We start from the raw sequence: 55,164 nt of genomic DNA, 5'->3' as shown, positions 1-55,164 counted from the left end.
ATCAGGATGGTGTTAAAGGCGATCATTATTGCGCGATTCATGCCTGCGCCTCCTCTGCACTCACGGTACTGCTCGTCTCTTTCTTATCCTCATTGACCATGCGAATAAACAGTTCCTCCAGACGGTTGGTTTTAGTGCGCATACTACTCACTTTCACCCCCAACTGATCCAACTGCTGAAACACTTCGTTCAGGCTGCGCTGCTTGTCCACATCCACTTCCAACATTCCATCGGCGGTTAAGCGCGCACCATAACCTTGCAGAAGCGGCGCCTCTTGCAATGGACAGGTCAGGTCTAGCACGAAGGTTTCCTGATTAAGTTTATTCAACAAATCGCGCTTATTGGTGTTTTCCAGAATCCGTCCGCGATCGATAATGGCGATGTTGCGGCACAATGCTTCCGCTTCTTCCAGATAATGAGTGGTCAGAATAATCGTGCGGCCTTCGTTGTTGACGTTAGAGAGGAAGGTCCACATGCTGCGGCGCAGCTCGATATCCACGCCGGCGGTCGGCTCATCCAGAATAATCAGACGCGGCTCATGCACTAGCGCGCGAGCGATCATCAGACGCCGTTTCATGCCCCCGGACAACATCCGGGCCTGTTGGTCCTTCTTGTCCCAAAGCCCCAGCTCCCGCAGATATTTTTCCGCGTTGTCCTTCGACACATTGGCGGGAATACCGTAGTACCCCGCCTGGGTGACCAGAATATCGAACACTTTTTCGAACTGGTTAAAGTTGAATTCCTGAGGCACCACGCCCAATTGCAGCTTTGCTTTGACCAAATCCTTATCGAGATCGTGACCAAAGATAGAGACAGCGCCGGATGTCTTGTTCACCAATGAGGAGACAATGCCAAGAGTGGTGGACTTGCCTGCCCCGTTGGGGCCCAGAAGCGCAAAGAAATCCCCCTCCTCAACATCCAGGTTGATTCCTTTCAAGGCTTCGAAGCCATTACCGTAGATTTTTCTTAAGTCGCGAATAGCCAGTGCGGTAGTCATAATTCTTTCTGATTCCTGCGGCCAGTGTGAGAGCGTCGAGCATAAGGGGCGCGCCAGCGGCCTGATTTACGGGAAGACTGTATAGATTGCGTCGCGGGTGAGTTTTTTCAATGAAAATGACGGAATTAATCGTCCATTTCCCTGAAAACTGCGATGAGCTTCCTTTTTACCATCCGCCCACTCTTTATAATCAGCGTCAATAAGCGCCAGGGTTAAGAAAGCCCCGATTCTAATAAACAAAAAGGAAAGTATCGATGATAAAACGGCCGTTAAGAGCCATGACCCTGACGTGCGCCGCCGTATTGGCGGGTTGCGGCGGCGGAGGCGAATCCAGCGACGATAGGGCGACCGCGTACCTTGGCTCCCCCGGCGTAGCGGGCCTCAATTACCGAACCGCCAGTCAGTCCGGCGTCACCGGCGATCACGGCCAGTTCAAGTATTACGCTGGAGAGACCGTCACTTTCTTCGTTGGCGATGTCGTACTGGCGCAGGATATCCCAATTAAGCGCTTCATGACCCCTATCGACTTCGACCCAGCCTGGGAGCAGACCATCTACCCAGGCACTGTCGTCGGCGGCCTTACTACTCACACGGAACAGGAAAAGCAGGTGCTCAATGTAGAGTCCAATATCGCCGTTAATACAGCGCGCTTCCTGGTTTCCATCGACTTCGACTCCGATACGGAAAACGGCATTCAAATTCGCGGCTCCACGCGCGCGATCATTGAAAGCTCCGTCAATGCCGCTGGCGTAGATTTCACTATCGACCCCGCCAACTTCGGCAACCTGGACGACCTCCCCGAAAGCCCGGAAAACCTGCTTGTAGCGGAGTTGTGTCTACGCGAAGTCTGCTCTGATCTCACGCCGCTGGAAACGATAGCCGCCGCTTCAGTAGGCGTGAACTGGGTCAACATGCTCGGCTCCAACATCTTTCTCCGGGAAGGCGGCCATATTTTCCTGGAAAGCGAGCACATTGAGGCGAACGCCAGTGACACGCGCACTTTCACCGTGCAAATCCGATTGATTGATATTTCCGTTGGACTGGCGGATCTGGAAGTGAAAACCGTGGATGAACTGCCGGATTCCGAAGGTGAAATTCCAGACCCGCCCCGCTCAGTGATATCCATCATTCCAGATCCCACACCGGAAAGCCGGGAGTTCAGTTTTATGATTACGGGAGAGTCGGGAGAGGAAACAGAAATCGTGGTGAATATGCGTCTGGAAGGTGATTATCGCTGGTATCAGAAGGTGATGCGGGTAACGCTGCTGTAGCGTCAACCGCATCACACTCGATTATCCCATGAAGTGACGCAGACTCCAGCGGCTGTTGGCGCCGGTCACCTGAAAACGGGAGGCGTCAATGCCATATGCCCCACTGGGCAGGCTGTGGGTAATGTGAAGATAATTGTCTTCATTGCCCTGCTTGATATTGAACGCCATCAAATCCACAACTTTGGCTGTGCGCAGCGGCGCTTTGTCCTCATCCAGCAGCACCATCACAGTCGGCCAGAGTTTACGTTCCATGTTGTGCTGAATCACCACGCCCACTTCGCGATTGCTCAATTCAACAGTAGCGCCGGTCGGATAGATGCCAACGCACTGAATGAATTTTTCCACCAGGTCTTCCTGGAACTCTATATTGCGGGAGTGGTAAAGCGCCGTCACCGCCTGCAGCGAAGTCATCGCTTCCGTCCCAGCGCGCGGCTCCAGCATTTCCTGATAATGATCGACCAGCCCCGCTATTTTGGCCAGCAGTGGAATTTTGTCGCCAGTCACCCCTTGCGGGAAACCAGAGCCGTTGTGACGCTCACGATGGTGCTCCACTACACTCACCACTCTCGGCGAAATGGTGGGGTCCGACTTGAGAATCGCCACACTCATTTCCACATAGCCTTTGTAGCGCTGATACTGGGAGGCGTCCAGAAACCTGACGCTTTGCAGCAGCTCCTGCGGCATTTTCGCCTTACCCACCTGACTCAACAACAGACCAGTAGCCAGATCTTTGAGATAACTCCTGGATAACCCAAGCTGACGCCCAAACACCAATCCCCATATGCTGGCGGCTACGGAGTGCGAATAAGCGTATTCATCCCGTCTTCTGACACGGGACAACCACAACATGGCGTCAGGATTGCGAATAACGCTATCCACCATCAATGCAGCCACTTCTTCGGTTTCCACGATATCCGGCGCTTGTCCCAGACAAACATTGGCGAAAACGCGATCAAGCGCCTGATTAACGCGATGCGTCAGCTTTTCCGCTTCTTTCACTTCGTGTTTCAGCGTACTTTGTCGCTCGTATTTGGCTGGACGACGAATTTTAATGGGAGGGAGGGTCAGTCGATGTTCGTCAACCGACTTACTGGATGACAATGAGCCCAGCTTGAACAGCAACTCTTCTTTGCCGCTGTTCTCCATCTTTTCATATTCAGTGCGCGTCAGCGGACGGTCGATATAAACCGAACGGCAGAAGGACTGCAATGCGCGAACGTCATCCGCGCTGCGAATATAAAATCCCTGAATAGGAAAAGGAGTTTGATGCCATGGACGATCTAAATCCGCCACGAACATCCCAATCTGTAATTCACTTACCGCTATCTGTGTCTTCTTGGCGGCCATAGATACAACCTCATAGAGCGCCCGCTCTCAGCTCAACTACGACATGCTGGCTATTTTCCCGCAACGACGGAAAGAAGCCACTGCGTTAGGTAGGCTTTCGGTTACAAAAAAATTAAGTTTTCTTACGTTTTGTACAAATATAGACAAGTTCTCACGGACTTTGCGGGGTTTGTCACACTTATTGAGGCGTCGCCGTGAAATCAATCCGTTACGCAGACAGTGTCCGAAAGCGCTGGCGGCCTGTCTTCTGAGCCGCCGGCCTCCGCCCGCTTGACCGACACTATATAAGGAACGGAAGAAGCTTTGATATAGTCCAGATTACCAGAGCCATCATCCGTTTTAACTACTGTCTGCGCCGGCCAGCAAGAAATCTGCAATTGTATTACGCGCCCAAGATCGGCGATATGGTCCGCCCCATTTTCCTGCGTAATCGTTCCGCATAGCGTCGTCGAATCAACCAGTGCCTCACCGTCTAACGACAGATCCTGTCCTGGCGAGCCACACCAGACAACACCTTCCTGACTGCCGCGACAGGCGTCGCCGCCCTGACCCGAGTCCACAAATAACAATTCGCGATCGCTACATTGCGTGCGCAGGGTAACTGGCGTTACCGCAGCGATCTCTCCACTGACGTTTTCAGTCGTCCGCCAGGAAATCAGGAACTCCCGCTCCTGCCCTGCTGAATTCTCCGCAATAAAACGACCGTAATGAGAGTACTCCGTAGCGCAACCGCCAAACGCACTCAATAAAGGAAGGATCAACAATAATAATCGCTCGGTATGGGAACGGTTGGCCATGACTTTCTCCGGTGTAGCTTAGGCTGTTGCGGCTATTTATTCTTACTTTTTGACTCTTACTTGCTTCTTAATTTGCCTTGCTTGCAGGCTTCCCATTCGTTTTTTTAAAAGCCGACAGGTTGCTTTAGATCAAGTCATCATTGTTTTCATCAATGCGTCGTATCGGGCAAACCCAGCCAAATAACGACGAGACCATTATTAAGCGCTTGTTCCTGCACACAAAACAGTTCGATTTTCCATACCTGTGAAGAGATTTCAAATAGCGGATCCGATATATGCGGGCTTGACACCGCCCAAAAATTACTGAGAATTATTTTCATTATATTTACTTTTATTTTTTGGGGACTCTTTCATGCAAAAAAAGACTGCGTCGGTATTCAAAGCCGCTCTACTTTCCGCCTTCTGCTTAACGCCACTGGCCGCCCAGGCCGCTGAAGAAGTGAATGTCTACTCTTACCGTCAGGAATTTCTCATCCAGCCTTTGCTAGATACCTTCACCAACCAAACCAATATCAAAGTCAACGTTGTATTCGCCAAAGAAGGCGTGGCGGAGAGACTGAAGCGCGAAGGCGCCAATAGCCCCGCGGACCTAGTGTTGAGTACGGACATCGGACAGTTGCAGGAACTGACTGACGCCAAGGTGCTGCAGCCTGTAAAGTCGGACGTATTAAACGCCAATATCCCCGAACAGTATCAGGCGGCGGATGACTCCTGGTTTGGCCTCACTGCCCGTGCACGCGTTATATACGCTTCCAAAGAGCGTACTGACGTGAAAAGCATTTCTTATGAAGACCTGGCCAAACCAGAGTGGAAAGGCCGCATATGCACGCGTTCCGGCAAGCATCCGTATAACATCGCCCTGTTCGCCTCCATGATCGCTCATCACGGTGAAGCTAAGACAGAGGAGTGGCTGCGCAACGTTAAAGAGAATCTGGCGCGCAAGCCTCAAGGTAACGACCGTGCGCAAGTCAAAGCCATCAAGGACGGCATTTGTGACGTTTCCCTGGGCAACAGCTATTACTACGGCTTGATGCTGACGGATGAAAATCAGATTGAATGGGCCCGCGCAGTCAATTTGATTTTCCCTAACCAGGAAGACCGCGGCTCACACGTCAATATCAGTGGCGTCGCGCTGACAAAAAGCTCACCCAACAAAGCAAACGCCATCAAACTGATGGAGTTTTTGACAGAGAAACTGGCTCAGAAGATGTACTCCGAGCATAACTACGAATACCCGATTAAGCCCGGCGTGGAGCCATCTGGCCTGGTGCTTTCCTGGGGCGAATTCAAGCGTGATGAGCTGCCTCTGTACAAAGTCGGCGAGTTGCGTGAAAAAGCGGTGAAAATGGTGGACAGAGTCGACTTCGACGGCTGACCGCATACAACGACTGTCTTATCATAAGCCGAAGCCTGCGCGCTTCGGCTTTGACGGTTATAAACCCGGGAACTGACGTTAAGGTCACCCACTAATGGAAGCAGTATCAGCCCCGGTATTACGGGAGCTTTCCAAACACGCGGCGACAGGATCTCCAGACGCCCGCCGTTGGCGTTATTTCAGCGCGGTTATCGCATTGATCGCCGTCATTCCCTTGCTCGCCGTCGTCTATGTGGCCTTCTTTCCTACAGAAAATATCTGGCCCCACTTATGGAGCACGGTGCTGCCGCGCTATCTGGAAGCCACATTCTTTCTGATGCTGGGCGTCGGTCTGCTCGCCACTTTTTTTGGAGTAACTTCCGCCTGGCTGGTGGCCTTCTACCGTTTTCCCGGGCGCAGACTGTTCTCCTGGGCCCTCTTACTCCCTTTCGCCGTACCCGCTTACGTCATCGCTTATGTCTATACCGATTTACTGGAGTATTCCGGCCCGGTGCAGGCGCTGTTGCGGGAATGGTTCGGCTGGCGCACTCCGCGCGACTATTGGTTCCCCCAGATTCGCAGCCTGGGCGGCGCCGTCATCATGTTCTCTCTGGTGCTGTATCCATATGTTTATTTGACTTGCCGCGCCGCGTTAATGGAACAGTCAGACAGCTTGTTGATGGCCAGCCGCTCGCTGGGCGCCGGCGCGTTGCGCACACTCTTTCGCATCGTGCTGCCAATTATCCGTCCCGCTCTCGCTGTCGGTCTGGCGCTGGTGCTGATGGAAACCCTGAACGACTTCGGCACAGTCAGCTTTTTTGCTGTGCAGACACTGACCGCGGGGCTTTACGATACGTGGCTTAACCTCGGCAATGTAGGCGGCGCGGCGCAAATCGCCGCCCTGATGGTGGCCATCGCCCTGGCGTTGCTGTACCTGGAGCGCGCCTCCCGGCACAAGTCCAAGAGTTATCAAAGCGGTGGCCGCACACGGCCGCTGACGCCCACCCAACTCACTGGCATGTCGGCCTACATCGCTTCCGCATTCTGCTTCTTATTGGTATTTTTCGGTTTTCTGGTTCCTGCTTCCGTGCTCGGGTACTACTCCATCGAATACTTCGACGTCAGCTGGAATTCAGAGTTCTTCCGTCTGGCTATGAACTCTCTGCAACTGGCGACTATCGCCGCTGCGCTGCTGGTGGTTGTGGGCGCTTTGCTGGCCTATTCTCAGCGCATTGCTCCCAGCGCCCTCAACAAATCCATGGCGCGCATGGCGTCGGTCGGCTACGCCATGCCCGGCGCAGTATTGGCCATTGGCGTCATTGTGCCTCTGGGCGCACTGGACAATGGGGTTGACGGCATCGCGCGCGAGTATTTCAACACCAGCACCGGCCTGATATTCAGCGGCACCATCGCTGCGATCATTTACGCTTACTCCGCACGCTTTCTGGCGATTTCTCTAGGCTCCGCTGAAAGCGGTCTGGGCCGCATCACGCCCTCCATGGATCAGGCCGCCCGCACATTGGGACACGGCTCATTATCCATTCTCACCAGGGTGCATATGCCTCTGCTCAGTCGCAGCATGCTGACGGCGGCGATTATCGTATTTGTGGATGTTCTGAAAGAGTTACCGGCTACGCTGATTCTGCGTCCGTTCAACTTTGAAACCCTGGCGACGTACCTGTATCAGTACGCATCGGATGAGCTGCTGGAGCACAGTGCTCTGGCCGCCATGTTCATCGTCGCAACAGGAATCATTCCCGTCATTCTGCTGAACAAAGCCAGCACGGCGAAGCAATATTAAGGAAAATCACGACGCCATCCAGCAGAACGAAGCCAGGGGAGACGGCTCCCCTGGCGAGTGACAACCAACTACTGCCAGATAACCGGCGTTTTCGCGCTGTACCATTGCTCAAGATGAGGCTTATAGGCCTCTTCGATAACATTGCGTTTCAGCTTCATAGTGGGAGTGAGGTAATTATTCTCGATCGTCCACTGCTCAGACACCACCGCCAGAAACTGTAGCCGCTCATGAGGATCAACGCTGGCGTTAATGTCCTGCAACAGGTTTTGCAGACTCTTCTCCAGCGTCTGACGGAAGTCCGGGTTCGTTCGCTTCGGATAGGCGTCATCGGACAGCATGACCAAACAATGAGGCTGGGGATAGTCGGAACCTGCCACGCACACCATCTCTATTTGCGGGTGGCTGATAATGCGGTTTTCAATCGGCGCAGGGGCCACATACTTGCCTTTGCTGGTCTTAAACAGCTCCTTTTTGCGCCCAGTCAGCTTGAGACGGCCCAGATCATCCAGCTCACCAAGATCGCCGGTGCGTAAAAAGCCGTCATTGGTGAGGGCTTCCGTGGTTTTATCCGGTTCTTTGTAATAGCCCATCATGGTGGCGGGGCTTTTCACCAGCACTTCTCCATCGTCCCCCAGACGCACATCCACGCCAGGAAGCGCCTCTCCGACAAACCCCACTTTAGTCCGGCCTGGTTTGGTCATGTGGGAATAGGCGAAGTTTTCCGACATGCCATACCCCTCCAATAGCTCCAGTCCCAGCCGGCGGTACCAGCTCAAAATATCCTGAGATAAAGGCGCAGAGCCGCTGCCAGCAAACCTGACATGCTCCAGCCCCAATCCTTTCAGCACTTTCTTTCTGATCAGATGCGAAACCCCCGGAATTTTCAGCAAGAGATTCAGCTTTTCCTCCGGCATCTTGCTCAAGACGCCCGCCTGGAACTTGGTCCAGATGCGCGGCACCGCCAGGAACAAGGTGGGCTTAGCCGCTTTCAAGTCGCGCACGAAGGTGTCCAGGGATTCGGCGAAAAACACATGGAAGCCCGTGTACAGAGCGCCCATCTCCACCACGAAACGTTCAAACACGTGGGACAGCGGCAGGTAAGAGAGCATCCGCTCATGGGAGCCGACATCCAAAAAGTTCACCACGCCATCCGCCGCAAACGCCAGATTATTGAACGACAGCATCACCCCTTTCGGCATTCCGGTGGAGCCGGAGGTATAAACGATAGTCGCCAGTTCCTCATGTTTTCTGGCCGGGCTTTCCTCCATGGGGTGAGTCTTCGCGACAATATCCTCCCAGGTGGGAAAATCATTGGGGGGACTTAATGGATAAGAAATACAGTGAAGGTCCGCTGTCACGCCATCCTTCATGCCATCCCAGTCATCCAGCTTTCCGACGAACAGGACCTTGGCCTCACTGTGCTCCAGAATCTGCCGAACGCTATCCGCGCTCAAGGTCGGGTACAAAGGGACGGATACATAGCCCGCCATCCAGATGGCCAGATCGCTCATGATCCAATGGGCGCAGTTTTTCGACAGGATAGCCACCTTGGCGCCCTCTGGAAGCCCTAGCGAGCGTAAATAGGCCGCCATGCGTCTCGTTTCCTGCGCGACCCGTTGAAAGGTGTAATCGACTGAAAGGTTATCGCCCATCGGCTGGGTCATGAAAACATCGCCGGGGCGGCTTTTTTCCCAGTGGTAAAGACGTTGCAATGGGGTGGGAATATGCGTGTGCAGCTCCATAGTATGTCCTTGCCTTCTTTTATTAGTATTGTTGGTTATTTATAAATTATTGATTATTAGACTTATTCATTTTACGGACAACTAACTTTTCGAATAGAGTATTCGTTGCGGATAGTGTCCTGGCTCTTCCTGCCCTTAATTCAATCAACCGCGTTAAACGAGCGGGTCCCTGAACGAAGTAAGTGTATCCCCTGACAGCTTGTGAATCCGGGCTTGATTCGCAAAATATCCTAGTCCGATTGACGCAGCAAGCGCCGCCTTCAGCCAGTTCATTCTCCAAAAGGTCTTTAAAACTTACGCGCAAACGCCGTGAACCGTGGACCTGCCCCGCCAAGCGGCTATAATAACCCGCCAATACTGCATATATTGACATGTGCTCGTCGGAATCGTGCGAGACCATTCCTATCACACCGCCAGGAGCCCAGGCCGCCAGTTGTTTGTCGCAATTTGGACAACAGATTGGCCATCGCACGCTCCGTGAAAGGAAGGATTAATCGCCCGTTTCCTGAGGAGAATCCATTAAGAAGATAGGTCGAACGGCGTCCACCGCCGGATCTTTACAACAGGAAAATAATAATGTCTTCTTACCGCTGCCGAAAATGCAAAAATGGAATTCTTATTGCCTCTGTGCAAGGGCACAACGAGACGGAACTCACAGAAACATATGAGTGCGACGCCTGTGGGCATGTCGCAGTGATACCTTCGCGGATGATTATCTGCAGCCAGATGGTGACCAGTTTTATTGGCGGTCTGATTACCGCATATTTGTTCATAGAACAACTGTCGATATTCGTCACTGTGGTGCAATTTAATATAGAACGGAATCTCACCCAGAATATTGTGTTGCTGGTCGTCTCCCTATTGTTCCTGGCGGGATTCGGCTACACCCTCTATACGGGCATGCAGGGACTGGCGAAAAGGAAGTTTTATCTCAAGGCGCCGCAAAGAGATAAACGGGTCCGCGCATCATAGCAAGGGTTAACGCGGATTTTCGGTTTTAGAAAACTCCCCTGCCGACTATAATCCGGCTCCCGGCGCACAGGAGTCAGGCGGGCGAAAACCATAACTCATAAAGAGAGATTGTGTATGTCGAAGAAATTGTTGGTGGGCTTGTTGTCCTTGTTACCCTTCATGAGTCCGGCGGCGCTGGCCGCTGACGAAAAATTCGTAGCCATTACCCAGATCGTTGAGCACCCTGCTCTTGACGCCTGCCGTAAGGGCGTGCAGGACGAACTCGCGGAAAGAGGGTTCAAGGTAGGGGAAAACCTGAAGTGGATGTACGAAAGCGCTCAAGGCAACCCGACTACCGCCAACCAGATCGCTAAGAAGTTCGCGGGTGAAGAGCCTGACGTGATCGTCGCCATCGCCACGCCTTCTGCGATCACCGCCGCAGCCGCCGCGCGCAACACGCCAGTCGTATTCTCCGCTGTCACCGATCCGCTTGGAGCAAAGCTGGTCAAGACGCTGGAAAAACCCGGCGGCAAAGTCACCGGCACCATGGATATGCTGCCCATCGACAAGCACCTGCAGCTGGTCAAACGCATTGTTCCTGATGTGAAAACCATTGGCACCATCTATAACCCTGGCGAAGCCAACTCTGTATCTCTGGTGGAAAGACTGAAACAAGAAAGCGCAAGCGCTGGTTTGATTCTGCGTGAAGCCGCCGTCACCAAGAGCTCAGAAATTCTGAACGCAGCGCGTTCACTGGTAGGAAAAGTCGACGCTATCTACCTGCTGACTGACAACACCGTTATTTCCGGCGTAGAAGCGGTCATCAAAGTCGGCGAACAAAACAAGCTGCCGGTCATCGCCGCCGACACTGACACTGTCACTCGCGGCGCCATCGCCGCTTATGGTTTTAACTATTACGACGTAGGCAGACAAACCGGCGGCATTGTCGCAGATATTCTTGAAGGCAAAGCCCCTGGCGACATCGACGTACAAGGCGTTGAAAAGCTGGAGCTTTACCTGAACCCCGGCGCCGCTGAGCGCATGGGCGTCAAACTGGATTCCAAATTGTCTGAAGAAGCCAAGGAAATCGTAGGCGGCTGATCCCGCTCTCTTCAGGGCCTCAAGGAGAGGCCCTCTCTCATCATTGCAGTTGTTCCCGGAGGTACTTTTGTCCCAAATCGCATTTCTTGGCGCTATTGAAGTCGGCCTTGTATTCGCCCTTGTCGCCTTCGGCGTGTTCCTGTCTTTCCGCATCCTGGACTTCCCCGACCTCACTGTCGACGGCAGCTTCCCACTGGGCGGAGCAGTGTGCGCCACTTTGATTACGTTTGGCTGGAATCCCTGGCTGGCCACGCTTGCGGCGATTACTGCAGGCGCAATGGCTGGTAGCGTTACCGCCTGGCTGAACGTACGGCTCAAGATACTGCATTTGCTGGCCTCCATACTGACCATGATGGCGTTGTACTCCATCAATTTGCGCATCATGGGCAAGCCCAATGTCGCTTTGCTGGGAGAACCCACAGTCCTCAGCGTGTTTGATACTCTGGGCGTTAAATATTACTACGCCGCCCCAATTGGCTTTGCAATCGTTGTTGCCGCCGTCGCCGGCATGCTGATGTTTTTCCTGAAGTCCGAACTGGGACTGGCGATGCGCGCCGCCGGGGCGAACCCGCATATGGCCAAAGCACAGGGAATTAATACCGGTTTCATGATCATAGTCGGCATGGCGCTGTCCAATGGATTAGTGGCGCTGGCTGGCGCCTTGTTCGCTCAGTCCACAGGCAATGCGGACATCACCATGGGCGTCGGCGTTATTCTGGTCGGCCTGGCTTCAGTCATTGGCGGCGAAGCGCTACTGACGCCCCGGACTATTTTGTTGGCGCTGCTGGGCTGCATCATTGGCTCCATACTTTACCGCCTGGCCGTGGCGGCGGCGCTTAACACTGACTTTCTGGGACTACAAGCTCAAGACCTCAACCTGATCACAGCCGCGCTGGTGGCCATGGCGATTGTACTGCCGACCGCCAAACGCGCCGTATTCAAACCTACAGGGAGGCCATCGGCATGATCCAGGTATCCAATCTACACGTCTGCTTCGGTCGTGGTACGCCGCTGGAAGTTTATGCGCTACAGGGCGTCGACCTGACCATCCCGCAAGGGCAGTTCGTCACTGTTATCGGCAGCAACGGCGCGGGCAAAAGCACCCTGCTCAACGCTGTCGCCGGAGAAATACAGCCGGAGTCCGGCAAAATCGTCATTGGTCACCAGGATGTCACTCAGGCGCCGACTCACAAACGCGCCAAAAACGTCGCGCGCGTTTTTCAGGACCCCAAGAGAGGCACCTGTGAAACCCTCACCCTGGAAGAAAATCTGGCGCTGGCTTTGGCGCGCGGCAAACGTCGCGGTTTGCGTCCGGCGATCAAGTCCGTCGACAACAAGCGCTTCAAAGAGCTGGTCGCCCGTCTGGGGCTGGGCCTGGAAGACCGCCTGGGCGACCAGATCGGCCTGTTGTCCGGCGGACAGCGTCAAGCCATGAGTCTGTTGATGGCCACTCTCCAGCCAATTGAAATACTGCTGCTGGACGAACACACCGCCGCCCTGGACCCCAAAACCGCCGCGTTCGTTCTGGAGCTGACAGCGGAAATCGTCGAGCGGGAAAAGCTGACGGTTCTGATGGTGACCCACAGCATGCAGCAAGCGCTGGACTACGGCGACCGCACGCTGATGCTGCACGAAGGCAAAATCATCTTCGACATTGAGGGAGAACAACGCAGGTCCACCACTATTCCCGACCTGTTGAAACTGTTCGAGACCAAGAGCGGGCATGGGTTGGCCGACGATTCGCTGCTCCTGGGCTAGCCGCCAGCGCAAACCTACTGGCCACCCTATTCTGCTCGTTAATCGGTCGCGGCGGGAAAAACTTTGTAAATTACATTGAGCATTCCTCGCCGCGTTATCTATAGTTAGGATATAAAACATAAACACCTGTCAAAACAGGCAGCGGGCGATCGATCATCATTTACGGGTCATTTGCGCGGTAGTCCTCTAAATGCGAATTCAGCAATTCATCCGGAAAAACGGTCAGTGGATGACGCCCCTCCCAGACCAACCGGACCAGGAAGCGGCCTTGTTGCTTTGCTTCGGTCGGCAATCCCTCCTGTTTTCCAACGACGCTGATTCCGCCTTACGCCGATGTTTCCCAAACGCCCGCATGGTGGGCTGCTCCACCGCTGGCGAGATCATGGGAACCAAAGTGTTGGAGAATACCTTGACCGTCACTGCGCTCAGTTTCTCCCGTGCGACCATCACAGTGGTTTCAAGTCCTGTGCAGGACAGTTCAGACAGTTACAGGGTCGGGCGCGCCGTCGCCCGGCAACTGCCGCAGGAAGGACTGCGCCATGTATTGCTGCTATCGGACGGCTTGACGGTTAATGGCTCTGATTTAGTACAGGGAGCGCTGGAGGCCTTACCACAGAGAGTTAAGATCACGGGCGGCCTGGCGGGCGACTATGAGGATTTCACCGACACGGCCGTCTGGGTCGATACGCCTGCGCACGAGAGAATAGTCGCGGCAATCGGGCTCTACGGAGACTCGCTGCGCATCGGCTACGGCTCAATGGGCGGCTGGGACGCGTTCGGTCCCGACTGGCGCATCAGCAAATCCGAGCGCAACAAATTGTTTGAGCTGGACAAGCACAGCGCACTTTCCCTTTATAAAGACTACTTAGGCGATTACGCTAACGGACTGCCCGCCACCGCGCTGCTGTTTCCCCTACTGGTCAAGCTCGCCGATAATCACTATGTTGTGAGAACCATTCTCGGCATCAATGAGTCAGAGCAGTCCATGACATTCGCCGGCGACATGCCTCAAGGCGCCGCCGCCCGTTTCATGAAGGCCAACTTCGAGCGCCTGGTGGAAGGCGCGGCCTTAGCGGCGGAACAAAGCCGTTTCTCCGGCGGCCGGCAACCGCAATTGGCGTTGCTGGTCAGCTGCGTCGGTCGCAAAATGGTGCTGAAACAGCGCACGGAAGAAGAAGTAGAAAGCGTCCGCGAAGTATTGGGGGCTGGCGCCGCCATATGCGGTTTCTATTCCTATGGCGAAATCAGTCCGGTCATCAACGGGGTCGGCTGCTCCCTGCATAACCAGACAATGACGATTACAACTATCAGCGAAGATTAAGAATGCAATATCAACCAGGCTTGATTACCACCTATGCATAGGCTGCTAGAACGCCAGTTGAAAAAACTTCTGCCCGCCGACTTGCCGACGGAGCGGCTGCGTGCGCTTCTCGACGCCGTCGACGCGGCCTATCTACAGGCTGACGAAGAGCGCAGCATGCTCGAACGCGCTCTGGAGCTGTCTTCGCAAGAGCTCACCAAACGCAATCAGGAGCTAAAGCGGCAATTACAGGAGATCTCCAAGACCAAACAGGAGCTGGAGAATTCAGTTTCACTGCTTAACGCCACCCTCAACTCCACCTGCGACGGTATTATTGTTTTCGACCAGGACAATCTGGTGATCGCCTGCAATAACGTGTTTCTGAAAATGTTCGACATGCAGCAGGAAGTAGCGGAAAACATCAACAAACACCACATCCGTCCCTATTTGCGGGAAAAAGTGAAGAATCTGGATGAGTTGACCCGCCTATGGGAGTTCAATAAGCGTTTCAATCATCGCTCCAGTTATTGTTTGTTGGAAATGAAAGACGGTCGTTTCATCGACTGCTACACCAATCCACGCATTCACGAAGGCAAGGTCCTCGGCAGGGTATGGAGTCTGAGCGACATTACCGAACTCAAGCGCAGTGAGCAGCAGGCCCTGTTTCACTCCTATCACGACAGCCTGACCGGCCTGCCCAATCGCACTTTGTTCCACGAACGCCTCACTCATGCAATCGAGCGACGCGGCGGTCAGCAGCGGGATCTGGCGGTTATGTTTCTGGACCTCGACGGCTTCAAGGACATCAACGACTCAACCGGCCTGGAGACCGGCGACCAGCTGCTGCAAATGGCCGCGCAACGCATCAAAGAAAGCTTGCCGCCGGAAACTACCGTCGCACGGTATGGCGGCGACGAATTCATCGTCCTGCTGGAGAACATCAAAACATCCTTCGAAGCGACCTTGATTTCGGAGCGCCTGCGCTCCGCCATTGATCGCCCTTTTGCTGTTGATGAGCAGACATTTCATCTGACCTGTTCTATCGGCATCGCTCTCTATCCGACCGACAGTCGCGACGCCGACGCGTTGATCCGCAAGGCGGACATGGCGATGAACCACGCCAAAAGTCGCGGGCGCAATAATTGTCAGTTCTTCGCGGACGAGTTCGAAATTCTCACCTCTCATCGCCTGAGGATTCGCAACAACCTCAAGTCGGCGCTGGAAAAGAATGAGTTCAACTTGCTGTATCAGCCGAAAATCGCCCTGCACAGTAATATGATCATCGGCGTCGAAGCGTTGATACGCTGGCGTCGTCCAAGCGGTGAAGTGGTCTCTCCGGCAGAGTTCATCCCCGCGGCGGAAGAAAATGGCCTGATCATCGATATCGGCAACTGGGTTACTGAAGAAGCCTGCAAACAATTACAGCGCTGGGGACGGGAAAACCACCAAGATTTCTCCGTCGCCATCAATATCTCCCCATTCCATTTTCAGCATGCAGATGTCCTGAGCACTATCACTCAGGCTTTACGACGTTATTCGGTTCGCCCTGAGCTGCTGGAAATCGAGCTGACGGAAAGCGCCTTGATGGAGGATATCGAGCATACTATCGAGATACTGGGAGAGCTGCGCAAACTGGGCATCAGTTGTTCGGTAGACGATTTCGGCGCAGGCTATTCCTCTTTGAACTATCTCAAACGGCTGCCGGTGAACACTCTGAAAATCGACAAGATGTTTATCGACGACATCACCAAGTCACAGCGTGATCTGGCGTTGGTCGATACTATGATCAACCTCGCCCACCATTTAGATATGCTGGTCGTTGCGGAAGGCGTAGAAACGGAAGAAACCGTTCATCTGCTCAAGGAGAAGCATTGCGATCTGGCCCAAGGTTACTACTTCAGCCGTCCCGTCAGCGGCAAAATGATCAGCGAAATGCTGACCACACGATTGCAGGATCGCGCCTGACCGCCCCCCCTCTCCTTTTACGCCCCTACTGTCAACTAGAGTTCTTCAGGTCTACCGCTGCGAAAAGCAGATAAGGTGTAGGCCTCTTCCAGTGCGTCCGCCGTCGCCACGCCGCTGCTCATAAACAGCACCACGGTCTTGCTACGAAGTTTTTGCCGGAGCAGATAGGCCGCCATAATAGGGGCGCCGCCCGCCGCATCCACCATTTGCCGGGTATGATGCGCAGCTAGCGCCACCCCTTCGTATAATCGATGTTCCGGCAGCAAAACAAAGTCCGCGAGTAAATCCGCATACAAACTGAAAGGCGTTTCAAAGGCTTTACTCATGCCCAGCTCTTGTGAAAACGTACGGCTCTCCTGACGTTGCAGCGCGCCGGTTTTCCAGGACAAGTAAGCGGCCGGCGCCGACTCCGCCTGCACGCCAATCACTTTTAACTTAGGATTGAGGACGCTCGACGTCGCCAGCGTGGAAGCAATGCATCCGCCCATCCCCACGGAGCCGATCGCCACATCCGCTTCGGGCAATTCTTCGATCACCTCTAGGGCGGCGGTGGCGCAACCATGGATGAACTGCATTTCGTTGGCGGGGTGCACGAAGTAATAATCGCCGTATTCCTCCATGCGACGCGCAATGCGCAACGATTCCGGGAAATCGATGCCGTCAGCAAGGACTTCCGCCCCTTGATCCTGTATCGGCTGAGTCAATGACAGCGGGCTTTTTTCTGGAACCACCACCAATGCGCTCATATTGAACAAGCGGGCGGCGCACGCCAGCGCCAGCCCCGAAGCCCCGTTGGCGGCGGTCACAATGCGGGTGACGCCGTTGCGCCGCAATTCCCACGCAAGATTGACCGCACCGCGTATTTTTTGGCTGGCGGTGGGGTTATGATTCTCGTGTTTGATGTAAATATCCGCGCCAATCAGCCTGGAGAGGCTCTCGTAACGTAACAATTGGGTCGGTTTGAGATTACGCGAAACCGTTTGACGGGCTTTGAATATGTCGCGAATATCAACGACTTGGTCCTTCATAAGTCAGTCTCAGGCAATGTGGGCGATCACTAGCATATACGCAGGCGCGTTCAGGCGCTGTGACTGCATTCAAAGTAAAGAAATGTAACAAGGAGCTAAAGGACATTCATGCTTATTTCCCCTGCATCCCTGCACTCCCATTTGGGCGACGCTAAATATCGCATTATCGATTGCCGCTTCGCGCTGAACGACCCGGAATATGGACGCCTCGCCTATCAGCAGGGTCACATTCCAGGGGCCGTATACGCCGACCTGAACAAGGATCTATCAGCGCCAGTGATTCCCGGTAAAACAGGCCGCCACCCTCTCCCAGAGGTCGAGAAGTTCCTAAGCTGGCTACAACAGGCGGGAATTACCGTTGAAGACACAGTCGTCGCCTATGACGACGGCCCCGGCGCTTACGCATCACGTTTGTGGTGGTTGTTAAAATGGCTTGGACACGAAGACGTGCGCATCCTGGACGGCGGATTAAAAGCCTGGCGCGAAGCGGGCTATCAACTATCTACGGAGCCCACGACGCCAACGCAGGTTGCGCCCTACGTTGCAACGCCCGATGAGCGCCTGCAAGTATCGGCGGAGGAGCTGCACAGCAAGCTGAACGACGCATCGGTCAATATTCTGGACGCCCGCGCCGCGCCGCGATTCGCAGGCGAGATGGAGCCGATAGATCCAGTCGCCGGACACATCCCCAACGCGATCTGCGCCCCCTTTGAAGAAAACCTGACCGCCGAAGGCGTATTCAAACCGGAAGAAGAGTTACGCCGCCGTTTCGCCAACTATTACGCTCACGGCAAAGCCTGGGAAGTCATTTGCTACTGCGGCTCCGGCGTCACCGCCTGCCACAACATCTTCTCCGCCCACCTGGCGGGCTACCCCATGCCCAAACTCTACCCCGGCTCCTGGAGCGAGTGGATCACCGATCCCAATCACCCCATTGCTGTTGGTAACGAATAGCCTTAGCGCAATATAAACACCCCAGCGGCGTCATTGTTTTACAGTGACGCCCTTATTGCTCTCACTTAATACTGGATTGAAACCAGTTATACCGCTTCGCCTTTATATGCTCTCAATGCTTACTTATTGGAGCCCAAACTCACAATGTCAAAGCCGCCCTTTACAACAGGGTAACCTGTGCATCCTATATGTGGGATAGGAAAGAAAAGTGAAAATGAGCTTTCCGATCTTATTCTCTTGGCCAGAAGTATATTGAAATCACTCACTGTCTGCTTTCGCTCTTTAACCTGAAACCTGAGCAGGACGCTTAAACCAGGCGTTTATTATTTAGCCGCTATCAGTCGGGAGAAACAAACGAAAAACGCCTCCATATAGGAGGCGTTTCCGAATAGACTCAGGCAGAAGCTTAGACTTACAGCAAACTCTTAAAAGGATGTATAAGCGCTAACCGATTACAGCCTTATCAAACCATTAAGCAGCCAACCAGCTCTCAACAGTTTCTTTACCGTATTGTTCTTTCCACGCGTTCAGAACTTTGTGGTTACCACCGCGGGTTTCAACTACTTCGCCAGTCTGTGGGTTTTTGTAGACTTTCAAAGGACGCGCGCCACGACGCTTGTCAGAAGCGGAAGCTTTTGCAGGTGCTTTATCGGGGCCCAGTAGGTTCAGCAGCTCGTCGGAAGAAACGTTGTAGCTTTTCATCAGCTCTTCAAGCTGCTTTTTGAATTCCAGACTCTTTTTCAGCTCATCGTCATTTTCCAGCGCTTCCAGTTTCTTTTTCAGCGCTTCAATTTCAGCAAGAGTATTTTCGTAGGCGTTAATCTTTTTCATTTCTTATCCCCAAGTAATTATGAAAATTATTGATTCCGGGCCATTTACAGCCTGACCAATACAATACGAGTTGGAAGCGGAGTATAACGCAAAGTTATTAAGCATCAAGCATTTTCACTTATAAAGTACAATTATTTACTAATAAATAACAATTACGCCATGTTCATCTTGTTTGCCTAACTCTATACGCCTGTATGTTTTATGGACAATAGTGAATTTAAGAATCGATAGCTAACTAGGATCTCAAAGGAATACCACCAAATAAACACGCCACCTGAAAAAGCCAATCGACCTATATACGCCGCCAGCCCTACCTCTGCAGTACCTCCAGTAAGACTATGCTTAAGAAGTGTAGCCTCATATACGCTTCAGCACATACTCCCATAAAGTAACAACGTGGATGGCCACACTATGAAGGATAATGTATTTGACGTTGCGAGGACGCGGGAGAAAGCGATGGGGCCACTGACTCCTGTAACGTCTTTTTTCATTTATTTCTTAACTCGCTAAGAGTCTTGTCCATGCTTTCCATCACTGCTAGCTGTTTATCCATAACCTGAAGTGATCTATGTAGGGGTCCCCTCCGAAATAGGAAGTAAAAGAGAAATATACCCAGCCCCAGCACAAGTACAGGTTGCATAACAGCCTGGATAAACGAGTAACCCCATTCCCTGTCACGCTTGTCCGCCTCGTACCTAAGCCACTCCTCATGCGTCATCCACACATCGACTACGGGGTTAAAGACAAGTTTTCTATTAGTCATAAAGGACTTAATCTCTGGCTCCCGATTCAGCTTGCCTTCCAGTTGTACCTGGAGATTTCCGTATCTATATCCATCTGCGCCATACTCAATGGAAACTGCCGTAATTTCAGCAACGCCATGGAATCCAAAACTGTCGCTATCAAGCTGATATTTTCCATCACCTAATGCACTAAAATTAGTAAATAACTCCTCGTTTTCTTGAATTCTTTCCCATGCTCTGATTAGCTCTTCCTGATTACCAGAGTATCCATGTGAAGTAGAGGAGATTAGCCATACGCAAAGGAATATGAGTTTTTTCATTATGTAAATCGCTTACCTGCTGTTATCAAAGTATCTATCAAAGCATTTCACCGACTTATATACTTGAAACTGGAGTAAATAACAATTTACCTAGCGCAATTTACTAGCGTTTCATGGCTTTTTGATTCGACATAGTAGATCTGGTACCGCCCACACAGGCACAAATGGGACATTGCAGGTTTCCTAAAGAAAATTAACAAGGAAGGGATTACTTCAAACACCACCAAAACCAAAGCCGATATTCCTTGTCGCCTGAAGCGTAGTCTCCGCGTCCGGCCATAATATCCTGCAATCCCTGCATTAGTATCTGAGCGCCCTGTTTCGATATATCCAGACAAGGTTTGTCTTCAGTTTCACTAATGATCCATTGTTCCGCCCTATCCGGCGTATAGATCAGCTTGAGTTTGGGGAAGGTAATAACCAGGTCGCTGCAGTTCGCCACTGCCGCCGCGGCGTCAGGTCTACTTAAAGTTAGAGTGCGATATAAAAAATCATTAGCCTGAGCGCATTGCCCCAATAACTGCAAAAGTGAATTGGCGCCGGATGCATCCGCGCTCAAATGCCAGCCGGCGTAGTCGCTGGGGTTGGTTTTATAGCGCCAGAAATATATTTCTCCCTGCTGGCGCCATGAATAAAGACCCGTCGTTGTCGATTTATTCTGCTTCATCTTCTCTATGGGCGATAATCAAGTCGTTCACATCATCACATAGCTTCTTAAAGCTTTCCACTATCGCCGTGCCGCCGACTTCAATGTAGTAAACCGGGCATTTTCCATCTCCCGCGTTTTCAATATCGAGAAACAGCATGCTTTCCGGTTGCGCGATGACATCCAGATCGCCCACTTCAAAGTCGCCTTCAAGAAAGCCGGTCACTAGAAATGGAATCTTAGTGTCTAAATCCAGATTCTCAGGCATGCCGTCGCAGAATAAGTCATCAAAAAAACTCTCCGCGTCGTCTTCATCCACCTGGGAGAGATCGAAAACCATCGCATTACGGGCCTCACCTTCTATTTCGACAGTAACGGGACGCCACATCAAATCCGAATACTTTGCATAGATGCTTCTTAACATGTCTTCACCTCTAACCTTGGAAATGAGAAATAACACCGTTCTAACGCGTTACCATTTCCCTATGGGTCAAAGCGAAACGAATCTATATAAGAGTAGAGTATGTCAGGGATTTCTTTATATGAAACTTTAATGGCTAAACGCAGGGGCGCCGCCTGAGCAGGATATGACGCGCAGGCAGTAGACGTCATACTCATCCCTGAGTCAGTTCTTCACACCGTCATATACCCTCTGACCTGCTCTTTATCCATGTCCGCTTTCTGGCCGGACAGGACAACGGAGCCGCGATCCAGTACGGCGTAGTTGTCGGCGAGTTCGTAGGCGAAGTCGAGGTACTGTTCGATCAGCACAATGGCCATGTCGCCCCTGTCGCGCAGCCTGCCGATGACGCTCTGGATATCCTTGATAATGGACGGCTGGATGCCTTCCGTCGGCTCGTCCAACATCAGGAGTTTGGGACGGGTGACCAGAGCGCGGGCGATGGCGAGCTGCTGTTGCTGTCCGCCAGAAAGATCGCCGCCACGGCGTTTCAGCATACTTTTCAACACAGGAAACAGTGTAAAAATTTCCTCCGGTATGCTGCGCTGACTGCGAGGAATAGCGGCGAAGCCGGTTTTCAGATTCTCCAGCACCGTGAGCTGGGAGAATATCTCGCGCCCCTGGGGCACATAGGCGATGCCCAGTTTGGCGCGATCATGGGGAGAGAGTCGCGCAATATCGCGCCCCTGCCAGAGCACCGCGCCTTTTTTGACGGGATGGCGACCGGACAATGCCCGCAGCAGCGATGTCTTACCGACCCCGTTGCGACCCAGAATGCAGGACACCTTGCCCGCCTCCGCTTCCATACTGACGCCATATAAGGCCTGACTGGCGCCGTAAAACAAGTCTACGTTCTGTACGTTCAACATATGACATTACTCGATTATTCTGTCGCTGTTAGGTCCAGGGGGTTGATTTATCGTTACCGCCCCAGATAAACCTCAATCACCTGCTGATTCTTCTGCACCTGATCCAGCGAACCCTCAGCCAGAACGCGCCCTTCGTGCAGCACGGTGACTTTGCATTGCAGGGCGCGCACAAAATCCATGTCGTGCTCCACCACCACCAGGGAATGCTGCTTGGAGACGGCTTTGAACAACTCGGCGGTTTTTTCGGTTTCCACGTCAGTCATTCCCGCCGCCGGCTCATCAATCAGCAGCAACTCCGGTCCCTGTATCAGCAACATGCCAATCTCCAGCCATTGCTTCTGACCGTGAGACAAGGCGCCGGCGAGTTCGTCCGCCCTGGCGCTGAGATCCACCAGCGTCAGGATTTCATCAATGCGGGTTTTCTGCGCCTTACTGAGTCGATGGAAGAAGGCCTCATACACCTTTCGGCCGCCTTGCAGCGCCAGTTCCAGGTTTTCAAACACTGTCAGCGATTCAATCACCGTCGGCTTCTGAAATTTGCGGCCGACGCCCATATTGGCGATTTCAGCCTCGTCATGCTGAGTCAGGTCGATGTTATTGTTGAATAGCACCTGGCCGGTGTCTGGCCGCGTCTTGCCGGTAATCACATCCATCATGGTGGTCTTACCTGCGCCATTCGGACCAATAATCGCGCGCAGCTCCCCCGGCGCCAGAATCAATGACAGACTGTTCAGCGCCTTGAAACCATCAAAGCTGACGGAAACGCCGTTTAAATAAAGAATGCTGGGTTGTTCCAGATGTTTTGCTTGCATGGGCTTTCCTTATGAACTGGGACTGACTTCAACCGGCTTGCCGGAGTGGCGTTCAGACGCGACAGGACGCAAAGATCCGTCCGTATCCGACAACAACGGCTCAGTTCCAGAAAGCTCGCTGGAATCACTCGCCCGTTCCGGTTGCTTTCGCCTCGCTGATTCGCCACCCAGCCGGACACGCTCAAACAACCCCACCAGACCTTTGGGCAGAAACAACGTCGTGACCACGAATAAGGCGCCCAGGCAGTACAGCCAAAGCTCAGGAAACGCCCCCGTGAAATAACTTTTCGCGTAGTTCACCGCGATCGCTCCAATGACTGCGCCGTACAGCGTGCCGCGCCCGCCTACAGCCACCCAGATAATGATCTCGATGGAGTTGATGGGGGAAAACTCGCCAGGATTAATAATGCCCACCTGAGGGACATAAAGAGCGCCGGCAATTCCCGCGAGCACCGAGGAGACGACGAATACAAAGAGTTTGTATTTATCCACCCGATACCCCAAGAACCGCGTGCGCGCTTCCGCGTCGCGCACCGCCACCAACACACGTCCGAGTTTGGAGTTAACGATGCGGCGGCAGAGAACATAGCCCAGCATGAGCGACACGGCGGAGGCAATGAACAGGCCGCAGCGAGTGGCGTCCGATTGCAGGTTGAAGCCCAGCAGATCCTTGAAATCCGTCAACCCGTTATTGCCGCCGAAGCCCATATCGTTGCGGAAAAACGCCAGCATCAGGGCGTAAGTCAGCGCCTGGGTAATAATGGAGAGATAAACGCCGGTGACCCGCGAACGAAACGCCAGCCAGCCGAACACAAACGCCAGCAGTCCCGGCGCCAACGCCACCATCAGCATGGCGAACCCAAAGTTATCGAAACCCTGCCAATACCAGGGCAACTCTTTCCAGTTCAAAAACACCATGAAGTCCGGCAATAGCGGGTCGCCGTACACGCCACGCTCGCCGATCTGACGCATCAGATACATCCCCATCGCATAACCGCCCAGGGCGAAAAAAGCGCCGTGTCCCAGACTGAGAATTCCGCAGTATCCCCAAATCAGGTCAACCGCCAGCGCCAAGAGGGCATAGCAGAGGTACTTTCCAAGCAATGTCACCGTGTAAGTGGACACGTGCAGCGCCGAGCCCGGCGCCATGGTCAGATTCAACAGCGGTACGAACACCGCCAGCGCAGCCAGCGCCAACAACAGATAGCGCCCGCCTTTATCATTCATTAGAAACCGAGTGAGAGGTCCTAACTGCATCATATCAGCCCTCCACCGCGCGGCCCTTGAGAGCGAACATGCCCCGCGGGTATTTCTGGATAAACAGTATGATGAAAACCAGCACCAGGATTTTCGCCAGCACCGCGCCGGCGAAGGGCTCCAACAGTTTATTGGCTACGCCCAACGACATGGCGCCGACAAATGTGCCCATAAGATTGCCCACGCCGCCGAACACCACCACCATGAAAGAATCAATAATGTACGCCTGCCCCAGGTTAGGGCCGACATTGGTCAACTGACTCAACGCCACGCCGGCGATACCGGCGATGCCGGAGCCCAGACCAAAGGTCAGCGCATCCAGCCAGCCGGTGCGAATCCCCATGGAGCTGGCCATGGGCCGGTTTTGCGTCACCGCCCGCATTTGCAGACCGAACTGGGTTTTACGCAGCAACGCCGCCAACGCCAATAGCACCAGAATGCTGAAAATGATGATGTACAGACGGTTGTAGGTCAGCGACAGCGCGCCATTGATTTCAATAGAGCCCGACATCCAGCCTGGCGTGGTGACGGACTGATTCAACGACCCGAAGATAGTTCTCACCAGTTGCTGCAGGCACAAGCTGATGCCGAAAGTGGCCAGCAGAGTTTCCAGGGGTCGGCCGTATAGAAAACGGATCACGCCGCGCTCGATCAGGACGCCCGCCAGCCCCGACACCAGAAACGCGGCAGGGATAGCGACCAATAAAGAGTACTCAATATGGTTCGGCATCCATTGCTGAATCACAAAGGTCGTATAAGCCCCCAGCATGATCATTTCACCATGCGCCATATTGATCACGCCCATCACGCCAAAGGTGATGGCGAGCCCTACCGCCGCCAGCAACAGCACAGCGCCCAGGCTGATGCCAAAATAAACGTTTTCGACGCCTTTATTGAAGGCGACCAGACTTTCTATCGACGCCAACGCGTCCTGCGCCGCCTGCCTCACTGCCGGGTCCGGCTCCAGGAATTCGCCCTGGCCATCCGTGTTCAAAAAGCTGCGCAACAGAGAGCGCACCTCCACAAACAGCTCACCCTGCAATTGTTCTATCGCCGCCACTCTATCCTGTGTTGTCTCGCCATGGCGCGCCTGCAGCATGGCCAGATCGACAGATAACAGCTCTTGAACGGAGGGGTCTTGCTCTTTTTCCAGCGCGCGCTGCAGTAGAGGAATATTGCTCGCGTCATCGGATTTCATCATATTGCGCGCCGCCGTCAGACGCACATTCACATCCGGCGCACGCAACTGCAGCGCCGCCAGATTTTCCCGCAGCAACTGCCGCAAGGAGTTATTCACACTGATCTTCTTGAACGCGCGCTTCTCAACGTCCTCCGTCACCTCGCCGGTCAGCGCGTTTTGCGCAGTATAAAGATCATTGGCGTAGCGCAAGATAACCACCTCGCCCTCGCCTTTTTTGGCGTATTGCAGATCGCCTTCCAGCAGCGCGCTGAGAATGGGAGCGACCAAGGGATCATCGATCTCGCTTAATTCGCTGACGAGCTGTTCTTTTTCAGCAAAGCTCGCCGTCTTTAATTGGGTAAGAATGGGTTCCAGGCGGGCGTCAGCAGGTTCCGCCTGTGCGCCGGAACCCAGCATGCACGTACATATCATTAACAGCGCGCAGCCCAGTCTTACAAAACTCAGCCGCGGGCTTGGGGAAAACAGGAGGGAAAGTCGTCGCATGGGTTACTCTTTCCGTAGCGGTTTACGTCCTGCGGAAGTCTGCGCTGCGACGCTGGTCATAGCCGGCGCCACAGCCACTTCCGCGATGGGATGGACGTGATCGATTAATAGTTTTGCCCAGAGCACTTACCGGTTTTGACGTTGTAGTTGCCGCAGCTCAAAGGCAGGGTCCAGTCCGCCGTCAGGTCTTTGCTGCCTGGCAGATAGTCGGACCAGGCGTCGCCCATGACAGCGCCGGATGTGCGCCACACGGTTTCAAACTGACCGTCTTCCTGAATTTCACCGATCAGCACCGGCTTGGTGATATGGTGGTTCGGCATCATAGTGGCGTAGCCGCCGGACAGGTTAGGCACCGTGACGCCGACAATCGCCTGCCCTACCACGTCAGGGTCAGTGGTCCCGGCTTTTTTGACCGCTTCCGCCCACATGTTGAAGCCGATGAAGTGCGCTTCCATGGGGTCGTTGGTGACGCGCTTTTTATCCTTGATAAAGGTCTTCCAGGAATCGATGAAATCATCGTTGACTTCAGCGTCCACGCTCATGAAGTAGTTCCAGGCCGCCAAGTGGCCGACCAGAGGCTTGGTGTCCAGGCCGGACAACTCTTCTTCACCGACCGAAAACGCCACAACCGGGATGTCTTCCGCAGAAATGCCCTGGTTGCCCAGTTCTTTATAGAAAGGCACGTTGGCGTCACCGTTGATGGTGGAGACCACTGCGGTCTTCTTGCCGGCGGAGCCGAACTTTTTGATGTCGGACACGATGCTCTGCCAGTCGGAATGCCCGAAAGGCGTGTAGTTGATCAGGATGTCTTCCTGTTTGACGCCTTTCGATTTCAGGTAGGCTTCCAGGATTTTGTTGGTGGTGCGCGGATACACATAGTCAGTGCCCGCCAGCACCCAGCGCTTCACGCCCAGCTCATTCATCAGATAGTCGACCGCAGGCACAGCTTGCTGGTTAGGCGCGGCGCCGGTATAGAAAACGTTCTTGGAGGATTCTTCCCCTTCGTATTGCACCGGATAGAACAACAGGCCGTTCAGCTCTTCAAACACCGGCAATACGGATTTGCGCGAGACGGAGGTCCAGCAGCCGAACACCACGTCCACTTTGTCTTTTTCCAACAGCTCGCGCGCTTTCTCTGCGAACAGCGGCCAGTTGGAAGCGGGATCAACCACGACGGCTTCCAGCTTCTTGCCAAGCAGGCCGCCCTTCTTGTTTTGCTCATCCACGAGCATGAGAACTGTATCCTTCAGAGTTGTCTCGCTGATAGCCATGGTTCCGCTCAGGCTGTGCAGAACGCCCACCTTAATGGTATCCGCCGCCTGCGCCAGGGAGGCGCTGATTGAAAGGGCCAACGCGCTCAAACCAATCCCAACACGCCTAGACATTTTTTTCATTGTACGAACTCCGATACGGGTTAATGTTGTGAGTTTCTCCCGTCGCAAAGCAACGCACGCAGTGTTCCACCACTTTTTTATCTCTTTTTTTTCATAACGTTACATTTGAAAACCCAATGATACGTAGTTTTACGGAGCCCCCATTCGCACCAGTGTGACCCATGTCTCAAGCATGGGGGCACAATATCGGGGCGCGCCCCAAAAATGTCTGACGACCCACTTAAGGCGCGCCAAGCCCATGAACCAAAGCGGTGCAGAAACAAAGCCGCTGAACGCTTTTAAACCACCGCCTCCGCCCTGTCAGCGCCAAAGTGGCGAGGGGTTGGCACAGCATTCGCTTAATGACTTGCCACAACGAGACAGAAACGAGCGCGTCCACGCATTGTTTCAGGGCGCAGCAGGTAAGAAGAAAGTCGCGGACAGAAGTCGCGACCTCAGCGTAAAGGTACGCAGCGTAATGCTTGCAGAGCAATTCACTGATAAAAACAAGCAGACGGAGCAGGAATTGAGTCCTGACTCTTCCGCCGCCACCGGCGCCAGAAACTGGCGGGCGTCGCTCACATTAAACCTGACTAAAGAGTCAAATCGCACCATATTGAAGCAAGCCGTCCACCAGGGCCCTCTGCGGGTGCAACGACCGTTTTATCCAGAAGGCGCGCAACGACCCCACATCTATATATTGCATCCTCCCGGCGGTCTGGTTTGCGGGGATGAAATCGAAATTAACGCCAGAGTGGAGCATGGCGCGAGCGCGTTGTTCACTACCCCTTCCGCTGGCAAAACCTATCGCACGGACGCGGCCGGACACCGGCAATGTCAGACCGTTCGGCTGCACTGCGCCGACGCGGACAGCCTGGAATGGCTGCCCCAGGAAAACATCATTTACGACGGCGCCGAAGGCGCGCAGACCTTACGGTTGCAGACCAGCGCCGCCAGCCGCTTCATTGCCTGGGAAATCACCGCCTTGGGACGCCCGGCGGCGGACGCCCCCTTCGCTCATGGAGCCTTCACCCAGACCACCCAGATTCTGCGTGAGGGCGCGCCCTGTTTCTTCGAGCGGGTCGCGTTGCGCGGCGAGGGCCCTGGGTTTAAAGAGCCCTGGGGACTGCAGGGAAAACAGGTTTACGGATCGCTGCTCGCCGGATACGTGCAGGATTCGCCGCAAAAGCTGCTGCAACAGTGCCGCGAAGCGTTACAGACAAATACAGTCATCGCCGCCCTTATCGTAAACAAAGACCTGCGCTGGACCCTGACGCGCAAGGACGACCTGATCATTCTGCGCGCGCTGTGCCAGCAGTCGGAGCCCATCAAGCGGTTGTTTATGGCGGCGTGGTCCCTGTTGCGTCCAGCCTTAATCGGCGTGGAAAGCCATCCACCGCGAATCTGGGCGACCTGACGCCGACCCGCTTTGAGGCGATAGCTGATGACGGCTCAAAACTCAGCAATCGAACAATAAAAGTAACCGCAAGATAAAAGAGGAAGTTCACGATGGAACTCACCCCTAGAGAGAAAGACAAACTGCTGCTGTACACCGCCGCACTGGTGGCGGAGCGTCGTAAAGCGCGGGGATTGAAACTGAATTACCCGGAGGCGATGGCCTACCTGAGCATGGAAATCGTGGAAGGCGCCCGGGATGGCCGCAGCGTAGCGGAGCTGATGGCATACGGTCGCACGCTGCTGACGCGGGATGACGTCATGGACGGCATACCGGAAATGATTACAGAGGTGCAGGTGGAAGCCACTTTCCCGGACGGCACCAAACTGGTCACGGTCCACAACCCTATCCCTTAATCGCAGATGGAGATCCAGTCATGATTCCAGGAGAAATAGACGCCCTCCCCGGCAATATCGAAATCAACGCCGGCCTGCTGACTATTACCGTGGAAGTCACCAATACCGGCGACCGGCCGGTGCAAGTGGGCTCCCATTATCACTTCTTTGAAACCAACCCCGCGCTGTCCTTTTCGCGAGAGCAGGCGCGCGGCTTCCGCCTGAATATCGCCGCCGGAACCGCCGTACGCTTTGAGCCCGGACAAACTCGCACGGTGGAGTTGGTCGCCCTGGGTGGCGAGCGCAAGGTTTACGGTTTCCGCGGCGATGTCATGGGCGACTTATGACGACGCCCGGCGCGACAAAAATAAGGCAGCACGCAAACAGGTTACATAGCAGGACTTATCACCATGGCAAAGATTTCTAGAGCCGCCTACGCCGACATGTTCGGGCCAACCGTAGGCGATCGGGTGCGCCTGGGCGACACCGAATTATGGATTGAAGTGGAAAAAGATTACGCCGCCTACGGCCACGAAGTGAAATTCGGCGGCGGCAAGGTTATCCGTGACGGTATGGGACAGTCGCAACGTCCTAATACAGAAGCGGTGGACACCGTTATCACCAATGCGCTGATTCTTGACCACTGGGGCATCGTCAAGGCGGACATCGGGCTCAAGCAGGGTCGTATCGCCGCCATCGGCAAAGCGGGCAACCCGGATATTCAGGACAACATCGACATTATTATCGGCCCCGGCACGGAAGTTATCGCTGGCGAAGGCATGATCGCCACCGCCGGCGGCATCGACGCCCACATACATTTCATCTGTCCGCAGCAAATCGAAGAAGCGTTGATGTCCGGCGTCACCACCATGCTGGGCGGCGGCACCGGTCCCGCCACCGGCACCAACGCCACCACCTGCACCCCCGGTCCCTGGCATATGGGCAAGATGCTGCAGGCGGCCGACGCCTTTCCCATGAACCTGGGTTTTCTCGGCAAAGGCAACGCCAGCCTGCCGGCGGCGCTGGAAGAGCAGATGCTCGCCGGCGCCATGGGATTGAAGCTGCATGAGGACTGGGGCGCCACACCAGCCTCCATCGACAACTGCCTGAATATCGCCGAAAAGTACGATGTGCAGGTAGCCATTCACACCGACACGCTGAATGAGTCTGGTTTTGTGGAGGATACGCTGGCGGCGTTCAAAGGGCGCACCATCCATACCTATCACACCGAAGGCGCCGGCGGCGGTCATGCGCCTGACATTATCAAGGCCTGCGGCGAACTGAACGTGCTGCCCTCCTCCACCAATCCCACCCGGCCCTACACCATCAATACAGTGGACGAGCATCTGGACATGCTGATGGTGTGCCACCATCTGGACCCAGATATCCCAGAAGACGTCGCCTTCGCCGACTCACGCATCCGTAAGGAAACCATCGCCGCGGAAGACATCCTGCACGATCTTGGCGCATTCAGCATGATCTCCTCCGACTCTCAGGCCATGGGCCGGGTTGGCGAAGTGGTCTGCCGCACCTGGCAGACCGCGCATAAGATGAAGGTGCAGCGCGGCCCATTGGCGCAGGACTCTGAGCGCACCGACAACTTTCGCGCCAAACGCTACATCGCCAAATACACCATCAATCCCGCTATCGCCCACGGCATCGCCCACGAAGTGGGATCGCTGGAGCCCGGCAAGCTTGCGGATATTATTTTATGGCGACCGGCTTTCTTTGGGGCCAAACCCTCCCTAATCATCAAAGGCGGTATGATCGCCGCCGCTCCCATGGGCGACGCCAACGCATCCATCCCGACGCCACAGCCGGTGCACTATCGCCCCATGTTCGGCGCCTTCGGTCAGGCCATGCAGCAGACCCGCCTCACCTTTGTCTGCCAGGCCGCTCTGGATAACGGAGTGAAAGAGCTGTTCGGTTTGCAGTCCACGCTCAGCGCCTGTCGCAACACCCGCACCGTCACCAAAAAGAGCATGGTGCTGAACGACCTGACGCCGCAGATGGAAGTGGATTCGCAAACCTATGAAGTGCGCGCCAACGGCGAGCTGCTGGTCTGTGAGCCCGCGAAAGTGCTGCCCCTGGCGCAGCGTTATTTTCTCTTCTAAAAGCGGAGGCGCAGCATGATTCGCATCACCGAACGCTATATCGAGACCGAACAGACGCCCGCCATCGCTGGCGTCATCAGCCTGACTTACGATGAACGCAAACGCGGCCGCCTGCGCGCCCAAACCCAGTCTGGAGAAGACGTCGGACTGTTTCTGGAACGCGGCAAAACCCTGCTGGACGGCGACCTGCTGCTGGCGGAAAACGGAAATGTCTACACCATCAGCGCCGCGCCGGAAACCGTCGCCACCGCGCAGGCCAGCGAAGCGCGTCAATTTGCGCAAATTTGCTATCACCTGGGCAACCGACATACGCCGCTACAGATTGGCCAACTCTGGGTACGCTTCCAACCGGACCATGTTCTGGAGGATCTGTGCCGCCTGTATGGACTGGAAGTCGTGCGAGAATCCGCGCCATTCAACCCTGAAAACGGAGCCTATGGTGGACATGGCGGACATGGCGGACATGGCGGACATCATCATGGCCACGACCACGCTCACGATCAGAGTCGCCACGACGCCAGAGAGCTCAGTGCGCGCTACCATTTTCACGGGCCGGATCATGAACATCCACATGATCATGTTCACCTTCATTCGCACCCTCACGAGCATTAAAGGACTTGCCGCCCATGCCGCCTTTAGCGTTGCTGAAACTCATGAACCTGACCAGTCCGGCCTTACCTGTGGGCGCCTTCGCCTACTCGCAGGGCTTGGAGTGGGCCATTGATCACGGCGGCGTCGACACGCCGGAAAAAATCCACGACTGGCTGCAGGGCGTGATCAGCCAGGGACTCGGAAAAACCGATCTGCCGGTGTTGTTCAAGTTACTGCAGGCCTGGCGCGCCAATGACCACGAACAAATCACCTATTGGAACGCCTGGCTGCTCGCCGCTCGCGAAACCCAGGAGTTGCTGGACGAAGACCGCCATGTGGGCAAAGCCCTGGCAAAGCTTCTGCGAGATTTGGGCGTCCCCGGCGCGGAGCCCTGGCTGGAGCGACCGGCGTCCCTGTTGACCTTGTGGACGCTGGCCTGCGCGCATTGGGACATTGATGCGGAGAACGCCGCCCTGGGATTTCTGTGGAGCTGGCTGGAAAACCAGATCGCCGTGGCGGGAAAGACACTGCCGCTGGCGCAGACGGCGGCGCAGCGCATATTGCAGCGACTGATGCCCATTCTGACGGAAACAGTTACAGCCGCAACGCAGATAAAAGAAGAAAATTTCGGCGCGTCCCTGCCCGGCTGGGCCATGGCCTGCGCCCAACACGAAACACAATACTCGCGCCTGTTCCGGTCCTGAACAGGCGCGCAGGACAATAAACATCATCTGGAGGTAACGCTTATATGAGCACACAAACTTTGCGCGTCGGCATCGGCGGCCCAGTGGGTTCCGGCAAAACCGCGCTGGTGGCCCGTCTGTGCCAGGAGCTGCGGGAACGCTTTAATATCGCCGTGGTCACCAACGATATCTATACGGAAGAAGACGCCCAGTTTCTGATCCGCATTCAGGCGCTCACCGAAGACCGCATCATTGGAGTGGAAACCGGCGGCTGTCCTCATACCGCCATTCGGGAGGACGCCTCCATGAACCTCGCCGCCATCGACACCCTGACGGCGCGCCATCCCGGGCTCGACCTGGTGTTGGTGGAAAGCGGCGGCGATAACCTGAGCGCCACGTTCAGCCCGGAGCTATCCGACCTCACTTTGTATGTCATCGATGTTTCCGCCGGCGATAAAATTCCCCGCAAAGGCGGCCCAGGCATCACCAAGTCCGACCTGTTGATTATCAACAAGACCGATCTGGCGCCAATCGTAGGCGCCTCATTAGAGGTCATGGATCGCGACGCCAGGAAAATGCGCGGTGACAAACCCTTTATTTTCAGTAATATGAAGTCCGGCGAAGGTCTGCAGGACATCATCAGTTTTATTATTGACCAAGGTATGCTGCAAGCGGCTTAACGTTCCAAACGGACGGCGACACAGCACTCATTTCCAACAAGGGAGCAGATAAATGCGATTCACCAAAGCTCAATTTCTACTACTCACCACCGGCCTGGGCGCCTCCATGGCGGCATTCGCCCACCCGGGACACGGCGTCGTCGGCGGATTTTTCTCAGGATTGACTCACCCTATTTTCGGCCTGGATCACCTGGTCGCCATGCTGGGCGTGGGCTTCCTGGCTTGGAAAACCGGCCAGAAAGCACGCCTGCTGCTGGCGTTTCTGGGCGCCATGCTGGCTGGTGGCCTACTGGCGGCGTCAAGCGTGAGCCTGCCCATTCCTGAAGCCATGATCACCGCTTCTTTGTTCGTACTGGGCGCGGCGCTGCTGGTGGCTGGAAACAGCCGTTTGCTGTCGCTGGCGGCGGCTCCGCTGGTCGCTTTGTTTGCGATTTTCCATGGCTACGCCCACGTTGCTGAACAGCCTGCCGGCGCTGATTCTTTCAGCTACGTCAGCGGATTTATTCTGGCGACAGCGATGATTCAGCTGGTTGGCTGGGGCGTTGCGGCGCTGGCTAAACGTTATGAAAAGACCAACGCCACCCGCAAAACCCTTGGCGCTGGCGCCATCGCCACCGGCGTCGCTGCGGTGGCTTCTGCGTTCTGATATTGAGCGATTGCTGCGTCCGTGCTGGCGGTTATCCACGGACGCACTTTTCTCAACCACACCCATCCCTCGACGACACAGACGCCAACTAACCCTCTATAAAATCAGCGTTGGCGTTTCCTTCAATTTTTTCCTATGTTATTACCCTGCAGTAACGGAATAACGAGCAGTATCGGAGCTAGTAGTTCGCAGTTAGCGATTAATAAATGAAGGCTTCCGGCAGGAGTTCATTTAATGATCAGCGTCAAGTCGTCTCATCACGGGCGCAATCAAAATGAAACCTGCTATCTCCACAATAAAACTGCAACCTTAGTGAGGGATTACCACATGCATAATCAACAACAATTGGAGACGTTTTCCGACATCGAACTCATGCGGCTCGAAGAGCTGATCGCAATGAACTTTGATGCCTCCGAGGAGGACAGCCTGCGTGATTCGCTTGATTTTCTGCAGTCCATCGAAAGAGAACTGGGCTATCGCGGCCTGACTGAAAGTTTCGGTCTGGACCATTCCCAGGCGGCATGATTCGCCAAGGGCGAGTTCTGCGGTATCGCCCCAACTTCGATTTTCTCGCTCGGTTATTTATCCAGGTAAGTTTTATCTCTCACCCATTCTGCTCTCTTTTCAGACTTATTCGACCATAGGCGCGTCCGCAGCTTCTCCGGTGAGCGAATCTGCGTGAATTGCCGTACAATAGCAGTCAGACAGTCGGCGGAATCATCCGCCAAATCATCAGCTTGTCCGGATTGCAGCACTCATGAAACTAGACGACATCAGACGCGAGTACCTCTATGCCGGCCTGTCCCGTAAAGACCTGGCCGACGATCCCATAGTACAGTTCAGAAGCTGGTTGCAGACGGCGGTCGACGCCGATCTCAACGCCGACCCCACCGCCATGTCTCTGGCGACGGTCAACGCGCAAGGCATCCCCAGCCAACGCATCGTACTGTTAAAAAACCTGGATGCCTCCGGATTCGTGTTCTACACCAACCTGGGCAGCCGCAAGGCGCAGAATATTGCTGAAAACGCCAATGTAAGCCTGCATTTCGCCTGGTTGCCGATGGAGCGGCAGGTATGCGTCACTGGTTTGGCGGAGAAACTCTCCATCACCGAAGCCACCCGCTATTTCCTGAGTCGCCCCCATGAGTCACAGGTCGCGGCGTGGGCCTCTCAGCAAAGTCAGGGAATAGGTTCGCGCAAACTACTGGAGCAGGCGTTTGAACAGATGAAAAACCGTTTCAAACAAGGCGAAGTGCCGTTGCCGTCATTCTGGGGAGGGTACAGGGTGAAACCGGTTACGATTGAGTTCTGGCAAGGCCGCGCCAATCGGTTGCATGACCGCTTTTTATATAGAAAGACCGATGAGAATTGGGAGATTGAGCGACTGCAGCCGTAAGCTGCAGTCCCTTGCGATATCTGTAACCCGACGACAATCAGTCGCCTATGCCGCCGCTTTCATCCATAAATTTACGCAGCTTGCTCATATGCGGTTTGACCGCTTCGACATCCGCGGGCGGCGCATTTTTGAACTTCTCCATCATCGCCAGGCCCTGCTGCATCATATCGCGCATCATTTGTTTCTGCTCGGCGCTGATATTCGGATTCTTTTCCAACTCCGCCAATTGCTGCCTCATGGCGTCGATATCGACTTGTTGGCCTTGCATCTCAATCGCCGCATAAGCGCCGAAGATACGCAGCGCTGTACCTGCCCACTCTTCTGGGCTGGCGAAGCCGTGGTCTTCCACAATATCTTCTACCTGACCATATAGCCCCGACGCTTTCAGAGGCGCGACAATGTCATCGATATTGGTAGGTATCATTTCGTTGTCTTTTTCATATTTGGACAACTCTTCCTCGTGTTTTTCGCCCCACTCCTGCACCGCTTTCTGAGACTTGATCCAGCGGTCGATGATGTCTCCAGTGAGGGGCGCTTCCGCTTGTACAAACAAACTGAAGCAGAATGTGAACAATGCCACGCCTATTTTTGACAGAGTTCTGCTATGCATATATTTCTCCGAGTTTCATTAGGTTGCGCTATCGAATAAAAGCGTTTTCTAGTTTGTTATCGCATTTCGAAAATACGCTTCCGAGTTTAATGGATAATCCGTCTAACGCGCCAGCATGGGCTTTACTACACTCTAATTGTCTGAAGCAATTCAGAGTCTTTTTCATTTCATTTCTTCGTTTACCCTGCTTAAATACTTGCAGATACCAAGTAACAGTAGCGCTGATGGAACAGCGCTTTTTTTATTAGCTCCTCTATCCGTGCTGACTGCACCATAGGCTGAATCCAAGTGGCCAATTCGCCAAACGACCTGCTATTCGACTGGCTAACCGTCATGTCTCCAACTTGCATACTAAACATCGGACCGACGCAGCCGCCCGCCCTGCTCAGATACAGTCAAGACAAGCAGGCGAATGTGAGCTGCGCCGCCACAACATCAGAGGTTACAAGCGTCGATAGTCACCCGGAGGCCGCGATTATCAGCGATGCGGTCGAGAGACTTTCCTTCCAGGCCGGCCAGGCGTTGCTGGCGGCTCCACGTAACCTGCTGATCCCCAATGTGCTGGCGACCATTGATCATAACCAGTCGCCTGAATGGGACTTCAATCACTTGATTGCATTGGGGTATCGCCGCCTGGAGATGTTTACCGACCACAATCGGGCGTTGGCGGTTTACGCTTACTCCATCACCCATTACAACCCCAAACGGGCATGGAACAATGCCGAGAACTGGGCGAACCCTGAGATGTTCGGCAAGTATTGGTGGTAAACGCAGCCTTCGCGTAAAGCGTTTGCAGGGCGTGCGCATTCTACGCAAAACCGCGTAAACACCCTTCCGCGAATATCTCCAGCACTCTCTGCGCGTCAAAACAGTCCTGTAAATGCGCCTCCAGTTGCAGTCGTTGCGCTGGCGGAATCTGGTCACGGTATACGGATAGGTATGCAGACATGATGGGACAGGTAAATTCAGGGTGAAACTGTACGCCCCAGGTACGATCTCCGTAGCGGAACGCCTGATGCTTGACCCGCCCGCTGCTGGCCAGATTCACTGCCCCTTCCGGTAAGGTCAATACAGACTGAGCATGAGTTAGGTGGGCGTGGAAGGTATGGGGGAGACGCGAAAATATGTAGTCGCCGCTGTCGGAGGCATGATTGGTGATCAACAGGGAGCCGATTTCACGTCCATCAGGCTGGTAGTCCACTGCGCCGCCCAGGGCGTCGGCCAGTAGTTGATGGCCGTAGCAAACCCCCATCAGCGGCAGACCTCGTTCTACCGCCCGGCGCATCCAAGCGCCCAAATCCTCCGACCATTGCGCTCGGTCCGTCACCATCGCCGGCGAACCGGTGATGACACAGCCAATAAAGCTTCCTTCCGGCGCATCGTGGGACATATGGGTATTCCACAAATGGGTGGATATCCCCAATTTGTCGAAAATATCAATAAACCAACTATCAAAATTACCGAACTCTTCCAGGATCGCAGGATGCGTATCCCCACAGAGCGCGATCAGCAGTTTTCCTGTTTCCATATCACCCAAAGCCTTTGTTCAAGCCAAGCCGCTATCCATCTTCCGCGCCCAAAGCAGAAAGCGCATGGATGAGCCGCTATATCTATTATAATTTAAGCCTGTACAAGCGCCTTTTACTAAATATAGTGAAAACCTGCCTGAAGTATGCGCCCTTTGACGCCGACATATAAGCAATGCAGCTTTAAAATAGTCGAATAAACAGCCGAACGGCGAGAAGCAAGACACACAAGCGGAGGCATGAGGAGATAATAATGCAGGACAAACAACACATCCGCGCCTGGGTCAGCGGCAAAGTCCAGGGAGTCTGGTACCGCAACTCCACCCTCCAGGTCGCCGAGCGCCTCCATGTACTTGGCTACGCCAAAAACCTGCCAGACGGACGCGTCGAAGTACTCGCCTACGGCGACGCCGAAGCCGTCAACCAACTCATAGACTGGCTCCACGACGGCCCCGAAGCCGCTATCGTCACGGAAGTCCAAACTGAACAGGTGGAAGGCGAAGCGCCGCCGTTGGGGTTTGAGGTGTGTTAGGGATAATAAGGTCTTTAGTACAGACCTGCTCTGACCCAAGTCGCCAAATCTACAGTCGAAGGCGAGACAACTAGAAACGCTTCTGTTTAGCCATGCCAATCGAGTGAGTCTTGTTTCAGTTTCACCTTGGTTGCTCCAGCCAGTTTTAGGATAGCCGCCAGGAAAGGCCCCACATAAACGTTACTTTCCACAAATATCTCATGCCCCTTCCTTTTCTTGGTCACACTGCCACTGCCAAGGGCTTCTCTGTAACTATAGAAATCCTCCAACCAGAGCCGGTAATCCTTATCTAACTCATCAAAATGCAATAAGTGTTCGGCACTCTTTTTGATATCTGGATAATCATCCAGCCACTCCAAATTTTGGTGGCCGTAATGAGGCGCTCGGATGAGGTCTACAATCTTCGGGTTAAACTCACCTAGCATTGCCTCCACTTCTGAGTTTTTCCCAGTAAACCGCCAGTCGAGTATTTGCTTAAGCACTTCTGCAACTGCCGGATTATCATGCTCAAAATATATCTCGGTCGACACTCCGCCCATTATCTCTCCTCCAAACTTTTCCATGGTCTGCACAGACGCAACGATCACAAACGTGACCGCAAACGATGTTGTCAATAAATTCACTGCTTCATGGCGCAGCAAGAACAGCTTCACAGGCGGCCAGTTTTGCCTCTCCGCTCATTATCTTTATCCAAGTCTTTTATGCCTGGCGCATTAGCCAACAATCTGCGGCTTAACTCTTCAGAGAGGCCGATAAATAGTGTTGCGCTACTGTCCCAACATACGATTTCAAACAAAGCGCCGTCTAGCTGGGTACAGGGCGCGCCTTCCCAGAGCGCGGGGTTATCCTCGACATAAGGAAGGCTTGATGTGAAGGCTTCCGTTCCCTTCGGAAATGCAGATATAACAGCCCAGACAAACTGGTAATCGAACTCTTCAATCTTTGCTGCAAACTCTTCGCCCAGCACCCAACTCGGGTCGACGATCCCACACCAGCCACCGTCTATATCGGATATGTGCCAGTCATAATCTCTCAGTTCAATTTCAAGCCAACCAGCAATGTCCTTCATGCTGGTGTAGAAGTTAACTTCTGGAACTCCCTTTTGGATGTAGTTCATTCTTTAATCCCAGCTTGTAATGTCCGCACAGCATCATTAATTGTCAGAAAAATCAGCGGCAATCGAATTCCGAACGCCACAGTATTAGGTGTTTAACTAATTCTCACCGAAAGCTTCACAGAAGCCAGCTTACCGGCAGCGCTGTCTACTTTATCTTTCCAGTAGAATGGGCCTATGGTGACTTCGTTCTGACTCTGCAATAACGCTTTACACGCAACAACCGAAAGAGTCCTGAAATGCTCATCCACTTCCCGAATAGCCTTAAGCTGCGTAACACTTAAGGATTCCGGTATTTCTATAGTGATAAACCAATCTGGCTCCACTTCAACATGGGCGCCATTCTCGTCGTCTTCGATGCAATCGCACTGAGGATAGTAGACGCCAACGCTTTCAGATCCTTCAAACTCCAGCCAGGTTTCCGCCATGGGGACGCCACACGTCTTACATTTCATTATTTTGCTTGTCACGGTCAACCGCCCTCCACCATCAAGAACGTTTCGCCAGGGCATCCAGCGTAATCTCGCCAAATCGACTCAGTAGTTTCTTTTCCGCGTCGTCCATGGCGGTTTTTAGCGCCTCATTGATCGCCCTTTCAATAAAGCAATTTGAGTGTTCGTCGGTGAGACCCAGCGTAAACAGGGTCGGCTCGCCAAGCGCATTATGCACGTCAAGCAGGGTGATTTCGTTCAGCGGTTTAATCAACGTCCAGCCGCCGCTGTGGCCTTTGGCGGAATCAACATATCCCTGCACCCTCAGCATGCCCATGGTGCGACGCACCACGACCGGGTTGGTCGACAGCATCTCAGCAATCTGCCCTGAAGTCATAGGTTTGTCGCTGGCGGCCAGGTGAATCAGCACGTGCAACACTCGGGATAAACGACTGTCTTTTCTCATCTTGCATCTCGTGTAATAGACGCCCAATCCTATCACGCAACTTTTAACGTTACATCAATTGTCTCACGCATCCAATCTATGTAACATTTACAGTTACGTAAAATGAGCACACACATTCAGCAAAGCGAGCGACCCTAAATGGATAAACAGCAACTGACACAACTATTCGACCAACAGGCGCCAAACTACGACACGCAGTGGCGACGAATGTCTCCAATTAATAATGGGCTGTATTTCTTCATGGAGACCATTCTCGCCGTCCTGCCAGAAAGAGCCCACATCCTGTGCGTGGGCGCCGGTACGGGTAAAGAACTGCTGCACTTAGCCCGGCATTTTCCTGAATGGCGCTTTACCGCCGTTGAGCCGTCTGGCGAAATGCTGAATCAGTGCCGCAATGCAGTGGAGCTGGCGGGGTTTACATCCAGGTGCGACTTTTATCAAGGCTATGTGGAGACACTTCCCGGTGAAGCGAAGTTTGATGGCGCCACCAGTCTGCTGGTTTCCCAGTTCATACTGGATCAACAAGCCCGAAGTGAGTTTTTCCGCCATATCGCCGACAGACTCAAACCTGAGGGGCTTCTCGTTAGCGCCGATTTAGTCGCAGATACCCGCAGCGAAATCTACGAGGGACAGTTAAATTTGTGGCTGCGGCTGATGGCGAACGCAGCGGTATCACAAGAGGATATTCAACGGATGAAAGCCGCCTATAGTCAGGACGTCGCCGTACTGCCGACAGACACAGTCGCGGCCATCATCAAAGCGGGCGGTTTTACGGCCCCTATTCCCTTTTATCAAGCTGGCCTTATTGGCGCGTTCTTCGCCCATGTCGCCTGACTAAGGCGGTCAACGCTTCCCGGACATTGTTCAATGTGTTTTCTGCGAGCCTGGTGGCGGCCTATTTTTTCTCATAACTCGTGATGGATTATATAAAGCCGCCATTCATCCGCCCCGCTCTGGTCAATAATCGTGGTGCGCGAAAACCCTGGCTCTGCGCCACGGATAATAGTTAGTTGGCCCTTGTGGATGATGTCATCCCACTGTTTCTGATTTGGCCAGCCTGATATTTCACGGCCTACTGAAACAAAAAGTGATGACACGTAATTTACGGGCTCGGGGTTGGTTTCGTATCCTGCCTGCGACATAAAAGACGAGAATTGGTTTTTTGGCAGCTGAATCAGCAGCGCAACCAAACCATCCATGCCCTCTGATTCAATATGGCCGCCAAGAATCTTTGCTTCGGGTGGAAGTTTTAGACGGGCAAGGGCTTCGATTTCATGCGTAGAATAGCTGTGAGGGGTATCTATACTGCGACGGGTTTCCTGATCTGAATTAGAACTCAATCCTGAACCTTCGCCATCGCTACAGGATGGCAATATAGTCAGTATCAGAACAGCCAATATTATTCTCATTAAACCGTTAATAGCCTCCCCCTTCGACCTGTGCGGGCTTGAAAAGCTTCTGCATTTAGTTCAGTGCGCTAATCCCACCCGATTCATTACACAACTCACGCGCCCTGTTGAATCAGTTCCTTTATCTTTATCGCCTTTTCGAAGTGGTCCAGTTTATTGGTTAAAATCCACCATTCAGCGGCTTCCATTAGCAATTCAGGGTCATCATTTTTATTGGCGAAAAAAGCATAAAACGACACACCGACATTGACGCCTTTGGCCGCAATTTTCTGATCACAGACAGAAATGATCTTCTTCCTCAAACTATCTCTCATTACAACTCCTCAAGTATCGACTCCGGGAACGTACAGGCCAAAAGTTTTAAACATCAACAGAGCAGAAAACCCTCGCGTACATTTCGATGCATAACTTTTACTTCCCCAGAATTTCCAGCCAAACTTTTCGTTTAACATTTTTGGCTAAATAGTTTTCAATTTCAGCACGAACAAGCTCAACGCTTACGCTTGAACCTTTTTCTATTATATATTTCGGTTGTTTATACCAACGTCGCAATGAAGCCTTCAACAGAGGGCATATTTTATCTCTAGACTGATAAATAGATCCACAAACCTCACATAATCGTTGATCCTTCCTGAACAGTAATTGGGCTATAGAGCCGTACAGGAATACAGTATAAGGAAGGCTTTCGCTCAATTCGTGTGGAGAATGGTTGTTAAAGTCCGTGAGTCCAGAAGAATATGTCTCACCGCAACTTTCACATGAAGACTCCCCCTTGCAAGGAACTTCATAGGTAACTTCATTTTCACAATATGGACATCTCATACCTTGATCCCTTGAGCCGGAGCGGAGCTTGGGCTCTCTCTAGCCACATGTTGTTAAGTGCAAACACTCAGGTTCAATTTTTATAACCACCTTGTACTCTTCCGACAATTGCGAAAGCTCTTTAACTCTTGGAGCTCGGCATTTAGCAATTAATACAACATCGCCATTTAGCTTACTTCTCGCTTCGAGAAAATTACAATTAAACACCTTTGCTATAAACCTTATTTGTAACTTCGACTTTTGATCAGGATTCAGAAGGTAGACTTCATGTTCAGTCTCATCTCTATAAATTTCTGGGACATAGGTAGTAACAACTGACCAGTCACATGTAGGATTGGTACAAAACAGCCCCTGACAACTACCCTGAATCCTGCCCTCAGTAGCAGCCCCACATTTTTCACACTTAAGTAGATCAAGATCATCCATACAGATAGCCTCCCTATCAGCCAGCACCAGTTTTACCCGGAGGGTGTTGCTCAAACCAGGAAACAATTTGAGGCATATGCTGTTCGAAGTTGCCCGGGGTTGATATGTTTAAAACGCCAGCTCGGGACGCGCTTCGATTCTCGAAGTCGTGAGTGACGCCACTGGGGGCGAGAACAAAACTGCCTTTTGGCGCTTCCGTCCATGCTTCGCCAATGAGAAAGCTCATTGTTCCTTCTATAACAAAAAATATATCATCTTCATTGTGGCTATGAGCGCCCGGTCCTTTTGAGTATGGCTCTAACCACCATTCGGAAATTGAATAAGCTCCAGCAGACTCCTCGCCATCCGCTTTGAATATGGCTGAAATAGGCCCCATAGAGTACGAACGGCCTTGGCCTGGCGCTAAGAATATAGGCTGTCGATCTTCGTGTTTCATATTCAATGCTCCGTATTATTCAGCTAACGCCTCACCGTAAGATGCTGCCTGGCATCCTTATGATTATTTTGTTAGGTGTTATCATAGCCACACTCGTTGAAGAGCATAAGCCCTTCAAGATCATTGTTAACACAGAATAATCAAGCATCGGTAGCAGCGCGACTCAGCGACGATGCTCTTGAGTTATCGCCTGAGTCAGATAAAACTGCGAAAGTTTTAGCAAGAATTGGAGCATTTCTGTCGCGAAGGACACATACAAAAACATGAGATATCTACTTTTAACTCTTTTACTTTCACTAGCCGGATGTTCTGTTGAATTTGGGCCTGAGCCGGACAAGGAAGGCCCTGCAGGAACCATATGGGCGGGAGGTGCGGATGGCGGCGTTTTTGTAAGCGTAAAAGATGATAGCAATCCCAATGACCGCATCTATCTTGGGAAAATTTATTACGAGCACGATTCCACAATCTGGTACGACGGGCGCTTAGAGCTGGTTGGCGATATTGCTTTCGATCCTTCAGATAATACCCAGTACGCCGGTTGGGATGGTGACGATCTACACCTGAAACAAGGGGGATATCTAAAGTCTCTGGATGAACCGCGCCAGCCTACGCCGTAGCCGTCCGTTTTAAACTATGGAACATTAGAAGCTCCATGTCGTTCCTCTCACAGGAATCCAGAACTCAATATAATATCTACCTCGCTGCCGCTGTAACTTTCCCACAGCGGCCTGCCGTAAGGGACGAAGAGTATTTCTCCCTCATATATTCTCAGGAAGGAGTCGCACCCAAATTACCTGTCGCCAATATTACAAGAAAAAAGTACTAATCCCCATCTTCAGCCTCCCACTGCTTAGCAAATCCATTACGTTCCAGATATCCACCCATGATGTTAATCAAATCCTCCATAATGACCTGCATTCCAAGCACACCATCAATTTCCTGCTTATTCCTATCTGCGATCACCGATAGATCAACCATACGCCAATAAAACTTAGCGAAGCGTTCGGCTTCTTCTTTGGTGGTAATTTCTCTCTCATGTTCCGCAACAGCCAACGCCAAGTCATCGTTTAGGACTTTAGCGAAGTGTATAAATACTTTTTTCTGATCTTGATCTCTAAAATTAATCATCGTTACCACCGTGAGATATCTGTAATAACAGTCATTCGGCCAGCAATCCAAAGTAAATTATCGTGAAGTTTCTGCGCCTAGCGGCAAGCCACAGAGAGAGTTGCCAGCTGGAGCGACATGATAACCGCATACTTATCAGTCAGTGAAAAGAGCAGAGACGGGATGCTTTTGCAGGCAATGTTAACGCTAGAACAGGCAATCACAATGGAGCAACCTAATTTTCATCAGAGTAGCGACTTATGAGCTGTATTCATGAGAAAAACCACGATCATCCAAAGCTTCAACTTTAAATTTATACGCAGACTTACCCTTTCTTACTGTAAACATAACGTACTGCAGCTTTTCTTTCTTCAAGCGATGCGCCAACAACAAATCCATCAGAATAAGTTCTAAATAAGTTCATTACTTCATCAGAGTGTGTTCCTGGAATCGGCACGCTATTATGGAAGTCAAAATATATAAGGTCATGTTCACTTCTATCGAGCAGGTTACAAAGTTCATCTATCGCCCTGCCATCTGCGCAAATTAAGTGGTGCAGACTCGCCATAAAAGAGTGATATAGGTTGTGCAGCATACCTTTTATATTCTTATATTTCATATCAACCACATCTGAAAAAGATAAACTACCATATAACGCTTACTAAGCCCTATGCATGGATATTTAGGGTATTGCCTTTGCTCTCAAAATATACACGATAGCAATACAAAGCCAAATGATGAGTGATGAACCAGTCCAGCTTTACCTCCTTCGTATGCGAAACTGGCTTCCCCATTATCGCTATTACAACGACCATGGCATGTTATCATCCGCCACGTTTTTTAAAATTCAGTCGCGAGCTAACGCCAGGGGATCTAAACAGGGCGTTTGGTTTTCCTGAAGGGACCTAAAAAGCGAAAGCCCCTGCAATCACAGCCGCCCCTTTCCGTAGAAGTAGAGAAATGGTGCGTAAACGCTTACTCCTATCAAAATTAACCGCCCTCTTAGCTAAAGTGAGCGCCTGCATACTCACGGCGACGCTAGTTGTTTCCTGTACGTCGGTAGAGGAAAGCGTTGCTGGGCACTCCAACGGTCCGGAAAGAAGTCTGGTTGATGACTTTGACTATATCGTTCCGATTTTGGATGAGGATCATTTCCGCATCTGCACTGGCCTTATTCTGAAGCACGGACTGGTGATTACCGCCAAGCACTGTTTTCGGGACGACTCCAAGAAAGGCAATTATTATCTCGCCTACTCTGAGGACGGCTCGATTGATCAAAACGATCTTTATATCCCCGTCGCCTCGTTCGAATATGACAGCTCGGTTGAAGGTATCAACGATATGGCGATCGTGCATTATGATCCTGCTTACACCGAGGGTAAGCTGGCGCTTAAGGATATCCCGCTAAACTTCGGTCCGGCTCCAGAAGCTGGCTCGCCGCTGTTTTCAGTTGGCTACCCCATTGTTAAGACACAAAGCACTTTGAGGGTCAGCTCCGCCAAATGTCAGCGCAAGCAGCGATCTGGAAAGCTATTGCCCTCGCCCAAATCGCCGGGGTACGACGGCGTGTTATTCGATACGGACTGCCCCGCCTTCTGGGGAAATTCCGGCGCGCCGGTTTTCAGTGCTCGCTACGATGAACAGGGCAATGTGGAGTTAATATCGATGGAAGGCGTAATCACGCATACCTTTGACTTGGTTAGTAATGGGGATCTTGATTATCGAAAAATGAAACACGACGCTTTCGGCCCGTATATGACGTCGAATTATTCGCCGCTTGGTCAGTCCGTACGCCTGAAGGAAATAATGAAGGCTCTATAAGAGTGAGCCTTCTCCCGACGCCTCAACAACAAGCCTGACAATCAAACCCTGCAACGCCTTCGTCTCCTCCCGCCCAGGTAATGCGCAAAAACATAGCGTGACGGCAGGGTTTTCATGGAGCTGCAGGTAACCGCCTTCGCCTGGTTGAGTTTCATCGTAGGAGCGATACGTCGGAAACTGCGTAAACCCCGTCATGCCCGGCTGGTACAGCCGATATTGCGCCGCAATGTATTCAAACTGGGACTCTGCGTGCGCTGCCAGGATGGCGTCATGAAGCATGTTGGCAAGGTGGTCGACCTGTTGCTGCAACGCGGCCAACCTCCTGTCATTCTCCCTCTCCGCACGCTCCAGAGCACCGCCCTCTCCTTTTTGGACCTTGAGACCTACCGTCATTTCAACGTAGACAAAGTCGACGATACTGAACCGGGAAACCATTCCACTCATGTCGCCCACGGCTCCAAGGTTGGATACACGCTTTGCTGAAAGTTGTTCACAAGAAACACCAAATCCGGCGATAACAATCCAGAGCAGACTGCGACATGGAATGGTTTCCACCGGATCATCAATTCAACACATTCATGCAACGCTGATAATCACTATAGCTATGATGGCTCAACACATAGTTAGAGGGATAAGGATTGTTACAATACGCGTCGGCTTGCTCATGACTGATTGTCGACCGTCTATCCAGTCCATTCTGCCCTGGAACTTCCACCATAAAATAAAAAGAGCAATATTTTGGAGAACCTTGTTCATCATAAGAAGAGCAAGTCGCCGTTAAGCTTTCGCCTTTTTTCCAGGTTTCTTGATAGGCAAAGAAATCGCTGCGGGTCGTATAGTCATTGCCTTCAAATTGACGGCTGTCGCAAATCGTCTCGCCGCCCTTGGCGATACAGATTTCGCTTTCAGCGCCATTAGTATTGTCATACGCCCAAACGCCGTTAATTTTCAGTTCCTGATTGGATAGATTCTGGTGATAGGCCGTCCTGGAATGTGGCGTATACACAAAGCTCTCATCAAAAAACGGCGCTCTCACACTTTGATATGCCGGGGAAGCAGCATCACTCGGGTTGTAGTCCGCCATGAAAAGTTCGCAGGTAAAGTTTGAAAAGAGCTGGAACTGGCCGTTGTCATTCGCGCCTACCGGCAAGCTTCCTTGCGAGTCGCAGGCCACTATCGAGTCTTTGGGAATCAACAAACCCTGACCTGGAAAATTAATCTCCACCGTGGATTTTGGCCACTGCGGCCCATCGCCTTTATGCTGATTGAAGCAGACCGCCTCATTCTGCGTCACCGTCAATTTATCTTCATACTGGCCATAAGAAGCGGGATGAATAAATATGCAGACGTCTACGCCAGCATTCTTGATCTCAGAAAAAGGCGCAGCATCGAGCTTGAATACAGCTTTACGCAACACTTTGGTATCGCTACTGCTACTGCGTATATAACCCACAGTGTTGTATTCGCTTGTAGCAGGCCTGGTCCAGTCAGCCGGGAAGTGATTCGGGCTGACCTGCCCTTTGCTGGTAAGCTGAGTTTGAAACAAAACAACTTCATCGGCATAGGCGCCGAAAGTTAACATTGAGATGAGTGTGAATTTAGTAATTCCAGACAGAAAGGTTCGGCCTTGCATAGTTTATTAAACCGCCATATAAAAAGTGAACAGATTCTATTCTCTTTCAGCCAAATATGCACTGCGCCTGCCCCCGATACAATCAATTCAGCGATCACAATTCAACCGAATAGATAATATGTGCCGCTCACACTAAATCACTTTGGCTTTATTACGGTGTATATATTGAAACTGATATGATTCACCATTCACTCAAAAGTCTGAGGCCACATGAAAACAATAGAAGGCGATTTACTGGCGTTGGCGCAAGCCGGTCACTTTGATGTCATTATCCATGGCTGCAATTGTCAGTGTCAGATGGGACGTGGGATCGCTTTGACGATCAAAAATAAATTTCCAGATGCTTACAAAGCGGATTTAAAAACGGAAAAAGGCGCTCGGGACAAGTTGGGAACTTACTCCTGCGCCGAGATCACCAGCAGCGATACATCCTTCACGATTGTTAACGCCTATACCCAGTTCCACTGGCGTGGCGAGGGCGACCTGGCGGATTATGAGGCGATTCGATCTGTCATGAGAAAGATCAAGACTGACTTCCCCGGCAAACGCATCGGCTATCCATTGATTGGCGCGGGCCTGGCAGGGGGAGACTGGCAGCGGATAGCCGCCATAATAAAAGAGGAGCTACAAGGCGAAGACCACACGCTGGTTAAATGGAACGGCGCTTCCGCCTAGGGGTCATATCCCCACACAAACACCTGACCGCCTGTTTCAAAATTACCCTGAATGTTGATCTCGTTAAGCAGTTTACCGCCGCTGGCCGGATCGCCGGTATTATTGAGATAAATGCCTTTCATGCTGTAGCCATCGCCAACGAAATTGACCCGCTCAGGCAATTGCAGAACCATGTGGCCGCCATCGTCCACATCCAGCTTTAGAGGACCTTCTATATCCATGGCGATGGAGATTTCATCGGTGAAATAGTAGGTCTGAGCGCCGCCGTCATGCTCAGAGGTGATGTAGTTGTAACGAAACCCGCGGGTGCGGCGGCCGTCGCTTTCATCCTGCGGCGTGCCGGGGTCGTCCAGACCGCCGTCATGGGCGTTGATGCGCACCCGGGGTATCTCGATGATCAAGCCGCTTTGCGCCGTTACTTGCGACAGCTCTCCCTCCTCCATATCGCGTAATTCCGAGGCGGCCATGTCGGAGACGCTTAGCGCCAGACACGCCAGCATTGCGCGACTCAGAAGGCGCCTGTCAGTGACTGGTTTGTGCTGTGTCATTGTCACTCCGCCTAGTTGCGCACGTTGAATATAAGATGATCCAAGGTAACGCCGTGGATGCGGGATTCATTCAGCTTCGATTGCGTCATCTGCGCCTGGAATGTGAGGTCCACTTTAGGGAAAGTAGGATCGTAATCTGGATGCTGCGTATCCGGCAGCCCTCCTCCTGAGGGGATAATACCGCCGTCTTCCGTAAATGGCTGTGGATCGGAATAGGCGAAGCGCAGGCCGTTGGGCGCAGCTTCAAAGGTGGCGGAGTGCAGGTGTAGATTTTCCAGCCTGAAATTGTAGAGTATAAAATCCGTGGCGGGATCAAACACGCCATCGCCAATCTGAGATTCGACCAGCCACTCAGGAATCAAAAGTTCATTGATGTCCACATTGAGCAACATTCCCTGACGCGAATCCGCGCCGTTGCTGCCGTCATCAACCCGGACGCTTTCGATCTTATAGCCCTCGGGAATGCCGCTGTACGCAATGCCGCCGAGTATGGAAATGTCATTCATCGACACGCTCCCCAGCATGGTATGCTCCGACGGCGTTCCGCCAGCGCGGATATTGGGGTTATTGGGATTAGGAACGTCCGGGTTGCCGAACTCTTCATTGAAGCGCACATCCAGATTGCGCCAGCCTTCCATTCCAGGCAGCCCGATACGCAGCATGGGAAGCCCTGCGCCCGAGTTATTCACCAGAGAACCGTCCATTTCCACCAGACTGAAGGTCAACGGCGACTCAAATGTGCCGATCGCGTCAGCGGACAACTGAAACTCTTTCAACCCCAGACTGGAGCCATCCGCAGCAATGATATTGATGCTGCCCGCTTCCGCTCCGTCTATCGCCATCCCTTTGAACTTGACGTTATCGAAAGCGAAGCTGAACCCGCTGCGGCCGTCAACCTGCCCCAGTTCCTCATCGGTCATCGCCTCCATCGCCATGGCCGCGGCGCTGAGGGTCAGACAACAGAGCGCCAGCACAGGTTGCGGATGTTTCATGGTTCCCTCCCGATACAGTTCATTGCCGTTTTAAAACAACTTATTGTTCTGATATCCCATGCGAGGATTGTCATCCCCAACGCCGAAAAAGATCTGCTGCAACGTCGGCCCAACATCAGTGTGGGCCTCCAGATATCCGTCTGTCGGATTATTGGGATCGTTGAAGGGAATGCCAAAATTCCACCCGGGCAAATCCGGCCGGGAATCGGGGATAATCCCTTCAAGATGCTGTGACCACATGGCTCCGTTAATCGAACCGTTCTGATTCGACATCAGATTACCCGCGCCCTGCACAAAGGAAATATAGAAGTTTTTGACGTTGTGATAGTCGAGGCTGGTCACATTCGAGAGGTTCAACTCCTTCCCGCCGTAGCTGTAACCAATACCCGCATTGCCGGTCAGACCCACATTGTCCGGAGTAAAACCGCACATGCCGCCATTACACACCCACTCGCCAGGAGCTGGCGTTTGCGGGTAGTTGCCGGAGCCATCCGGCATGTATCCGATAATGTTGACGAAGGTGTCTTTGGTGCCGCTGCCATATATCTGTGAGCGCACCAGCCCTCCCAGATCCGCCATGATGCTCAGTGCTGGGATATAACCGGAGATGGAGTCGATAGTCACCGGCGTCGAGCCATCGACTCTGCCGAAGCCAAAACGAATGCCGCGAATGGTGTCCGTGCCGTCAGCATGATGCTGTTTCTGGATTTCCAGATAAGGGTCTTCAAACACAAAGGGCTCTTGCGCCGATTTGCCGAAACCAAAGTTTCTCAGCGCCACATCGGGCACGCCCTGGCCATTTTCGTCTTTATAAATGGAGTTATTGGCGCCGCCATAGTCGCCGAGGGTCAGCTCTTCTGCGAAGGCGTGCAGTTCACCGGAACCGTTCAGCTGAAGCCGGTACACCGTGGCGTCCACGGACTCGGTTTGCGTGCGCTGCTCCACCCGGGTAAACCCAATACCGGGATTTTTGATGAACTCAATGCCGGTCAACTGGCTCAAGTTGTAATTGATGTCCGTTGCGGAAAACTCCAATGCGGACTGGGCGGAAATTTCGCCCATTTCCTGGTCCGCCATCGCTTTCAGCTCACCATGGGCGACAGGATGGCCCAACGCAGGCAGCAGACACAACAGAGTTTTCCACGTTCCTTTGGGTATAAGGTCCATCTCCGTTCCTCTTTATTCTTATTCATTCAGTACTGCACTTCCAACTATGCTTACTGCTGTCAAACAGGGGCTGTCGCTCGCGCTCGCCGCCAAGATATTTGTTCGACAAAATAAAACTAACACTTGTTAATTTTTAAACAAGAAGAAGAACGAGGGATATTTCCACAAGCGAGATATTCGGCACAAAAAACACATTAAATGCGCTTAAGTTTGGCCTTAAATTGAATTTGTGCGCAATTTTTGCACTTCTAAGAGAGGTTTCGCCGATGCGAACAGCTGTTAGGATTTTACTCTAGCATTACCGCAAACCGGCGAACTACTGCGCAGAAACTGACGTCACAGCGCCCTTCGCCATGACTTCCGAGCCATAAATAGCCATACGCGCCTGAATGATCGTGCGCTCGATGATTTCATTGCGCTTTTCCGTATTGGCGGACAGGCTTTCGACCCCCGCCTGAAACGCGCAATTAACCAGCATTTCAGAAAGATAAAGCGGATGCGCAACCGGCCTGTCCGTCGCCGCTCCTACCTCCACAAGCGGCTTGGCCATGGCCTCCACCACATGCTTCACCTCACGCTCAATCGCATCTCGAAACGCCTGCACGCGCCCTACCCTTTCCGCAGCGACGAAATGAAATAAATCGCCATTCTCTTCCAGGTAGCGCGCAAAGACGCGAATCGTGCGGCGCACCACCCCTTCACGCACATCCACCTCTTTCCAGGTTTGCCGCATCAGACGGCGCAAAGTCAGCCCCGCCTCATCGATAATCGCCAGACCCAACTCCTCAAGATTCGGGTAGTAGTTATAAAACGTCGGCGGCGCAATCCCCGCCTCCCGGCAAATCTCCCGCAGACTCACCCCGGAATACCCTTTCGTCCGGCACAGACGCAACGCAGCGTTGCAGATATTACGATTAACTTGCTGTTTCTTCTCGGCTCTTACGGCCATAGCGGTGGTTACCAATAGCTGCCAGGAAATCGTGAGCTTATATCATATTGGCTCTACTTGTTATATCCATTATTACATTTCATAACTAAATTTATGAATAACTGCACGAACGCCAACTAGACAATCTAGGGTTTATCGATATTCCCAACAAGAAACTAATTATTTATCGTGAATGAATATGCCCAATTGAGCTTTCGCCAAAACAGAAATAAGTCTATTACTTAACCTGAAGTTTTGGCGACAAGAACAATAGAAAATCAGGAGAAGGCAATAAAGCAGCGGATGGAGGGGATTGAATGCTTATATTAGTGAACGGAGCCGGAGACCTCTCAGCACATTGTTGACGCCAAGCCCCACAGCTTCAAGCGCCGGTCTGCATCAAAAGATGATCACCAATAAAAAAATCATCTCTATTTGGGAGCCCTTAAATGGCTAGATGTAAATACCGACTACAGATTAGTCTGGCTTTAATTCTGACTACTTATTTATCTGCCGGCTGTTCAACAACTAACGCGGTAGAAAGCAATAATAAAAAAGGAGAAATACAATTATTTCTGCAAGACTCGCCACTGGACGAATCGGAGCTTTATGCTGACTGGGCAGCCTACTTGAATGACTTTAAAAATACGGAAGGTGAAGACTTGAGCATCATCCGTGCTCTTAATGCGCATCCCACTCTGGATAATATTAATTTGAATGGCTTCAAAGAAAAGTATTCCACCCTCTTTGTCGTATCTGATCGGGCCTGTTATCTCTATACAGGCCCGATACTAGAGCCCGCCGTCTACGATTTCATTCATAGAGTCTCTGCTCAGCAAGAAATACCGGAGTTTTTGAATCAGTTCAGTCCAGAAGCGTTAAAAGGCAGACTGATGATTGGTGAGTACTCTGTTAACTGCCAGTAACCAATTGCCGGGTCGCCGCTTCGATACAAGGCAATACTTTCTCGGCCCGGCATCCGTTGAGGCCGGCGCCCCAGGCGGCGTTGGCTTCGATGATCGCCCAACCGCGTTGGGGGATATAGCCGATATCGAGCACGCAGGTGGTCGGAAGGTGTTCGCTTTGTGCAAGCTGTCTGGCGAATCTCAAGCCGTCATCAAGCGCTCCATCGCCTTCGTAGACCGCCGCGTCTAACACGTCTCCCCGCCGGACAAAACAACGAATTTCACAAGCGAACTGTACGATTTCTGAGTGAAGCACCGGCGTATCCGGCTCCAGACCTCGGGCTTCCGCTGCTAAATCATCCGGCGTTGCATACACGGAGGCTTTAAACAGCTTGGGCGCGGCAGGTTTGAGGAAAGCTGGAAAATTCGACGTCATCGCCACAGATAAAGGCAGTAGCGTTACTGAGCGCTGCAACGCCTGTTGCGGCAATTGCACCAACAGGTCGTCTGCGGGTGAAATCAAGTCAAGTCCCAACTTCTGCGCCAACACCAGAGCAAAAGTGTCATTTCCATAGACCCGCACCTTGGCCGGATCATAAGAAGGAGGCTCCCAGAACCGTCCCAGCCGGGACACCTCGCCTCCGGCGGCGCTCCAGGCCGTCGCCACAGAATCCCGCTCAAGATCGCTCTTTTCCGGGATGACCAAGGTCAACCCGGCTATGCTCACAGGCTCAATCAAAATTTAGTCCGCACTGGCCAGACAAGCCCCAGTGCCGCCCAGACCGCAGTATCCTCCCGGATTCTTGGCCAGGTACTGCTGATGATAGGTTTCCGCGAAATAGAATTCCGGCGCAGCGGTGATTTCCGTGGTAATGGCGCCGCGGTTTACGTCGTGCAGCGATTGCTGGAATTCCGCCTTCGACGCTTCCGCCAGTTGTTTCTGTTCGTCATTAGCGTAATAGATAGCAGAACGATATTGAGAGCCGACGTCGTTGCCTTGACGCATCCCCTGAGTCGGATCGTGATTTTCCCAAAACAGTTTAAGCAGCTTTTTATAACTGATCACAGCGGGATCAAACACAACCTGGACTACCTCCGCATGACCGGTCTGCCCGGTGCAGACTTCTTTGTAGGTGGGATTGAGCGTATAGCCTCCCGCATAGCCTACGCAGGTACTGTAAACGCCTTCCTGTTTCCAGAACAAACGCTCCGCTCCCCAGAAGCACCCCAGCCCGAACACCGCCGTTTGCATTTGCGCTGGAAACGGGCCTCTCATGTCCACGCCAAAGACAAAGTGCTCGCCTTCAATTTCCATTGGCTCCGCTCTGCCCGGCAGCGCTTGCTCCCGTGCAGGCATAGATGCTTTATCCTGTGAATGACTTCCAAACATATGCTTAACCTCTCCCAATATTCTTAAACTTCGCCATCATGGCGACCACCCCGCCATCCATGCAGATGACGAAGCAAAAAGCGGATCAATATTGTGATAGTAGACACGTTTTCGGGGAATTGGTTCAAGCCCGGCGAGGAGACTGCGGCGTTATATTTCCGTAAGGAGCGAGCAGCCAAGCGTTTGATTTCGCAGCTCATAATGGAAAAGGCGGGGCTCAGAGCAGCGCCAACTCAGCGTATCAGGCAGCTTTAGGCGCCTGCTTGTCGCCAGACAACGTGACAGGCGCCGGAAAAAGGCCCGGAATTGGTTCATCAATCCAAGCCGGTTCTGCGTCCGGCTCCACCGCCAGCCAGCGGGGCTGTTCCGACCAGTGCAGCAACCTTAATTGTCCTTGGTGGGTCTCCACCAATGCGGAACAGTGCTCCACCCAGTCGCCGTCATTACAGTAGAGCCTGCCGTCTTTGCAACGAAACGCGGCGTAATGAATGTGGCCGCAGATATAGCCGTCCACTTCCAGGCTGCGCGCCGTCTTCAGCGCCGCATTTTCGTAACGATGAATAAACTCTCTGGCGCGCCCCAGATGGGTCTTCAAATACCCCGCCAACGACCAGTAAGGAAAGCCAAATACCTTGCGGGTGCGGTTTAACCAACTATTGAGCTTGAGCATCAGACCGTGTGCCTTGTCGCCCACCAACAGCGCCAGCGGACTCAGTTGCACGATCTGGTCAAACTCGTCGCCATGACTGACATGGAAACGACGCCCATCCGCAGTGCGATGGACGCAATTAAGCCGAATCTTCACGCCAGAGAAAGTCTGCCCCGCCATCTGCCGGAAGAAGTCGTCATGATTGCCAGGGATGTAAATGACCTCCATCCCTTCCCGCGCTTTACGCATGATCAGGCTGAGAATGGCCCGGTGAGTCTCAGGAAAGTGGGCTCTGTGTCGCATTTCCAGCAGGTC

Annotated in this window: 63 protein-coding genes (2 of these 63 running past the window's edge); 27 read left to right on the top strand and 36 right to left on the bottom strand. The window is 52.8% G+C overall.

Annotation, left to right across the window (positions count from 1 at the left end):
- Both AC2IBB_RS12290 and AC2IBB_RS12285 read right to left on the bottom strand, forming a co-directional pair.
- A protein-coding gene (locus AC2IBB_RS12290; protein ID WP_486333139.1) for an ABC transporter permease crosses the window boundary here: on the bottom strand, nt 1-41 show its 5' end (the start). The gene continues 730 nt to the left of window position 1, outside the view; only the first 41 of its 771 coding nucleotides appear in the window; its start codon is at nt 39-41; its stop codon lies off the left edge, out of view.
- Nucleotides 38-997, bottom strand: a complete 960-nt coding sequence (locus AC2IBB_RS12285) for an ABC transporter ATP-binding protein (protein ID WP_486333138.1) — start codon at nt 995-997, stop codon at nt 38-40. The genes AC2IBB_RS12290 and AC2IBB_RS12285 overlap by 4 nt, the downstream gene beginning before the upstream one ends.
- 254 nt (nt 998-1,251) lie before the next feature.
- On the opposite strand from AC2IBB_RS12285, the gene AC2IBB_RS12280 reads away from it, so the two are divergent.
- A complete protein-coding gene (locus AC2IBB_RS12280) occupies nt 1,252-2,268 on the top strand; it encodes a hypothetical protein (protein ID WP_486333137.1) in 1,017 nt (338 codons plus the stop codon).
- Between the two features lie 21 nt (nt 2,269-2,289).
- Here AC2IBB_RS12280 and AC2IBB_RS12275 read toward each other — a convergent pair whose 3' ends face one another.
- Both AC2IBB_RS12275 and AC2IBB_RS12270 read right to left on the bottom strand, forming a co-directional pair.
- The gene (locus AC2IBB_RS12275; protein ID WP_486333136.1) at nt 2,290-3,615 is read right to left on the bottom strand and encodes an HD-GYP domain-containing protein; all 1,326 of its coding nucleotides are present in this window, start codon (nt 3,613-3,615) and stop codon (nt 2,290-2,292) included.
- Between the two features lie 200 nt (nt 3,616-3,815).
- Nucleotides 3,816-4,412 (bottom strand): hypothetical protein, encoded by a 597-nt coding sequence (locus AC2IBB_RS12270; RefSeq protein WP_486333135.1) that lies wholly within the window; start codon nt 4,410-4,412, stop codon nt 3,816-3,818.
- A gap of 352 nt (nt 4,413-4,764) precedes the next feature.
- Here AC2IBB_RS12270 and AC2IBB_RS12265 point away from each other — a divergent pair, with 352 nt between their 5' ends.
- Both AC2IBB_RS12265 and AC2IBB_RS12260 read left to right on the top strand, forming a co-directional pair.
- Nucleotides 4,765-5,787 (top strand): Fe(3+) ABC transporter substrate-binding protein, encoded by a 1,023-nt coding sequence (locus AC2IBB_RS12265; RefSeq protein ID WP_486333134.1) that lies wholly within the window; start codon nt 4,765-4,767, stop codon nt 5,785-5,787.
- Between the two features lie 94 nt (nt 5,788-5,881).
- Nucleotides 5,882-7,567: an ABC transporter permease gene (locus AC2IBB_RS12260; RefSeq protein WP_486333133.1), complete on the top strand. Its 1,686-nt coding sequence runs from the start codon at nt 5,882-5,884 to the stop codon at nt 7,565-7,567.
- 68 nt (nt 7,568-7,635) lie between these two features.
- Here AC2IBB_RS12260 and AC2IBB_RS12255 read toward each other — a convergent pair whose 3' ends face one another.
- A complete protein-coding gene (locus AC2IBB_RS12255; protein WP_486333132.1) occupies nt 7,636-9,309 on the bottom strand; it encodes an AMP-binding protein in 1,674 nt (557 codons plus the stop codon).
- Between the two features lie 576 nt (nt 9,310-9,885).
- Between AC2IBB_RS12255 and AC2IBB_RS12250 the strand changes: the two genes are divergently transcribed.
- From AC2IBB_RS12250 to AC2IBB_RS12225, 6 genes are all read left to right on the top strand, one after another.
- On the top strand, nt 9,886-10,281 hold the full coding sequence (locus AC2IBB_RS12250) for a hypothetical protein (RefSeq protein ID WP_486333131.1): 396 nt from the start codon (nt 9,886-9,888) through the stop codon (nt 10,279-10,281).
- Between the two features lie 114 nt (nt 10,282-10,395).
- The gene (locus tag AC2IBB_RS12245) at nt 10,396-11,361 is read left to right on the top strand and encodes an ABC transporter substrate-binding protein (RefSeq protein ID WP_486333130.1); all 966 of its coding nucleotides are present in this window, start codon (nt 10,396-10,398) and stop codon (nt 11,359-11,361) included.
- Between the two features lie 67 nt (nt 11,362-11,428).
- Entirely contained in the window at nt 11,429-12,328 is a 900-nt protein-coding gene (locus tag AC2IBB_RS12240; RefSeq protein WP_486333129.1) for an ABC transporter permease, read from the top strand.
- Entirely contained in the window at nt 12,325-13,119 is a 795-nt protein-coding gene (locus AC2IBB_RS12235; protein WP_486333128.1) for an ABC transporter ATP-binding protein, read from the top strand. The genes AC2IBB_RS12240 and AC2IBB_RS12235 overlap by 4 nt, the downstream gene beginning before the upstream one ends.
- 190 nt (nt 13,120-13,309) lie before the next feature.
- Entirely contained in the window at nt 13,310-14,440 is a 1,131-nt protein-coding gene (locus AC2IBB_RS12230; RefSeq protein ID WP_486333127.1) for an FIST signal transduction protein, read from the top strand.
- Nucleotides 14,441-14,473: 33 nt separating this feature from the next.
- A complete protein-coding gene (locus tag AC2IBB_RS12225) occupies nt 14,474-16,384 on the top strand; it encodes a putative bifunctional diguanylate cyclase/phosphodiesterase (RefSeq protein WP_486333126.1) in 1,911 nt (636 codons plus the stop codon).
- 35 nt (nt 16,385-16,419) lie between these two features.
- Here the strand turns inward: AC2IBB_RS12225 and AC2IBB_RS12220 are convergent, their stop codons facing one another.
- Complete coding sequence (locus AC2IBB_RS12220; protein WP_486333125.1) at nt 16,420-17,412, bottom strand: threonine ammonia-lyase; 993 nt, start codon at nt 17,410-17,412, stop codon at nt 16,420-16,422.
- Between the two features lie 108 nt (nt 17,413-17,520).
- Here AC2IBB_RS12220 and AC2IBB_RS12215 point away from each other — a divergent pair, with 108 nt between their 5' ends.
- The gene (locus tag AC2IBB_RS12215; protein ID WP_486333124.1) at nt 17,521-18,366 is read left to right on the top strand and encodes a sulfurtransferase; all 846 of its coding nucleotides are present in this window, start codon (nt 17,521-17,523) and stop codon (nt 18,364-18,366) included.
- Between the two features lie 471 nt (nt 18,367-18,837).
- Here AC2IBB_RS12215 and AC2IBB_RS12210 read toward each other — a convergent pair whose 3' ends face one another.
- The 9 genes from AC2IBB_RS12210 to urtA form a co-directional block, all read right to left on the bottom strand.
- Nucleotides 18,838-19,197 (bottom strand): histone-like nucleoid-structuring protein, MvaT/MvaU family, encoded by a 360-nt coding sequence (locus AC2IBB_RS12210; RefSeq protein WP_486333123.1) that lies wholly within the window; start codon nt 19,195-19,197, stop codon nt 18,838-18,840.
- A gap of 487 nt (nt 19,198-19,684) precedes the next feature.
- A complete protein-coding gene (locus tag AC2IBB_RS12205) occupies nt 19,685-20,260 on the bottom strand; it encodes a hypothetical protein (RefSeq protein WP_486333122.1) in 576 nt (191 codons plus the stop codon).
- A gap of 208 nt (nt 20,261-20,468) precedes the next feature.
- Nucleotides 20,469-20,927, bottom strand: coding sequence for a hypothetical protein (locus AC2IBB_RS12200; RefSeq protein ID WP_486333121.1), 459 nt, complete (start codon nt 20,925-20,927; stop codon nt 20,469-20,471).
- Nucleotides 20,914-21,330, bottom strand: a complete 417-nt coding sequence (locus AC2IBB_RS12195) for a hypothetical protein (protein WP_486333120.1) — start codon at nt 21,328-21,330, stop codon at nt 20,914-20,916. The genes AC2IBB_RS12200 and AC2IBB_RS12195 overlap by 14 nt, the downstream gene beginning before the upstream one ends.
- A gap of 209 nt (nt 21,331-21,539) precedes the next feature.
- The gene (gene urtE / locus AC2IBB_RS12190; protein ID WP_011398282.1) at nt 21,540-22,235 is read right to left on the bottom strand and encodes an urea ABC transporter ATP-binding subunit UrtE; all 696 of its coding nucleotides are present in this window, start codon (nt 22,233-22,235) and stop codon (nt 21,540-21,542) included.
- Nucleotides 22,236-22,288: 53 nt separating this feature from the next.
- Complete coding sequence (gene urtD, locus AC2IBB_RS12185) at nt 22,289-23,047, bottom strand: urea ABC transporter ATP-binding protein UrtD (protein WP_486333119.1); 759 nt, start codon at nt 23,045-23,047, stop codon at nt 22,289-22,291.
- Nucleotides 23,048-23,056: 9 nt separating this feature from the next.
- Nucleotides 23,057-24,304, bottom strand: coding sequence for an urea ABC transporter permease subunit UrtC (gene urtC, locus AC2IBB_RS12180; RefSeq protein WP_486333953.1), 1,248 nt, complete (start codon nt 24,302-24,304; stop codon nt 23,057-23,059).
- Nucleotides 24,305-24,308: 4 nt separating this feature from the next.
- The gene (gene urtB / locus AC2IBB_RS12175; RefSeq protein WP_486333118.1) at nt 24,309-25,988 is read right to left on the bottom strand and encodes an urea ABC transporter permease subunit UrtB; all 1,680 of its coding nucleotides are present in this window, start codon (nt 25,986-25,988) and stop codon (nt 24,309-24,311) included.
- A gap of 104 nt (nt 25,989-26,092) precedes the next feature.
- A complete protein-coding gene (gene urtA / locus AC2IBB_RS12170; RefSeq protein WP_486333117.1) occupies nt 26,093-27,382 on the bottom strand; it encodes an urea ABC transporter substrate-binding protein in 1,290 nt (429 codons plus the stop codon).
- Nucleotides 27,383-27,839: 457 nt separating this feature from the next.
- Here urtA and AC2IBB_RS12165 point away from each other — a divergent pair, with 457 nt between their 5' ends.
- From AC2IBB_RS12165 to pdxH, 10 genes are all read left to right on the top strand, one after another.
- Entirely contained in the window at nt 27,840-28,778 is a 939-nt protein-coding gene (locus AC2IBB_RS12165; protein ID WP_486333116.1) for an urease accessory protein UreD, read from the top strand.
- Between the two features lie 92 nt (nt 28,779-28,870).
- On the top strand, nt 28,871-29,173 hold the full coding sequence (gene ureA, locus AC2IBB_RS12160; RefSeq protein WP_486333115.1) for an urease subunit gamma: 303 nt from the start codon (nt 28,871-28,873) through the stop codon (nt 29,171-29,173).
- 20 nt (nt 29,174-29,193) lie between these two features.
- Nucleotides 29,194-29,499, top strand: coding sequence for an urease subunit beta (locus AC2IBB_RS12155; RefSeq protein ID WP_486333114.1), 306 nt, complete (start codon nt 29,194-29,196; stop codon nt 29,497-29,499).
- Nucleotides 29,500-29,562: 63 nt separating this feature from the next.
- Nucleotides 29,563-31,266 (top strand): urease subunit alpha, encoded by a 1,704-nt coding sequence (ureC, locus tag AC2IBB_RS12150; RefSeq protein ID WP_486333113.1) that lies wholly within the window; start codon nt 29,563-29,565, stop codon nt 31,264-31,266.
- A 15-nt stretch (nt 31,267-31,281) separates the two neighbouring features.
- Entirely contained in the window at nt 31,282-31,878 is a 597-nt protein-coding gene (ureE, locus tag AC2IBB_RS12145; RefSeq protein ID WP_486333112.1) for an urease accessory protein UreE, read from the top strand.
- Nucleotides 31,879-31,892: 14 nt separating this feature from the next.
- Complete coding sequence (locus tag AC2IBB_RS12140; protein ID WP_486333111.1) at nt 31,893-32,561, top strand: urease accessory protein UreF; 669 nt, start codon at nt 31,893-31,895, stop codon at nt 32,559-32,561.
- A 44-nt stretch (nt 32,562-32,605) separates the two neighbouring features.
- Nucleotides 32,606-33,220: an urease accessory protein UreG gene (ureG, locus tag AC2IBB_RS12135; RefSeq protein WP_486333110.1), complete on the top strand. Its 615-nt coding sequence runs from the start codon at nt 32,606-32,608 to the stop codon at nt 33,218-33,220.
- Nucleotides 33,221-33,272: 52 nt separating this feature from the next.
- Nucleotides 33,273-33,866, top strand: a complete 594-nt coding sequence (locus tag AC2IBB_RS12130) for a HupE/UreJ family protein (RefSeq protein ID WP_486333109.1) — start codon at nt 33,273-33,275, stop codon at nt 33,864-33,866.
- A 234-nt stretch (nt 33,867-34,100) separates the two neighbouring features.
- Nucleotides 34,101-34,391, top strand: a complete 291-nt coding sequence (locus AC2IBB_RS12125; protein ID WP_486333108.1) for a hypothetical protein — start codon at nt 34,101-34,103, stop codon at nt 34,389-34,391.
- A gap of 232 nt (nt 34,392-34,623) precedes the next feature.
- Nucleotides 34,624-35,262, top strand: a complete 639-nt coding sequence (gene pdxH, locus AC2IBB_RS12120; protein ID WP_486333107.1) for a pyridoxamine 5'-phosphate oxidase — start codon at nt 34,624-34,626, stop codon at nt 35,260-35,262.
- 37 nt (nt 35,263-35,299) lie between these two features.
- Here the strand turns inward: pdxH and AC2IBB_RS12115 are convergent, their stop codons facing one another.
- Nucleotides 35,300-35,872, bottom strand: coding sequence for a hypothetical protein (locus AC2IBB_RS12115; protein ID WP_486333106.1), 573 nt, complete (start codon nt 35,870-35,872; stop codon nt 35,300-35,302).
- 288 nt (nt 35,873-36,160) lie between these two features.
- On the opposite strand from AC2IBB_RS12115, the gene AC2IBB_RS12110 reads away from it, so the two are divergent.
- On the top strand, nt 36,161-36,640 hold the full coding sequence (locus AC2IBB_RS12110; RefSeq protein ID WP_486333105.1) for a DUF6231 family protein: 480 nt from the start codon (nt 36,161-36,163) through the stop codon (nt 36,638-36,640).
- Nucleotides 36,641-36,680: 40 nt separating this feature from the next.
- Here the strand turns inward: AC2IBB_RS12110 and AC2IBB_RS12105 are convergent, their stop codons facing one another.
- Entirely contained in the window at nt 36,681-37,400 is a 720-nt protein-coding gene (locus tag AC2IBB_RS12105) for a glutamine amidotransferase (protein WP_486333104.1), read from the bottom strand.
- 245 nt (nt 37,401-37,645) lie between these two features.
- Here AC2IBB_RS12105 and AC2IBB_RS12100 point away from each other — a divergent pair, with 245 nt between their 5' ends.
- The gene (locus AC2IBB_RS12100; protein WP_486333952.1) at nt 37,646-37,930 is read left to right on the top strand and encodes an acylphosphatase; all 285 of its coding nucleotides are present in this window, start codon (nt 37,646-37,648) and stop codon (nt 37,928-37,930) included.
- Nucleotides 37,931-38,016: 86 nt separating this feature from the next.
- Here the strand turns inward: AC2IBB_RS12100 and AC2IBB_RS12095 are convergent, their stop codons facing one another.
- From AC2IBB_RS12095 to AC2IBB_RS12080, 4 genes are all read right to left on the bottom strand, one after another.
- Nucleotides 38,017-38,583 (bottom strand): hypothetical protein, encoded by a 567-nt coding sequence (locus AC2IBB_RS12095; RefSeq protein ID WP_486333103.1) that lies wholly within the window; start codon nt 38,581-38,583, stop codon nt 38,017-38,019.
- The gene (locus tag AC2IBB_RS12090; RefSeq protein WP_486333102.1) at nt 38,580-39,047 is read right to left on the bottom strand and encodes a hypothetical protein; all 468 of its coding nucleotides are present in this window, start codon (nt 39,045-39,047) and stop codon (nt 38,580-38,582) included. The genes AC2IBB_RS12095 and AC2IBB_RS12090 overlap by 4 nt, the downstream gene beginning before the upstream one ends.
- A 92-nt stretch (nt 39,048-39,139) precedes the next feature.
- Entirely contained in the window at nt 39,140-39,499 is a 360-nt protein-coding gene (locus tag AC2IBB_RS12085) for a hypothetical protein (protein WP_486333101.1), read from the bottom strand.
- A 34-nt stretch (nt 39,500-39,533) separates the two neighbouring features.
- Nucleotides 39,534-39,941: an Rrf2 family transcriptional regulator gene (locus tag AC2IBB_RS12080; protein ID WP_127972229.1), complete on the bottom strand. Its 408-nt coding sequence runs from the start codon at nt 39,939-39,941 to the stop codon at nt 39,534-39,536.
- A gap of 138 nt (nt 39,942-40,079) precedes the next feature.
- Between AC2IBB_RS12080 and AC2IBB_RS12075 the strand changes: the two genes are divergently transcribed.
- The gene (locus tag AC2IBB_RS12075; protein ID WP_486333100.1) at nt 40,080-40,775 is read left to right on the top strand and encodes a class I SAM-dependent methyltransferase; all 696 of its coding nucleotides are present in this window, start codon (nt 40,080-40,082) and stop codon (nt 40,773-40,775) included.
- Nucleotides 40,776-40,846: 71 nt separating this feature from the next.
- Here AC2IBB_RS12075 and AC2IBB_RS12070 read toward each other — a convergent pair whose 3' ends face one another.
- The 4 genes from AC2IBB_RS12070 to AC2IBB_RS12055 form a co-directional block, all read right to left on the bottom strand.
- Nucleotides 40,847-41,338, bottom strand: coding sequence for a hypothetical protein (locus AC2IBB_RS12070; protein ID WP_486333099.1), 492 nt, complete (start codon nt 41,336-41,338; stop codon nt 40,847-40,849).
- Between the two features lie 107 nt (nt 41,339-41,445).
- The gene (locus AC2IBB_RS12065; protein WP_486333098.1) at nt 41,446-41,664 is read right to left on the bottom strand and encodes a DUF6500 family protein; all 219 of its coding nucleotides are present in this window, start codon (nt 41,662-41,664) and stop codon (nt 41,446-41,448) included.
- Nucleotides 41,665-42,211: 547 nt separating this feature from the next.
- The gene (locus AC2IBB_RS12060; protein ID WP_486333097.1) at nt 42,212-42,598 is read right to left on the bottom strand and encodes a hypothetical protein; all 387 of its coding nucleotides are present in this window, start codon (nt 42,596-42,598) and stop codon (nt 42,212-42,214) included.
- Between the two features lie 16 nt (nt 42,599-42,614).
- Nucleotides 42,615-43,034 (bottom strand): cupin domain-containing protein, encoded by a 420-nt coding sequence (locus AC2IBB_RS12055; protein ID WP_486333096.1) that lies wholly within the window; start codon nt 43,032-43,034, stop codon nt 42,615-42,617.
- Between the two features lie 263 nt (nt 43,035-43,297).
- Here AC2IBB_RS12055 and AC2IBB_RS12050 point away from each other — a divergent pair, with 263 nt between their 5' ends.
- Entirely contained in the window at nt 43,298-43,651 is a 354-nt protein-coding gene (locus tag AC2IBB_RS12050) for a hypothetical protein (RefSeq protein WP_486333095.1), read from the top strand.
- Nucleotides 43,652-43,856: 205 nt separating this feature from the next.
- Here AC2IBB_RS12050 and AC2IBB_RS12045 read toward each other — a convergent pair whose 3' ends face one another.
- Together AC2IBB_RS12045 and AC2IBB_RS12040 are read right to left on the bottom strand one after the other, a co-directional pair.
- A complete protein-coding gene (locus AC2IBB_RS12045) occupies nt 43,857-44,162 on the bottom strand; it encodes a hypothetical protein (RefSeq protein ID WP_486333094.1) in 306 nt (101 codons plus the stop codon).
- Between the two features lie 304 nt (nt 44,163-44,466).
- Nucleotides 44,467-44,760: a hypothetical protein gene (locus AC2IBB_RS12040; RefSeq protein WP_486333093.1), complete on the bottom strand. Its 294-nt coding sequence runs from the start codon at nt 44,758-44,760 to the stop codon at nt 44,467-44,469.
- 341 nt (nt 44,761-45,101) lie between these two features.
- On the opposite strand from AC2IBB_RS12040, the gene AC2IBB_RS12035 reads away from it, so the two are divergent.
- Nucleotides 45,102-45,962 (top strand): S1 family peptidase, encoded by an 861-nt coding sequence (locus AC2IBB_RS12035; RefSeq protein WP_486333092.1) that lies wholly within the window; start codon nt 45,102-45,104, stop codon nt 45,960-45,962.
- Here the strand turns inward: AC2IBB_RS12035 and AC2IBB_RS12030 are convergent.
- Complete coding sequence (locus AC2IBB_RS12030; protein ID WP_486333091.1) at nt 45,957-46,406, bottom strand: hypothetical protein; 450 nt, start codon at nt 46,404-46,406, stop codon at nt 45,957-45,959. The genes AC2IBB_RS12035 and AC2IBB_RS12030 overlap by 6 nt on opposite strands.
- 118 nt (nt 46,407-46,524) lie before the next feature.
- The gene (locus AC2IBB_RS12025; protein WP_486333090.1) at nt 46,525-47,595 is read right to left on the bottom strand and encodes a hypothetical protein; all 1,071 of its coding nucleotides are present in this window, start codon (nt 47,593-47,595) and stop codon (nt 46,525-46,527) included.
- A gap of 210 nt (nt 47,596-47,805) precedes the next feature.
- On the opposite strand from AC2IBB_RS12025, the gene AC2IBB_RS12020 reads away from it, so the two are divergent.
- Nucleotides 47,806-48,270: a macro domain-containing protein gene (locus tag AC2IBB_RS12020; RefSeq protein WP_486333089.1), complete on the top strand. Its 465-nt coding sequence runs from the start codon at nt 47,806-47,808 to the stop codon at nt 48,268-48,270.
- On the opposite strand, the gene AC2IBB_RS12015 is transcribed toward AC2IBB_RS12020, so the two are convergent.
- The 4 genes from AC2IBB_RS12015 to fabR form a co-directional block, all read right to left on the bottom strand.
- Nucleotides 48,267-48,818 carry a DUF6160 family protein gene (locus tag AC2IBB_RS12015; RefSeq protein WP_486333088.1) on the bottom strand — a complete coding sequence of 184 codons (552 nt, stop codon included), beginning with the start codon at nt 48,816-48,818 and terminating at the stop codon, nt 48,267-48,269. The genes AC2IBB_RS12020 and AC2IBB_RS12015 overlap by 4 nt on opposite strands.
- Nucleotides 48,819-48,829: 11 nt before the next feature.
- Nucleotides 48,830-49,810 (bottom strand): hypothetical protein, encoded by a 981-nt coding sequence (locus AC2IBB_RS12010; protein ID WP_486333087.1) that lies wholly within the window; start codon nt 49,808-49,810, stop codon nt 48,830-48,832.
- A gap of 30 nt (nt 49,811-49,840) precedes the next feature.
- On the bottom strand, nt 49,841-50,977 hold the full coding sequence (locus AC2IBB_RS12005; protein ID WP_486333086.1) for a hypothetical protein: 1,137 nt from the start codon (nt 50,975-50,977) through the stop codon (nt 49,841-49,843).
- A 316-nt stretch (nt 50,978-51,293) separates the two neighbouring features.
- The gene (gene fabR, locus AC2IBB_RS12000) at nt 51,294-51,926 is read right to left on the bottom strand and encodes an HTH-type transcriptional repressor FabR (protein ID WP_486333085.1); all 633 of its coding nucleotides are present in this window, start codon (nt 51,924-51,926) and stop codon (nt 51,294-51,296) included.
- 428 nt (nt 51,927-52,354) lie between these two features.
- Here fabR and AC2IBB_RS11995 point away from each other — a divergent pair, with 428 nt between their 5' ends.
- Nucleotides 52,355-52,831, top strand: coding sequence for a hypothetical protein (locus AC2IBB_RS11995; RefSeq protein WP_486333084.1), 477 nt, complete (start codon nt 52,355-52,357; stop codon nt 52,829-52,831).
- Here the strand turns inward: AC2IBB_RS11995 and AC2IBB_RS11990 are convergent.
- The 3 genes from AC2IBB_RS11990 to AC2IBB_RS11980 form a co-directional block, all read right to left on the bottom strand.
- Complete coding sequence (locus AC2IBB_RS11990) at nt 52,818-53,549, bottom strand: ATP-grasp domain-containing protein (RefSeq protein WP_486333083.1); 732 nt, start codon at nt 53,547-53,549, stop codon at nt 52,818-52,820. The genes AC2IBB_RS11995 and AC2IBB_RS11990 overlap by 14 nt on opposite strands.
- A gap of 3 nt (nt 53,550-53,552) precedes the next feature.
- Nucleotides 53,553-54,167: a peptide-methionine (S)-S-oxide reductase MsrA gene (msrA, locus tag AC2IBB_RS11985; protein ID WP_486333082.1), complete on the bottom strand. Its 615-nt coding sequence runs from the start codon at nt 54,165-54,167 to the stop codon at nt 53,553-53,555.
- 274 nt (nt 54,168-54,441) lie between these two features.
- A protein-coding gene (locus AC2IBB_RS11980) for a UDP-2,3-diacylglucosamine diphosphatase (RefSeq protein ID WP_486333081.1) crosses the window boundary here: on the bottom strand, nt 54,442-55,164 show its 3' portion. It continues 132 nt past the right edge of the window; 723 of the gene's 855 nt are visible here — the last part of the coding sequence; the start codon falls outside the window, past its right edge; the stop codon is at nt 54,442-54,444.

It is taken from the genome of Hahella sp. NS-SX17, from assembly GCF_057367735.1.
This window is presented reverse-complemented; position numbering and strand designations above follow the sequence as displayed.

Excerpts from the sequence above, each read along its gene's own strand:
- AC2IBB_RS12285 (WP_486333138.1), bottom strand. The coding sequence starts at position 997 with ATGACTACCGCACTGGCTATTCGCGACTTAAGAAAAATCTACGGTAAT.
- AC2IBB_RS12280 (WP_486333137.1), top strand. The coding sequence starts at position 1,252 with ATGATAAAACGGCCGTTAAGAGCCATGACCCTGACGTGCGCCGCCGTA.
- AC2IBB_RS12275 (WP_486333136.1), bottom strand. The coding sequence starts at position 3,615 with ATGGCCGCCAAGAAGACACAGATAGCGGTAAGTGAATTACAGATTGGG.
- AC2IBB_RS12270 (WP_486333135.1), bottom strand. The coding sequence starts at position 4,412 with ATGGCCAACCGTTCCCATACCGAGCGATTATTATTGTTGATCCTTCCT.
- AC2IBB_RS12265 (WP_486333134.1), top strand. The coding sequence starts at position 4,765 with ATGCAAAAAAAGACTGCGTCGGTATTCAAAGCCGCTCTACTTTCCGCC.
- AC2IBB_RS12260 (WP_486333133.1), top strand. The coding sequence starts at position 5,882 with ATGGAAGCAGTATCAGCCCCGGTATTACGGGAGCTTTCCAAACACGCG.
- AC2IBB_RS12255 (WP_486333132.1), bottom strand. The coding sequence starts at position 9,309 with ATGGAGCTGCACACGCATATTCCCACCCCATTGCAACGTCTTTACCAC.
- AC2IBB_RS12250 (WP_486333131.1), top strand. The coding sequence starts at position 9,886 with ATGTCTTCTTACCGCTGCCGAAAATGCAAAAATGGAATTCTTATTGCC.
- AC2IBB_RS12245 (WP_486333130.1), top strand. The coding sequence starts at position 10,396 with ATGTCGAAGAAATTGTTGGTGGGCTTGTTGTCCTTGTTACCCTTCATG.
- AC2IBB_RS12235 (WP_486333128.1), top strand. The coding sequence starts at position 12,325 with ATGATCCAGGTATCCAATCTACACGTCTGCTTCGGTCGTGGTACGCCG.
- AC2IBB_RS12230 (WP_486333127.1), top strand. The coding sequence starts at position 13,310 with ATGCGAATTCAGCAATTCATCCGGAAAAACGGTCAGTGGATGACGCCC.
- AC2IBB_RS12225 (WP_486333126.1), top strand. The coding sequence starts at position 14,474 with ATGCATAGGCTGCTAGAACGCCAGTTGAAAAAACTTCTGCCCGCCGAC.
- AC2IBB_RS12220 (WP_486333125.1), bottom strand. The coding sequence starts at position 17,412 with ATGAAGGACCAAGTCGTTGATATTCGCGACATATTCAAAGCCCGTCAA.
- AC2IBB_RS12215 (WP_486333124.1), top strand. The coding sequence starts at position 17,521 with ATGCTTATTTCCCCTGCATCCCTGCACTCCCATTTGGGCGACGCTAAA.
- AC2IBB_RS12210 (WP_486333123.1), bottom strand. The coding sequence starts at position 19,197 with ATGAAAAAGATTAACGCCTACGAAAATACTCTTGCTGAAATTGAAGCG.
- AC2IBB_RS12205 (WP_486333122.1), bottom strand. The coding sequence starts at position 20,260 with ATGAAAAAACTCATATTCCTTTGCGTATGGCTAATCTCCTCTACTTCA.
- AC2IBB_RS12200 (WP_486333121.1), bottom strand. The coding sequence starts at position 20,927 with ATGAAGCAGAATAAATCGACAACGACGGGTCTTTATTCATGGCGCCAG.
- AC2IBB_RS12195 (WP_486333120.1), bottom strand. The coding sequence starts at position 21,330 with ATGTTAAGAAGCATCTATGCAAAGTATTCGGATTTGATGTGGCGTCCC.
- urtE (WP_011398282.1), bottom strand. The coding sequence starts at position 22,235 with ATGTTGAACGTACAGAACGTAGACTTGTTTTACGGCGCCAGTCAGGCC.
- urtD (WP_486333119.1), bottom strand. The coding sequence starts at position 23,047 with ATGCAAGCAAAACATCTGGAACAACCCAGCATTCTTTATTTAAACGGC.
- urtC (WP_486333953.1), bottom strand. The coding sequence starts at position 24,304 with ATGCAGTTAGGACCTCTCACTCGGTTTCTAATGAATGATAAAGGCGGG.
- urtB (WP_486333118.1), bottom strand. The coding sequence starts at position 25,988 with ATGCGACGACTTTCCCTCCTGTTTTCCCCAAGCCCGCGGCTGAGTTTT.
- urtA (WP_486333117.1), bottom strand. The coding sequence starts at position 27,382 with ATGAAAAAAATGTCTAGGCGTGTTGGGATTGGTTTGAGCGCGTTGGCC.
- AC2IBB_RS12165 (WP_486333116.1), top strand. The coding sequence starts at position 27,840 with ATGCTTGCAGAGCAATTCACTGATAAAAACAAGCAGACGGAGCAGGAA.
- ureA (WP_486333115.1), top strand. The coding sequence starts at position 28,871 with ATGGAACTCACCCCTAGAGAGAAAGACAAACTGCTGCTGTACACCGCC.
- AC2IBB_RS12155 (WP_486333114.1), top strand. The coding sequence starts at position 29,194 with ATGATTCCAGGAGAAATAGACGCCCTCCCCGGCAATATCGAAATCAAC.
- ureC (WP_486333113.1), top strand. The coding sequence starts at position 29,563 with ATGGCAAAGATTTCTAGAGCCGCCTACGCCGACATGTTCGGGCCAACC.
- ureE (WP_486333112.1), top strand. The coding sequence starts at position 31,282 with ATGATTCGCATCACCGAACGCTATATCGAGACCGAACAGACGCCCGCC.
- AC2IBB_RS12140 (WP_486333111.1), top strand. The coding sequence starts at position 31,893 with ATGCCGCCTTTAGCGTTGCTGAAACTCATGAACCTGACCAGTCCGGCC.
- ureG (WP_486333110.1), top strand. The coding sequence starts at position 32,606 with ATGAGCACACAAACTTTGCGCGTCGGCATCGGCGGCCCAGTGGGTTCC.
- AC2IBB_RS12130 (WP_486333109.1), top strand. The coding sequence starts at position 33,273 with ATGCGATTCACCAAAGCTCAATTTCTACTACTCACCACCGGCCTGGGC.
- AC2IBB_RS12125 (WP_486333108.1), top strand. The coding sequence starts at position 34,101 with ATGATCAGCGTCAAGTCGTCTCATCACGGGCGCAATCAAAATGAAACC.
- pdxH (WP_486333107.1), top strand. The coding sequence starts at position 34,624 with ATGAAACTAGACGACATCAGACGCGAGTACCTCTATGCCGGCCTGTCC.
- AC2IBB_RS12115 (WP_486333106.1), bottom strand. The coding sequence starts at position 35,872 with ATGCATAGCAGAACTCTGTCAAAAATAGGCGTGGCATTGTTCACATTC.
- AC2IBB_RS12105 (WP_486333104.1), bottom strand. The coding sequence starts at position 37,400 with ATGGAAACAGGAAAACTGCTGATCGCGCTCTGTGGGGATACGCATCCT.
- AC2IBB_RS12090 (WP_486333102.1), bottom strand. The coding sequence starts at position 39,047 with ATGAACTACATCCAAAAGGGAGTTCCAGAAGTTAACTTCTACACCAGC.
- AC2IBB_RS12085 (WP_486333101.1), bottom strand. The coding sequence starts at position 39,499 with ATGAAATGTAAGACGTGTGGCGTCCCCATGGCGGAAACCTGGCTGGAG.
- AC2IBB_RS12080 (WP_127972229.1), bottom strand. The coding sequence starts at position 39,941 with ATGAGAAAAGACAGTCGTTTATCCCGAGTGTTGCACGTGCTGATTCAC.
- AC2IBB_RS12075 (WP_486333100.1), top strand. The coding sequence starts at position 40,080 with ATGGATAAACAGCAACTGACACAACTATTCGACCAACAGGCGCCAAAC.
- AC2IBB_RS12065 (WP_486333098.1), bottom strand. The coding sequence starts at position 41,664 with ATGAGAGATAGTTTGAGGAAGAAGATCATTTCTGTCTGTGATCAGAAA.
- AC2IBB_RS12060 (WP_486333097.1), bottom strand. The coding sequence starts at position 42,598 with ATGGATGATCTTGATCTACTTAAGTGTGAAAAATGTGGGGCTGCTACT.
- AC2IBB_RS12055 (WP_486333096.1), bottom strand. The coding sequence starts at position 43,034 with ATGAAACACGAAGATCGACAGCCTATATTCTTAGCGCCAGGCCAAGGC.
- AC2IBB_RS12050 (WP_486333095.1), top strand. The coding sequence starts at position 43,298 with ATGAGATATCTACTTTTAACTCTTTTACTTTCACTAGCCGGATGTTCT.
- AC2IBB_RS12045 (WP_486333094.1), bottom strand. The coding sequence starts at position 44,162 with ATGATTAATTTTAGAGATCAAGATCAGAAAAAAGTATTTATACACTTC.
- AC2IBB_RS12040 (WP_486333093.1), bottom strand. The coding sequence starts at position 44,760 with ATGAAATATAAGAATATAAAAGGTATGCTGCACAACCTATATCACTCT.
- AC2IBB_RS12035 (WP_486333092.1), top strand. The coding sequence starts at position 45,102 with ATGGTGCGTAAACGCTTACTCCTATCAAAATTAACCGCCCTCTTAGCT.
- AC2IBB_RS12030 (WP_486333091.1), bottom strand. The coding sequence starts at position 46,406 with ATGAGTGGAATGGTTTCCCGGTTCAGTATCGTCGACTTTGTCTACGTT.
- AC2IBB_RS12025 (WP_486333090.1), bottom strand. The coding sequence starts at position 47,595 with ATGCAAGGCCGAACCTTTCTGTCTGGAATTACTAAATTCACACTCATC.
- AC2IBB_RS12020 (WP_486333089.1), top strand. The coding sequence starts at position 47,806 with ATGAAAACAATAGAAGGCGATTTACTGGCGTTGGCGCAAGCCGGTCAC.
- AC2IBB_RS12015 (WP_486333088.1), bottom strand. The coding sequence starts at position 48,818 with ATGACACAGCACAAACCAGTCACTGACAGGCGCCTTCTGAGTCGCGCA.
- AC2IBB_RS12010 (WP_486333087.1), bottom strand. The coding sequence starts at position 49,810 with ATGAAACATCCGCAACCTGTGCTGGCGCTCTGTTGTCTGACCCTCAGC.
- AC2IBB_RS12005 (WP_486333086.1), bottom strand. The coding sequence starts at position 50,977 with ATGGACCTTATACCCAAAGGAACGTGGAAAACTCTGTTGTGTCTGCTG.
- fabR (WP_486333085.1), bottom strand. The coding sequence starts at position 51,926 with ATGGCCGTAAGAGCCGAGAAGAAACAGCAAGTTAATCGTAATATCTGC.
- AC2IBB_RS11995 (WP_486333084.1), top strand. The coding sequence starts at position 52,355 with ATGGCTAGATGTAAATACCGACTACAGATTAGTCTGGCTTTAATTCTG.
- msrA (WP_486333082.1), bottom strand. The coding sequence starts at position 54,167 with ATGCCTGCACGGGAGCAAGCGCTGCCGGGCAGAGCGGAGCCAATGGAA.